The following is a 55,312-nucleotide window of genomic DNA, read 5'->3' as shown; positions in this document are numbered from 1 at the left end:
GCCAATCAGGTTACCGACGCAGTAGGTTGTGAGGAAAGCAGTAAAGATGGCGGCATCGCCCATGATCCACGTGACGTAATACATCATCGCGCCGCCGCGCACGCACACCGCAAGAATGTTCAGGATGGTCAGTATTCCTACGATGCGCCACTGATCGTTTTGCCAGATATCGCGCAGATCTTCGCGCATGGAGGTGGTGGCTGGTGGTGCCTGGATGCGCTCTTTGGTGGTGAAAAAGCAGAATGCCAGCATCATAAATGCGATCACCGAGAGCACGGCGATCCCCCCCTGAAAACCGACGACCTTATCCTCTGCGCCAATCAGCCTTACCAGCGGCATCATCAGTACTGTGGAGAGCATGCCGCCTGCGGTAGCCAGCACGAAGCGCCAGGATTGCAGAGAGATGCGCTGTTGCGGATCGTTGGTGATGACCCCGCCCAGCGCGCAGTAAGGAATATTCACGACGGTATAAAGCAGGGTGAGTAACGTATAGGTGACGGCGGCATAGAGCATCTTGCCGTTAAGGCTGAGATCCGGCGTGCTGTAAGCGAGCACGCAGACGATACCGAAAGGGAGCGCGCCAAAGATGATCCATGGCCGGAATTTGCCCCAGCGGCTGCGCGTACGGTCGGCGAGCAGCCCCATGCAGGGGTCGGAAACGGCATCTAGCGCACGCGCCAGCAGGAACATGGTGCCGACAAACCCAGCGGGAATGCCGAAGATATCGGTATAGAAGAACATCATGTAGAGCATGACGTTATCAAAGATGATGTGGCTGGCGGCATCGCCCATCCCGTAGCCAATCTTTTCTTTAACAGAAATAGCCTGACTGTCCATTTTTGTTTCCTTAACGCAGCAAAACCATGCCGATTGCGGTGTTAAGGGTTTTAATCGATCGCTTTACGGGCGGAAATTGCGATTTCTGGTTATTAAATTACGTTTATTCTTTTCTGTGATCGCGATTCCTTAACGTATGAAAAAAGCTAACCAATGGAAAAGATAGAGATTTATCTTAAACGGTCAGAGAAAGGGAAAGCAGAACGTGAAAAATTACGGTGGGGGATGTGGTAAATCACTGAAAGTAGGTATAATGCGCCCCGCCTCCATGTAGCAATGCAGGCGCGGAAGATCGTCATCTCCGGTGAGGTGGCTGGACTTCAAATCCAGTTGGGGCCGCCAGCGGTCCCGGGCAGGTTCGACTCCTGTGATCTTCCGCCAAAATTAAGCCTCTGGTTGGCACATCTCTAAATATCACTTCTTATTTACACCATGCTTTTTGCAGCCTGAGCGCGTATTAAATTAATTAAGCGTCACGCTTGTTTTATTTCTCTTCGGCATCGTTCGCTAATCTTTCCAGTTCTTTTCTTCCTAAAGATTTAAGCCAATTACCTAAACTCATCCCCGCATTTTTTGCAGCTGCGTCAAATTGTTGTTTTAGTTCCGGTGTAATACGCATTTGAAAGGTGGGAGCTTTGCCGCATTTTGATTGATTGGTATCACGTTTGGCTGTAGTCATGTACGTACCTGGAGCATAATCCTTAACCAACAGGTACGTACCTTCAAGGAAAGACGTCCTGATTCTTGAATGCTCTCATCAGGTAATGCCATACCTGACAAGAGCTAACCATCACAACTATCAAGGAGTTGATAATGGCTGATTCGCATTCTACCCCAGCGATCCCGACTACCGGAACTGAGCGCAGCGTAATTGTGCGTTACCGCCCAAATGGTGGCGATAAAAGCATCCCCAGCATTACTCTTTCAGGCGCGTGGCTTCGCGATGCCGGGTTTGATACAGGACAGCATTTAACTGTTAAAGCAATGAATGGTTGTATCGTGCTGGTGAAATACAGTGAAAGAGAGGAGTTTTTATTAGCCGAAGCGAAAAAGAGCAGCAGTGAGCTGAAGGAAATTAAGAGCATGATAAAAACGGCCTGCAAAGACTCCTGACCGGTTTAATATCCCTTCCAGGTGTATTAACAAGTAGCGGTTGCACTAATGAAATGCAGTGTACCTCTCTGGCATACTGCATCAACCACTCTCACTTCATATGCGTAGCGCGGAGACGACATGACTGATAAACACCTCCCCCCATCCCCCGCAGGCGAGTTCATTATGTTCGCCAGCGGAGACGGGAAAGTGCGTATTGAATGCCGCTTTGAAAGCGATACGCTGTGGCTTCCGCAGGCTGCAATTGCCTCACTTTATCAAGTGACGCCGCAAGCTATTACTCAACATATTAAAGCTATTTATGAAGAGAGCGAGCTTGAACAAAATGTAACCTGTAAGTCTTACTTACAGGTTCGACAAGAAGGAACACGGCAAGTAAGTCGTAACACGCTTCACTACAGCTTGCCTATCATTATTGCCGTGGGCTACCGCGTCCGCTCTGTCCGCGGCACACAATTCCGCCAGTGGGCAACGCAAACCCTGCAAGAGTACCTGGTCAAAGGTTTTGTAATGGATGAAATCAGGCTCAAGAACCCGCCGCTCAGTTCATACGCTTAGCTGATAGTTAATATCTGGCTGGATTTTGCTGAAGATCAGGCTCGCCGTCGTAAGCAGATTTTCCTCCGGACTGGCAAAAGAAGCTGGATCAATTTCTGCAATTTAATCATCGTGAGGATTTACGCGACGCAGGCAGGATAGGTAAAAAAAGCGGTTCAAAAACTCTAGCTGAATATTTCTTTTTTCACCGAGCGACAGCACCATTTAAAATAAGCAGGAAGCTAAAAATCAATAACCGGATCACTAAACCCCACTTAATTTTACCCTCTAAATAAAACAACAACTCCTCAATAATTATTTCTACCAATAGCAACATGCGGCCGGTAATTTATTTTCGGATGTTTCGTCACCCTCGCATTTATTAATCATGATATCTTTCTGCGCCATACCACCTCCTGAAATTAATAAGACGCATTAATAAAGCATTTATATCAATCCAACCAACCGAGGGAAAATAATGAATGTAAGGGATGCTACCTTTTCTGATATCGAGCTGATATGCGACCTGCTGGCCGAGGCATTTTATGACGATGTGCTTATTGAATCAGCCTTTCCGGCACCGGAAAGACGACGAGAGGCATTGCGCAGCTTTTTCAGGATCTATGCCGAAGTCGCGCTACGCAAAGGCGGCGTTATTATTGATGAAAATAATGTCGGCGCGCTAATGTATTTTCATTATGACTCAGAAAATATTACCGATGAGATCCTGTTCAAGCAGTTACGAGATGAATATAGTGCCGATTACGCCACCATGGCCTATTTAATGCACAAGCTGAGCGCTTATCATCCAACAACTCCCCACTTCTATATTTTCGTGCTCGCTATTCCTGGCAAGGATCGCGGCATGGACGTTATTAACGCGTTGATGTACCGGTTAATCCATTTACAGGATCAAGCAGGCGTTCCTTGTTATGCCGAATGTACGGCTGCGCGAGTGCAACGTCTTGCCGGGCGGCTTGGCTTCAAACCCGCAGATTTCAAACTCTGCGTCGACGGTTTCCCTGAGCTCTACCCTATTTTAAGAGAACCGCAAAAAGCGCTCATTTAATACCACTCCACGCGCAAAGGATTGTGATGAACACTATTAATAAAGATCCAAACAGACGAACAAAGAAATATCAGGAAGTAGCCAGCTCACTATTTCCTTCAGCCTTTTCTGATAACCATGATGCTCTTACTGAAAACATGACGCGTATTTCAGAGCATATAAACCGATTGCGTCCGCAGAATAATGGCCCGGCGTGGTTAGGTAATAGCGGTAAGCTTGACGTTGATTATAAAAGTGTCAGGGTTGCCGAAATGGCCGATAATTTACGCCAGTGCGAGGATGTTATTAACGAGACGGCAGCACTTTTTCACGGTATGCCGAACTGGGGCCATCCCTTAGCGATGTGCAATACCATCCCGCAGGGAAATACGGCCTCAGTTATTGCAGGCATGATCGCGCAGGTCTTCTCCCCTAATATTGTGTCGGGGGAGTACTCCTGGAACGTTCAACGCGCGGAACTGGAAAGCGCCGGGATGGTAGCAAACTTAATTGGCTGGGATGCACAACGGGCTGGCGGTCTTTATACCTACGGCGGCTCCGGCTGCTGGACCTATCATCTCAAATATGCCCTGTCGCGCGTGCTGCCTGGCTCCAGACGCGAAGGCGTTCGCACTAATGCGAAAGTCCTCTGTTCCCAGCAGGCGCACTTCACCATGCTCAACAGCACCGACTGGACCGGTCTCGGGACGGATAACATTATCTGCATCAAAACCGATCCGAAGACTAACGCCATGGATCTAAAAGATCTGGAAGCGGTGTTGATTGCGCTGCGGATGCAAAATATCCCGGTTGCGTCAGTGGTCTGTACGATGGGGACAACCGACGCTAACGCCTTCGATCCGGTGGCGGACGTGCGCCGCTTACTGGATCGCTATCGCAACGCCGCGCCATATGGCAAGGCGCTGCTCTACTGCGATGCGGTGACCAGCTGGTCATGGCTGGCCTTCCAGAAATATGACTTTGCCGCTAACCCGCTGCAGTTCACCGAAGCGCTACTGCCGATGATGAAGAGCAACGCCCGCGAACTGGAGAAGATGAAATACGCGGATGCCATTGGCATTGATTTCCATAAAGCGGGCTTTTCGCCCTACACCAGCAGCTTCTTTGCTTATCGCGATGCCGGTGAGTTTGAAGCGCTGTTGCAGCGCCCTGGCTCGGCTTATTTGCAGTCCCGCACGGATTACAACCCTTACCACTACACGCTTGAAGTCTCGCGCGCGGCAACCGGCGCAGTCGCGGGCTGGGCGACGATGAAATACTTTGGCTATGAGGGCTTCCAGGCATGTCTGGGCTCGATCCTGGAAAATCATCTGGTGATGCGTAATCTGCTGCAAGCAGAGCCATCTACGGTGTGCGTCAATCCGCAGGATAATGGCATGGTCACCCTGCTGCGCATCTATCCGCAGGGAGTGAATGCCCAGCAGCAGTATCAACGTGAGCTGACCGATCCTGCGTATAAACCGCAGCTGTCGGCGCATAATCAGTTAACGCTGGCGATTGGCAATAAACTCTATGAATGGTTCCGCGAGGGCAAGCAGATCAACGGGATGTGTACGCCCTATATGAGCTTTACCACCGGTTTCTGCGTCACCGAGTACAACCGCGATGCGGCCGATTCGGAGGCCAAAGTGTTCGCCCTGAAAATCTACATTATGAATATGCACCTGACGCCGGAGCTGATGAAGCACGTGCTGGATTGCATTATGGCGGCACGGGACGAGGTCGTTGGGCAGGAATTCCAGTAATAAAAGATCTCTTTATTTTGTCGCCAGTAGTAATGCAGGGTGTAAATAATGTTTGATTTACACCCTTTTTATCTAAAAAGAGTCTCAGGTTTGCAGTCCACAGAGAGAGCGCTTACATTCCAATAATCTGATTTGCTCTTCAATTTATTGATTGCGGGAAGCGTATGTCATCCAGCCTATTTATTCATATTACGGCGACACAAAAGGATTGCCGTTAATGACCACGTTAACGCCCATATGGCGTAACTGGTTGCAGCTTATTACGCTCTCATTATTGTTGGTGGTGGTAATGGAGTGGCTCCATCTTCCCGCCGCCCTGCTGCTTGGCCCGATGTTCGCGGGCATTTTTCTCGCCATCAACGGCCGCCCGGTCACCATTAATAAACAGGGGTTTAGCGCCGCGCAAGCGGTGGTTGGCGCGATGATTGCGCACGCCATTCCTCCGTCGGTGTTTGGTCGTATCGCCGCCGACTGGCCGCTGTTTGTGGTCTGTATTTTCTCCGTAATTTTCGCCAGCGCCATTCTCGGCTGGATAATGGCGAAACTGCAGGTTTTTCCCGGCTCGACCGCCATCTGGGGTTCATCGCCCGGCGCCGCGGCGGCGATGACAATAATGGCAGAGAGTTTTGGCGCCGATGTGCGGCTGGTGGCGTTTATGCAGTATCTGCGGGTGATGGTGGTGGCGCTGGTCGCGGTGCTGGTCACCCGCCTTGGCATGGGGGCAGAGAGCGCCGAGCATGCGGTGGCAACCTTTACGCTGTTCGCCCCGCTGCGCGCGTGGCCATTTATCGCAACGTTAATGCTGATTGCCGTTGGTTTTCTGATTGCCCGACGGGTAAAGATGCCCTCCGGGCCGTTACTGATTACGCTCGCGCTGGGGATTATCGTTGAGGATAGCGGCCTTATGACGCTTGAGCTGCCACCGTGGCTGCTGGCGCTCTCTTACGCGCTTATCGGCTGGAGTATTGGCCTGCGCTTTACGCGCGAGATTGTGCGCTACGCCGCCCGCGCCCTGCCCCGCGTGCTGCTGTCGGTATTAACGCTGGTGACGATCTGCTGCGGTTTCGCCTTCCTGCTGGTGAAATTTGCCGGCATCGATCCGCTTACCGCCTACCTCGCCACCAGCCCCGGCGGGGCCGATACGGTGGCAATTATCGCCTCATCAAGCCATGTTGATATCGCCTTTGTGATGGCGATGCAGACCGGACGCTTTATTGTGGTGCTGATTACCGGCCCGGCGATCTCAAGGTTTGTGGCGAAGCGGCTAAATCGTTAGCGTAGGCGCTTCGCCGCTTTTGTAGGCCGGATAAGGCGCAGCCGCCATCCGGCAATCCTCTCACGCTGTTAATCGCAGTTGCTCAATAACCTGGGCAACCTCGCGTCGTGCGTCGCCTTGCAGCGTCTGTAAAGGCGCGGGTAAACACGGCGCTTTCACCACGCCAAGCAGCTCTGCGGCAGTGGCAATAACGCGCAGGCTGCCGCCATAGCGTTTAAACAGTTCCCACAGTGGCTGGAGCGCGGCGGTATGCTGGCGCGCCTGCGCGATATCGCCCGCCATCGCCGCGCGGGAAATAGCCAGTGCCGCCTGCGGGAAAAGCCCGCCGAACACCGAATACCAGACGCTGCACCCGGCATTCAGCGCTTCAACCGCCGTGCCATCGCCGCTGATGCCGAGGCGGATCTCCGCCGGGATTTGCGCGCGCAGCGCACTCACCCGCTCCGGGGCAAGCTCCGCGGCAAGAGGCGGGATTTTGATCGAGCCAATATTCGGCAACTGGGCGATACGGGCAAGCAGCTCGTCGCTGAAGTTAAAGTGTGTGGCGTTAGGGTTGTTATAGATACAGAGCGGCACCGACAGTTCGCGGGTGACGGTGGCAAACAGATCGAAGACTTCATCTTCCGTTAACGGATGATAGGAGACCGGGGCCAACAGCACGGCGCTGACGCCCGCTTTCTGCGCATCCTCCGCCAGCCAAAGCACATCGCGCGTGCGCAGCGCGCCAATCCCGGCGATCACCGGCACCGCGCCGGAATACTCCGTTGCCAGACGCAGGACGCTCGCGCGCTCGCTGCGGCTAAAGTAGGGGTAGCACCCCGTAGAGCCGAGCGCGCCGATGGAGTCGACGCCAGCAGCGCGCAGTTTTTCAATAATGCTGATATAGGCCGCCTCATCCAGGCGGTCATCGAGAAGTGGCGTCAGCGCAAAAGCGCTTAATCCTGTGAAGTCCATTCTTGTTCCCTCATTACGCAAACCCAATCAGGCTTTTTTCAGTGTGGCAACCCGGCATCATACGGCCTAACCCGGCGATCAGTTCGTCGCCTGCCTCACATAATGCATCGAGCGGCATCGCCGGCAGACTCTCAAGGATAAACCACATCTGGCTGTCTGCCGCGCTCAGACGCGTACGCACACCCTGACGCCAGTTCCAGCGTCGGCAGGTTACACCCTGCTCATCGCGCCAGATAACCTCTCCTGGCTCCGGTGATTCCAGCGCCGGTTCGCCCTCTTTCATGGTATCGAACGGCTCGCTGCCATCGGCCAGCGTCAGGCAGGGCGCGCCGACATACGCGGCGATATTTTCGCCACCTACCGGCACAGCGTAGCGCAAACTGATGGCGTTATAGAGATCGACTACCGGGTCAATGGCGGGCAGGACGCCGTCTCGCAACACGCGTTTTCGCAAAGCCTGGGCAGAACAGGGCGTGCGTTTGGGTTTCGCGCCAAACTGTTTAAACACTTCATCCCAGGCCGCCAGGTGCGCATCCGCCCACGAAGGCTCGCCCGCCGTGACCAGTGCACAAGCATGCTTTAACGCCTCTTCGCCCACCTGCGGGTGAATCAGCGGCGCGGCCTGCAGCGAGATGCTGATAGCGCGAAAGCCGGGCGCCAGCACGGCAAGACGCGCATCGATTGACGGCTGAACGGAAAGCATTGGATAATCCTTTTTAGTGACCATTTTATTGCACAGTATCGACCGATGACCAAAAAAGTCAATAAACCGACCGACTCCGGCGCGGATATCCAGCGCGTCAGTGAAGCGGTTGCCGCGCGAATCAAAGCGTTTCGTAAGCAGCAAAAACTCTCGCTGGATGAGCTCTCCCGCCGGGCGGGCGTCAGCAAAGGTATGTTGGTCGAGATTGAAAAATGTCTCGCCAACCCGAGCATCGCGCTGCTGTGTAAAATTGCAGCGGCGATGGGCGTCTCGGTGGCCGACATTGTTGATGTCGCCAGTAAACCGCTGGCGCATCTGATTGCCAAAGAGGATATTCCGCTGCTCTGGCGCGGCGAGAAAGGCGGCAGCGCGCGCCTGCTGGCGGGCACCAGCGGCCCGGATATGCTTGAGCTGTGGCGCTGGGAGATCTTTTCCGGTGAGCGTTTTACCTCACCCGGCCATCCGGTCGGCACCGTCGAGCTGCTGCACGTTGAGCGCGGTACGCTGTCGTTAGAGGTCGCGCAAACGTCGCTGATTATTGCCGAAGGGTGCTCTGCCGTGGCGCAAACCGATGTGCCGCACCACTACGCCAACGATGGCGACCTCCCCGTGGTCTTTACCATGACGGTCAGTGAACGCCACGCCTGAGCCCGCATTAACGCCATGATGACTTAATGGCGTTATGCTTTGTGTCGCCCTGCTTAAGTTAACTCGCCGCGCTGTCGGCACCCTCTTCGTGACTTAATCAGGATCTTATGCAAACCAAGCTACACGGGCCGCTGTTTCTCGCGATCCTCAGCGCGCTGATGGCCTTCACCTCCCTGTCGACGGATATTTACCTGCCCGCGATGCCGCTGATGGCGCGCGAGCTGCAGGGCGATGTCGAACTGACCATCACTGGCTTTTTGATGGGCTTCGCGCTGGCGCAGCTGGTGTGGGGGCCGGTGAGCGATGCCATCGGTCGCCGCAAGCCGCTGTTTATCGGTATGGTGCTGTTTATCATCGGTTCGGCGGGGTGTGCGTTATCGACGGAGATCCATCAGATGGTGTTCTGGCGCGTGTTTCAGGCATTCGGTGCCTGTACCGGGCCGATGCTGGCGCGGGCGATGATCCGCGACCTCTTTGTGCGCACCCGTGCGGCGCAGATGCTCTCTACCCTGACCATTATTATGGCGATCGCCCCGATTATCGGGCCGCTGGCGGGCGGGCAGATTATTAAGTTCACCACCTGGCATGCGGCTTTCTGGATCCTGGTGGTGATTGGCGGGCTGATGTTTATCTCCCTCTTCGCGCTGCCGGAAACCCTGCCCGCCGAGAAGCGCATTCATGCGTCGCTGGCGGGCGTATTTCGTAACTACTTCACGCTGCTGCGCAATCGCGCGTTTATGCGTTACACGCTGTGCGTCACCTTTTTCTATGTCTCCGCGTACGCCTTCGTCACCGGCTCGCCGTTCGTTTATATCGGCTATTACGACGTCGCGCCGCAGCATTTTGGCTGGCTGTTTGCGCTCAATATTGTTGGTCTGATGGGGATGAGTGCCGTTAACCGACGGCTGGTGCAGCGCCATCCGCTCGATAAATTGCTGAAGATCGCCGTCACGCTGGCCGCGCTCGCGGGCATAGTGCTGGCGCTGCTGGTGAAGCTGCAATTCGGTGGTCTGGTTGCAGTGCTGATTACGGTGTTTGTCTTCTTTTCGATGAACGGCATTATCGCCGCCGCCTCGACCGCCGCCGCGCTGGATACCGTCCCGGCCTTTGCCGGCTCAGCCTCGGCGCTGATTGGCTCGCTGCAATATGGCAGCGGCATTATCTCTTCCCTGCTGCTGGCCACGTTTCGCGACGGCACGCCGTGGACAATGGCGTGGATCATGGCGCTGTTCGCCGTCGCCAGCGCCGCGATGGCCTGGCGGGTCGGCTCCCAGCAATAGAGGGCGATGCCGGATGGCGGCTTGCGCCTTATCCGGCCTACGGGGTTTGCAGGCCGGATAAGCATCGAGGTATGGCGGGTTTAAAGCCGGATTTTATTAATCTGATCAATACGCAACGTATTCATATTAAGAATGCAACCTAACATAGCTTCACCAAATACATGGGTGCCCATCGCTTGTGTGCCCACCAGTTCACAGTAGCTGTTTCTGTACTGAAGCCACTCTTTCTGATTCTGCTTATAGGTTGCCAGCATGCGGTCTTTCTGCTCCTGAGAGCCGAGCCACCAGCGCATGTAGTCAAAAGAGGCGATCTCTTTCAGCTTCGCTTCATAAGCCTTATTCAGCGCTGCTTCAGAGGTATCGTTTAAATCCGCCAGGCACTCATCATTGTTTTCGCCATATTGTTCGATGCAGTGGGAAATGCTTTTTTGCGCGGAATAAGCATGATGGCTAAACAGCAGGAGCAGGGAAAACAGGGCGTAAGCTTTCATAATCTTTATTACAGCCGACAGTGAAGGTGGCGCGATTATAAAGCCTTATTTTATGAAGTGGAGAAGTTCGTAGGCCCGGTAAGCAGCGCGCCACCGGGCATTTGACGGTTTACGCGCCGGCTTTATTCAGTGCGGCGATCTCATCGGTAGAGAGGTTCAGCGCCACGGCGGTAGCGAAGCTCTCGACGTGCGCAGTTTTGGTCGCGCTGGCAATCGGCGCGGTGACGCCCGGTTGGTTAATAAGCCAGGCGAGCGCCACTTCGGCGGGTTTCACATTATGATTCGCCGCCACCTTATCGAGTGCGTCGAGAATGGCGAAGCCGCGCGGATTCAGGTATTTGGCGATGCCCTGCCCACGCTGGCTCTGGCTAAGATCGCTTTCGCTGCGATATTTTCCTGACAGGAAGCCGGAAGCGAGGCTGTAGTAGGTCACCACGCCAATATTTTCCCGCACCGTTAAATCCTGCAACGCGCCTTCAAAGCTCTCGCGATCGTAGAGGTTATATTCCGGTTGCAGCACCTGGTAGCGCGGCAGCCCTTTCTCGTCCGCTACTTTCAGCGATTCTGCCAGCTGTTGGGCGTCGAGGTTGGACGCGCCAATCGCGCGGATTTTCCCCGCTTTCAGCAGCTTTTCATAAGCGCCTAACGTTTCATCGTAGGGCGTTTCGCTATCCGGCCAGTGGGAGAAGTAGAGGTCGATATAGTCCGTTTGCAGGCGACGGAGTGAGTCATCAACCGCCTGCTCAATCCAGCGTGCCGAGAGCCCTTTTTTGCCGGGTTCGCCCATATCGGCGCCCACTTTAGTAAACAGGGTGATCTTGTCGCGATGACCCGGGTGCGCCGCCAGCCACTTACCAATAATGGTTTCCGATTCGCCACCCTTGTTGCCCGGTGCCCATGCAGAGTAAACGTCTGCCGTATCGATCGCCGTAAAGCCCTTTTCCAGTAACGCATCCAGCAAACTGAAGCTCTGCTGCTCATCGACGGTCCAGCCGAACACATTGCCGCCAAAAACTAATGCCGGGATCTGTAACCCCGTGGTGCCTAATGAACGTAATGCCATCGCCACTTCCTCCTGTGAAGGTCAAACTTTAAGCCTGGCGCGTAATGGCGATCGCTTTTGGTTATCCGTGCGGTTTTTCCGCTGCCAGGCTGCGCAGCTGTGCGGTGATTGGTCGTAACGCCTCCCGCAAAGCCGCGTGCAGGTGGCGAATTGCCGGGGAGAACTGTTTGCGGTGCGGGCAGATAAGGTTAAGCGGCGCGGCCTCGCCGGGATGCTGCGGCAGCAGCACCTCCAGCCGCCCGGCCAGCACATCGGCGCTGATGTCGATCCACGACTTGTAGACAATACCCATCCCTTCCACCGCCCAGCGGCGGGCAACATCCGCGTCGTCGCACAACATGCGGCTTTTGACGATCAGCTGTCGGCGCAGGCCATTTTCCGGAAAGCTCCATTTGTCATACACCTGGTTGTTCATGGTGAAGAGCAGACAGTGGTGGTTAACCACCTCATCAAGGGTTTGCGGCCTGCCGTGCTGCGCCAGATAAGCGGGCGACGCGGCCAGCACCCGGCGGTTATCTTCGGCAATCGGCAGCGCTACATAGCTGCTGTTATCCAGCACGCCGTAGCGGATAGCGACATCCACCGGATCGCGAAACACATCGCTAAGCTGATCGGAAAGGGAGAGGCGCAGAGAGACCTTCGGGTACTGAGCACAAAAACGGGTGATGATCGGCAGCAGCACGTTACGCCCAAGATCGGATGGCACCGCCATGCGCAACTCACCTTGCGGTTCGTTATCGCCGCTGTGCAGGCTCTCTGATCCGGCGCGCACCACCTCCAGCATCTCCTGGGCGAAGGGGAGGTACTTTTCGCCCTCAGCGGTTAAGCGCAGGCTACGGGTCGAGCGCACAAACAGGCGCTTATCGAGATCGCGCTCCAGGCGGTGCACCGCTGCGCTGACCTGGCCGGGAAGCAGCCCGGCTTCGCGCGCGGCGTTAGAAAAACTGCCCAGCAGCGCCGAGCGAACAAACAGCGTGACATCTTCCAGCCGAATCATCATCTCTCCGAACGGCAAATAACAAGCGCTTCTGTTGTGCCAGAAAAGCGGGCGCAGGCAAACCGCATTTTCACTTTGCGTGTGAAAGTGTTGCCGTTTTTCACTAATTTATCTTCGCTGGCGTTGCGTTTATCCTCGGCGACTCTACGGGACGGTGCGCCCCGCGTTATTTGAATGTTCGCCAGGAGAGAAAAATGACCCTTGATGAAGCCGTGATTTCCCGCCATACCGTCAAAGCCTTCGACCCCGCACAGCGCGTGCCGCAGGAGAAGATCGACACCCTGCTTAACGTGCTGCACAACAGCCCCTCTTCCGTTAACTCGCAGCCGTGGCACTTTGTTGTCGCCTCAAGCGAGGAGGGACGCGCGGCGATGGCGAAATCCGCCACCAGCAACTTCATCTATAACAAACCGAAAATTGCCGATGCCTCACACGTGATTGCGCTCTGCATGCGCAGCGATCTCGATGAAGCCCACCTGCAAAAGGTGCTGGCACAGGAGGAGAAGGATGGCCGCTTTGTGGCTGACGGCGCGAAAGCGGGTCAGGATAAGGGCCGCCGCTCCTATGTCGATCTGCACCGCTATGAGCAGCGCGATCTGCCGCAGTGGATGGAGAAACAGGTCTATCTGGCGCTCGGCGGCCTGCTGCTCAGCGCAGCGATGCTCGGCATCGACGCCACGCCGATGGAGGGATTTGACGCGCGTGAACTCGACCTGGCGCTGGGCCTGCGCGAGAAAGGGCTGACCAGCGTCGTGCTGGTATCGCTCGGCGTGCGCAGCGAGCAGGATTTTAACGCCGCGCTGCCTAAATCCCGCCTGCCGCGCGACGAGATCTTCACCTTTATCTAAAAATGGAAGCCCGGTTCACCGGGCTTCTTATTTGTTGCATTCTCTTGCAGGCCAACCAGTCCATCACCCGCATTTCCCTACTTTCCCGCTTTGACCAGGACATTACATGCGGTAGCTTTTTACCCTATTTGCATAATTTAGCTTTTAGGTTAAAAATATGGAGAAAGGAACTCCCCATGTCCGCTTACATATCGTGAAGCGGATGGTGCTCGAGGGAAAGGTTAGAACCACAGCCAGCGCTGTCGCGGGAGCGATTGAATTGGGCTTTAATCCACCGCCATTTGACGAGATGTGCGCGGTGATTCTGGCGCTCACTTCAGAAGATTTTTTTAAAAGCATGACGGCATATGCCGATCATACGGTGTGGCACGATGTTTACCGACCAGTCTGGAAGAGGCAGAAACTCTATCTGAAGTTAATCGTCTCTGACGATGTACTGATCGTGTCGTTTAAGGAGAGATAAATGAAATGCCCTGTTTGCGGCGCTGCGGGACTCAAACATGACACCCGCAACATTGAATACCGTTACAAAGGCAAAGTGACTACGCTCACTGCCATCGCAGGCGAGTACTGCGACGCATGTGGAGAGATCATTTTCGACCGTCTGAACGGTGAACATTACTCAAAACAGGTTGCAGCTTTTGTCCGCAAAGTTAACGCCGAAGAAGTTGATCCTCAGTTTATTGCCACCATCCGAAAGCGGTTTAATCTCGATCAGCGCCAGGCGGCAGAGATGTTTGGCGGCGGCGCAAACGCCTTTAGCCGATACGAAACCGGGCGTGTTGCCCCGCCAAGACCTTTAGTTTTGCTCTTTAAGGCGCTGGACAAGCATCCAGAGCTTTTCGAGGAACTAAAACATGCCTGAAAGCCCGGTTCACCGGGCTTTTTGCTTGTCTGCCCGGCGAACCGGGCATCGGCGGGGTTAGATCGTCGCTTTCGCGGCGTTGAGCCCCGGAACGAGGATCACTTTGCGGCAATCTTCTGCATGCTTATCGAAGATCTCATAGCCGCGGGCGGCCTCTTCGAGCGGCATGTGGTGCGTGACAATCTCTTCCGGTTTGAGATGGCCGGACTCAATCAGCGGCAGCAGGTCTGGCAGGAATGAGTGGACGTGAGTCTGCCCCATTTTGAAGGTCAGCCCCTTATCGAAGGCGTCGCCAAACATAAAGGCGTGAATAAACCCGGCGTAGACGCCCGGCACGCTGACAATCCCACCGCGCCGCACGGCGGCAATCGCCTGGCGCAGCACTTTGCCGCTGCTGCCCTCAATTTTCAGGGTGCTGAGCACCGTTTCAGTGGTGCTGCCTTTGGCTTCAAAGCCCACGGCATCAATCACCGCATCAACGCCGCGATGTCCGGGGGTGTTTTCGATAATCCACGCCGCCGGATCGTCATTCTTATCAAAGTTGATGGGAATAACGCCGTAGCGGTCGCGGGCGAAGGCGAGCCGGTAGTCGCTGTCATCGATCATGAAAATCTGTTCAGCCCCTTCCAGACGGGCGCACGCCGCCGACAGCAGCCCGACGGGGCCCGCGCCGTAAATCGCCACGCTTGAACCCTGTTTAATTTCGGCGTTTTTTACCGCCTGCCAGGCCGTGGGCAGGATATCGGAGAGGAACAGCACCTTCTCGTCAGAGAGCGTATCCGGCACTTTAAACGGCCCGGTGTTGGCCTTCGGCACGCGGACATACTCCGCCTGGCCACCGGGAATACCGCCATAGAGATCGCTGTAGCCAAACAGCGCCGCCGGCGGAGTAATGCCTTTTCGGTTTAGCGCTGCACCTTTGCCTTCGTTCGTTTCCGAACAGGCGGAGTATTGATGGAGCTTACAGAAAAAACATTCGCCGCAGGCGATAACAAACGGGATCACCACCCGGTCGCCCTTGCTGACCGCATGCACGCCAGCCCCGGTCTCGACCACTTCGCCCATAAACTCATGACCGAAGATGTCACCGTGATGCGTACCGGGGATTTTGCCGTGATAGAGGTGCAGATCCGAGCCGCAAATTGCCGTTGCGGTCACGCGGAGGATAATATCATCCGCCGCCTGGATAATCGGATCGGGGTGGTTATCGACGCTGACTTTATGTGAACCGTGATAAGTAAGTGCTCTCATGTACCGTGTTCCCCATGATTTCAGACAGGACTGATAAGCATAGAACAGCCTGGGGAAGCACGGCGAAGCGGCACTACATCTTATCCACCCAGTGGCAGGCAACATGATGCCCGGAAGCCACTTCACGCAGCGCTGGTGCCTGTTCACGGCAGATCTCCGTGGCGTGCGGGCAGCGCGACGAAAAGCGGCAGCCCGGCGGCGGTCGCGAAGGGTCAGGGATCTCGCCCTGCACTGCCGCTACCGGCTCACGCAGCGGATCGAGAGTCGGCACAGCGGCCAGCAGCGCCCGGGTATAGGGGTGCAGCGGCTGGTTGAAGAGCGTGTCGCGGCTGGCGGTCTCCACCAGTTGCCCGAGATACATCACCGCCACGTCATCGCACAGATGTTCGACCACGCCGAGATCGTGGGAGATAAAGAGAAACGTGACGCCGAAGTCGTCGCGAAGATCGGCGAACAGGTTGATAATCTGCGCCTGAATAGAGACATCCAGCGCCGAAATCGGCTCGTCGGCAATAATAAAATCTGGGTTAAGGATCAGCGCGCGGGCAATGCCAATTCGCTGGCGCTGACCGCCGGAAAACTCATGGGGAAAGCGGTTGTAGTGCTGCGGCGCCAGCCCGCAAATCTTCATCACCGCAATCACCTTGTCATACAGCTCTGCGCGGGTGCAGAGCTTATGCTCCAGCATCGCTTCACCAATCGCATCGCCGATGCGAATGCGCGGATTAAGCGAGCTGTAGGGATCCTGAAACACCAGCTGGATTTTCGGACGCAACGCGCGCAGCGCCTTCGCCGGCAGATCGCCCAGCTCCTGGCCGCGATATTTCACGCTGCCCGCGGTTTTGTCGTACAGCCCCAATAGCGTACGTCCGACGGTAGTTTTGCCGCTGCCGGATTCGCCGACCAGGCCAAAAATGGTGCCAGGGCGAATGTTAAAACTGACGCCATCAACCGCGCGCACCTCTCCGGTCTGCTGACCAAACAGCCCGTCGCGCAGCGGGAAGTACTTCTTCAGGTCGTTAACTTCAATCACATACTCTGCGCTCATGCCTGCGGCTCCGTTAACGCACTGTGAATACAGGCCGCCTGCCGGGTCTCGTCGCCCACCAGCGGCGGAATGCCGCGCCGACAGGCGTCGGTCGCGCGCTCGCAGCGATCGTAAAAGGCGCACCACGGCGGCAGTTCAGCCAGATCCGGCACCTGGCCGGGGATCGAGTAGAGCCGACGCCGCCGCTCGCCCGGCACCGGACGCGAGGCGATCAGCCCTTTGGTATAGGGATGCAGCGGGTGACGTAACACGTCGGCGGTTGGCCCTTGCTCAACAATCCGCCCGGCGTACATCACCACCACATGCTCCGCCATCTGCGCGATCACGCCCAGATCGTGAGTGATCAACATCAGCGCCATATGGTGCGCCTGCGCCTGGTCGCGCAACAGCCGCAGGATTTGCGCCTGCACGGTGACATCCAGCGCGGTAGTTGGCTCATCGGCGATTAACAGCTTCGGCTGGCAGCTCAGTGCCATAGCTATCATGATGCGTTGCAGCATGCCGCCGGAGAGTTGATGCGGATAGCTGCTCATCAGGCTCTCTGCCCGCGCCAGCCCCACTTCAGCAATTAATTGCGTTGCGCGCTGCCAGGCCGCTTTCGGCGACAGTCCGCGATGGCGGATCAGCGGTTCGCACAGCTGCTCACCGATGGTCAGCACCGGGTTGAGGGCGGTCATTGGCTCCTGGAAAATCATCGCCAGCTGATTGCCGCGCAGATCGGCCATTTTCGACGGCTTCAGGCGCAGCAGATCCTCGCCCTGAAAGCGGATTTCCCCGCCATCGATGCGCGCCGCCTGCGGTGGCAGCAAACCCATCAGCGACATCGCCGTGACGCTTTTTCCGCAGCCGGATTCACCGACCACGCCGATAGTCTGCCCGGCCTTAATGGCAAAGGAGACCTCCTGCACGGCGCGCACGCGCCCCTGCTCTGCGGCGAAAGAGACGGAAAGTTGGTTAAACGTGACCAGCGGTTCGCTCATTTCAGGCTCCGTTTCATTTTCGGATCGAGCGCATCGCGCAGGCCATCGCCCAGCACGTTAATGGCAATCACGGTGATAAAAATGGCGATCCCTGGCGGCATCCACAGCCACGGACGGCGTTGAAAATCGATCAGGCTGTTGGCGGCATCCATCATATTGCCCCATGACGGTGTCGGCGGTACTACGCCCATGCCAAGGTAGCTGAGCGCCGACTCCATCAGAATGGCGTTCGCCACCGCCATGGTCGCCATCACTACCAGAATCGGCACCGTATTAGGCAACAGGTGACCAAACAGGCGGCGGCGCGAGGAGAGGCCCAGCACCTGGGTGGCCAGCATAAAATCGCGCTCGCGCAGAGAGAGGATCTGCCCGCGTACCAGCCGTGCCAGCTTCGGCCACTCCAGCAGGCTGAGCATCACCACCACCATGTAAATACGCGACTCGGCGGGGAAATCGAGTTCCGACAACATCGCCCCGGCGACAATCAGCAGCGGCAAGCTTGGGATGGTCATCACCAGATCCGCCAGCCGCATAATCACTTTATCGGTCCAGCCGCCTGCATAGCCCGACAGCGCGCCAAGCAGGTAGCCGAGCGCCACGGAGAGCAGCATGGTCAGCAGGCCAATAATCAGCGAGATACGTCCGGCCAGCAGCAGGCGGGTATAAACATCGCGCCCGAGGAAGTCGGTGCCCAGCCAGTGCTCAGCACCAGGGGGTTTGTTGATCATCAGCGCATCGGTGGCGTCGTTTTTCCACGGCGACCAGATTGGCCCGACAATGCACCAGACAGCCATCACAATCAGCGCCAGCAGGCAGAGCATCGCCAGCCGGTTGTGACGCAGCGCACGCCACGCCTGTCGCCACGGTGACGGCGTCGCCTGGGCCAGCGCCGGGATCTCTGCTTTGCGCAGACGGCGGTTGGTTGAGAAGAGTGAACCCAGCATCATCACCTCACCCGGATACGCGGGTCAGCCCACGCGTAAAGCACATCGGCAATCAGGTTGCCGACAATGGTTAATACCGCCAGGAAGAGGGTAAAACCCATCAGCACGGGGTAATCCCGCGCGGCCAGCGAATCGATATGAATATGCCCAGCACCCGGCCAGTTAAACACCTTTTCGGTGATGATCGCCCCGGAAAAGAGTCCCGGCAGCTCAAAACCGAGCAGGGTAATAATCGGCAGCAGGGCATTGCGCAGCGCGTGTTTGAAGATCACCGTGCGCTCGCGCAGCCCTTTGGCACGAGCGGTACGGATAAAGTCCATCTTTACCACATCAAGCATGCTGGCGCGGAAGTAGCGCGTCAGGCTGCCCGCCTGCAACATCACCAGCGCCAGCACCGGCAGCGCCAGATGCGCGGCAACCTGCATCACCCACGCCCAGCCGCTTTCATCGCTGCCGGTATTGGTCATGCCGCCCACCGGCAGCCAGTGCAGATCGACGGCGAACCACTTAATCAGCAGCAGGCAGAGGAAGAAGGTCGGAAAGGACATGGCGGCGAAGACCACCACGCTCACCACGTGGTCAAACAGCGAATTGGGCTTCAGCGCTGAAGCAATACCGACCGCGAGGCCAATCCCCCAGTAGAAGACCAGCGCGACGCTTGCCAGCAGGAAGGAGTTCCAGATGTACTGGTTCAGCAGTTGGCTGACCGGGATCTGGTATTGCAGCGAGAAGCCGAGATCGCCGCGCAGCAGCTGGCCGAGCCAGTGCAGATAGCGGGTAAAAAGAGGCTGATCGAGGCCATAAATCGCTTTCAGTTCAGCGGCACGGGCGGCGGTCAGGGTGATATTACCGTCGATAAAGTCGCCCGGTGTTTTGGCGAACAGCATAAAGATGATCAGTGAAGCCAGCAGCAGCATTGGCACGGTTTGCAGCAGCCGCCTGAGGATAAAATTTCCCATAACGCTCTCATGCCCGCCGCCGGGCAGTCCCGGCGGCGGTGAAGGTCTTACTTAACGATTTTGACATCCGGCAGGCTGCCGGTCAGGCCGTTATAGATGTCCGGTTTGAAGCCGGTCACGCGGGCGCTGCTCGCCGACAAAATCTGGCGGTAGCCGAGGAGAATCACCGGCGGATCGTCGGCCAGCACTTTATAGAGCTGGTGGTAGATCGGTTTGCGTTTCTCAACATCCAGCTCGGCGTTGCCTTCGTTAATCAGCTTATCGACCTGCGGATTGTTATAGCCCGACTCTTTCGATTCCGTGCTGTAGTAATCCCAGACGCCATCATGGGGATCGTTCAGCGTGCTGGTGCTAAACGAGGCGAGATCATAGTTGCCCGCTTTGCGCTGGGACATCAGGGCGTTGAAGTCCACCACCTGCGGTTTCAGCAACACGCCAATCTGCTGCCAGTTCTCTTTGGCGATAGGGATCAGCGCATCGTTGAGCACTTTTTTACTCACCAGCAGCGTCAGTTCAAGGCGTTTGCCCTCTTTTACGCGGATGCCGTCCGGGCCCGGTTTCCAGCCTGCTTCATCAAGCAGCTTTTTCGCCTGTGCCGGATCGTACTTGTAGGGGTTTACGCCATCGGCGTTATAGGCCCAGGAGATAGGCGCGATCGGCTCAATCGCCACTTTGCCGTAGCCCTGATAGACCACATCAATCAGTTTCTGGCGATCGAGGCCATAAATCAGCGCCTGACGCACTTTCGCATCCTGCAATGCCGGGCGATGCACGTTGAACTCCACTTTGCTGTAGTCGCTGGAGCCGTAGAGGTTGATATTGGCGAAGCCCAGCATTTTGAGCTGCTCAATATCATCCGGGCGCGAGGTAAACGCGTCGTAATCGGTCTCGCCGGTCTGGAAAAGCTGGAAGTTGGTCGACGGGTTGGTCACGCGATAGATAAAGCGCGGCGTCGGCGGTGTACCACGGTAGAAATGGGTATTGGCGTGGAAGCGGATCTCCTGGCCTGGAATGTATTTGTCGTAGACATAAGGGCCGTTACCGAGCGGCTTGCCGTGCAGCGTGCGTAAATAGTCGAGATTGCCGCGCTGATACCCTTTGCCGTAATAGGCTTTCGACAGCACTGGCCCGCCGATTTTCGCCAGCGTCGTCGCGCCCGGCTGGGTGGTGGTCACTTGCAGCGTGTGGGCATCGATCACTTTCAGGCCGCTGACGCTCTCCGCTTTGCCCGCTTTATACTCCGCGCCGCCCGCAATATTGGCCAGCGTGATATCGGTATCGCCGTCATATTTCGGGTCATAAAGCACGGTTAAGGTGAAGGCCACATCTTCTGCGGTGAGCGGTGAACCGTCGCTAAAGGTCAAATTGGGGCGCAGCTTGATGGTGTAGACCTTATTGTCCGGGCTGATGGTCCAGCTCTCAGCCAGACCCGGCACCAGCTTGCCGTGGCTATCCCAGTCGATCAGGCGCGAGAAGATGACGTTAGTGACGTTCTCATCCCAACCGTTAACGAAAAAGTAGGGGTTAAAAATGCCCTGCGGCTCAGAGATGCCGGCCACAACGGTATCTTTACGTAATTTCGCCGCCGTCGGGATCTGGCTGGCATCCGTTGCGGGTGTGATGCCCTCCTTTAAGGGTTCATCGGCGAAAGAGGCGGTGGAAAACGCCACCATGCCGCTGAGCAACGCAATTTTCAGCGCAAGGGTGAAGTGCGTGGGCTTTGTTGTTAAGCGATTCAGTAACCTGGCCAAAATTGCTCCCTCATCAAGTCATTGCATGTAATTTACAAATCATGACGAAAGATAAGAGTCGCACTTCAACCTGTCTAACAACGAAAACGTATGGCTTATAGCAAACTGACCTTAGCAATCTTATGGCTAACCAGCTGACTTTTTTAGCTAAGGATTTACCTGGCTATCCTCTATAAAGACCACGCACTAAATCACGCGGATGGTGCCCGGCCGACCGGTGGGAGAGTGTGACAATGGCTTAGCAAGCTGGTTAGTCAGCCAGGCGTAATAAAAATACCCGCTTGAGATTATTTATTGAACAGGCCATTATTATTTGCAGACAAAAAGAAAAAACAGAAGAATATTCTTAACGAAAGCGCAATTCCTGCTAATTATCTACAGAGAGATTATTATCACTAAAAGCTTTTTTCCATGAGATAATAAATTCCTGGTTTTACTTATCGCTTTATTACTGCCTGAATCACGCTATTCTGGGGCTGAATACACAATTTTATGTGACGCAGATCACATAAAATTGTCTGTTTGCCGCTAACCCTTTTTTTGCCGATTTGAAAAAAGCAGCAACAAAAAATATCTTACTTAATAGACCAGGAGGTTGCTTTAACCATTTAACGATGAGGGTTAAATAAATGGCATCACAACAGTGCCGCATGGGGAATAGTAATAAAAGCAATCACACTTCAGGAATATTAATTACTCTTTATCATGCCCGCCGCGACATCATTTGCTTTGGTATAGTAGGTTTTATGTTGGCGATACTGAGTACATTTTATTACCCTCAACAATGGCTAACATCACTCACCATCAGCTCTGCAGAAAAATTTTCTCTTTATCCCCTGATGGCCTGTATACAAAACTTTTATGGTGCTGAAGTGGTAATTGAAGCTGACGATTTTTTTAATGACTACCTTATTTACTTAAAAAGAGTTATCGCTCGCGGTGAGTGGCAGGATATCTATCTTGATGATTCCAACCCTAATCAAATTAGAATATCCCTACTCTCGTGGTTTGCCGGCGCGCAGAATACGTCAATTCAGTTGGTGCTGCAGCAAGCGAACAATGAGCAGCAGAGCATGATTAACGAAATCAGTAAATGTTATTTAGAAGATATTAACCACACGTTTTACCGTATAGATAAAGAGTCTTATCAACTCTATCCCGTGCGAATGCGCTACAGCATCAGGATGTTTGTTGCTACTGCCACGGGAGTGATTGGCGTCAGTTTATTTGTTCTGCTCAGGGAAAAATGGCGGCAACTTGCCAGAGACTTTTACTATCAAAGAAACGAGGACGTTATGGAACGGAATAGCCATGAGCCGGATCGGTTCAAAGAAAATTGTACTGAAGAGAAATACTGGCAGGACGAAGAAGGCAATAAGAAAAAAAGGGTTGCAGACGGAACTATTGCAGCAATAACCATCTATTTAATCATGTTGGTCGTCAGCTTAATTTGGCTCGGTCTGGAAATTTACACCGGGCTTTAAAAAGGAAATACCTCTCATACTTGCAGGTATAAATAAAGGGAGTTTTTGTATGTCTGCTGAGATCATCGTCTTTAGCTATTCCTGGCCTGCGCTCCTGGCCATCACCGCATTTTTTGAAAAAAACAGTTTTATCGTTATAAAAATATACCAGGATGAGCAAAAGCTTTTAGAGGCCCTGCATAAAAACACCTCACTCCCCTTAATCATTGATGCGTCACCGCACCGTAAGGTATTACTTATTGCAGCGGTCGCCTCAACGTCACGCCTGCGCGCCGTTTTCTTTACCGCGCGTAAAATCCATCTCAATGACAAAGTCGTTGCTGAATTTTATTTTGAAGAGAAGCGCTGCATAACGCATTCGAAACTGATTACCCTTACGCGTGCAGAGATAGAGACAGCGATGCGTGTCGATCGCTCACCGGTCTGCCTCTCGCCGGGTATTATGCGACCAAGAATGATGAATCTGCTCTATGACAGGCAAACGTTATATAAAGAGATTCAGGACAAAATCTATCACCGACTTTATTTGCTGGGCGCAACGCCCAATGAGATTAACACCCTGCGACTGCTTATTGCTGGTTTCTCCATACAAAAAATAGCGGAATTAAAGAACCTACAGATTAAAACCATATATGCCTACAAATCACAACTCGCGCAAAAAATTGAGCACACCATGTCTTCCCGTGAGTTGATTCGCGTATTAAGCGTTGAGGATAAAAACCAGGATAACGAGTGCCTTAACCATTTGTATAAGACCCGCTGTAATAATGAGAGAGCGCTCTGCGAAACCTGCCCGCTTTACCATTTCTGCTATGACTCAGAGTCTGACAAATGTAATTTACCCTGCCATGAAGGATGTAAAACAGGGACAGATGAGAACCCTCCCTGATCACGTTATTTAATCTGATAGTGAAATCCGGGGCTTTATAACTCACGGCCATCTCGCTATATTCCACTCATTATTTCTGCGCTTTCAGAACGCATTCGCCTGGGCATTAGGGATTATTCCAGCCTTCTTTTTTGCATTGAAGGTAGTGCCCAGACGAATGCTTTTTACTTTCTGCACGCCTGCCTGTTTCAGGTTTTCTCATCAGCATGATTTTTAATCAGGCTGACCGCCACCACCTCTATCTCGCGCAGCGTCATATATTTCAGCCGATCCCCATCAAGCTCCAGTCGGACTGTGCGAAATACACGCCCATCCGTCAGGGAGACCAGCGGACAATAGAGGCGGCTGGCGAGGTTAGTAATGCCAGCGACTTTCCAGAGGCTCTCTCTCTTTTCCACGGCTATTCTCCTTGGCTCTGCGGCGGCCTGCCAAAAAAAAGCCGGTCCACAGACCGGCAAATCTAACAAGTCGTACAAGTCAGACCATCAACGCAGGGGTATATGAAAAAACGCACTCTCAATTCAGTAGCAGGCTGCCATTTGCATGGTGTGGCAGCAGGGTGAGAACCATTCAATATCATCGGAATAACGTCGGCTTTCTGGCTTAAACGGCATGCTGTAGCTGGTCAGCCGTGAACGGTTATCGCTAAGCCCCATAAAACAGGTGCAGCAGGATGCACACAGATCGCAAGAGAGGGGGCACTCTGACAGATTGCGGAAATAGTCCCGATGCCGCAGCCCATCAGGGTCGATGCTTTTTTGCTTTTCGCCGGCGATGCGGACGAAATGTCTGGCCACAGCATTGCGGCCAGCGGGAAGAAGGGGGGTAAATGAATCCGTCGACACCTGTACGATTGCAGCGGATATTGGCTTCTGAATATGTGAATCCGCAGGCATGGCGACCATCATAATAATAAAAGCGAACAGGATTTTTATCCCTGAATCACATATATTCGAGTGCCGCATAGCTACCTTCCTTATTAAAAGAATGGATTTTACAGGTACGACTCGATACCGATTAAGCTCCCTTAAAATCGATGTATGATAGGTTTGTTTATTTTCTATTACATTTCAATAGCGAAGGATGAGTTTGGGAAAGGTTAACCGCCGAAGAGAGTATTCTTATCCGCTATAAAATAAAAAGCCTCCGTCTGGAGGCCCATTTATTTAGCGTTTTCTTACATCCGGAATAATTAAATCTCCGCGAACGCGATATGTCCCTAATACGCTCTGCGTTTTTTCATTGAGCCACGACACAATACGCGCGGCCATTGCATCCATTGAATATTCAATCGCCGGAATCGTCGGAATACCCGGCAGATGCAGCGAGCCGGCGAGGCTGAAGACCATAATATCTTCCGGCACCGACTTATTAAACGCCTGTAACTGCGGGATCACGCGCTGTGCTTCCTGCTCATCGGCAACCAGTAAGGCATTGAAGTTAAGCGTGGTGGCATTGTTCAGCAGCACCTGCAGCGCCACGGATGATGAGGTGTCATCCATAAACACCAGGTTGCGGTTAAAGGGCAGGAAATTGTTTTCCAGCGCCAGTTTATAACCGTGCAGCACCTGTTCGGCGGCGGCATTATGCGGGTGAATAAGCGCGATCTGACGACGGCCCTGGCTTGTCAGGTAGTTGCAGGCGGTTTCGGCGGCAAAGGCGCGATCGAACTGAATGCTGTTAAGGGTGGTATCAGCAGACTCGACGCAATCCACGAGAATCACATTTTCGTCGTCAATAGATAGCGGAAAACGGGCACCAATAATCAGCACATCGTCACACAGCCCGCAGGTGAGCTCATCCAGCGCGCTCATCACCTCCGTTTTGGTGTTAGCAAAGCGCAGCAGCAGGTGCTTCTGGCTCTGGCTGAGATGCTTCTCCAGCGCGTAGAGGTAACCGGTGGTCTGGTTAACGTTCTCCTGAGCGCAGATCACGCCGATGCAGCCTGTCGACTGGCTGAGCAGCGACTGGGCGATAACATTAGGCCGATAGTTCAGCTCGTCGACCGCTTTCAGTACCGCGAGACGGCTGGCTTCCTTAACGCCGCGCGAACCGCTCAACACCCGTGAGACTGTGGCTTTCGACACCCCAGCTAAACGTGATACATCGTTGATTGTAGACATCTTTCTCCCCTGGCAGGCGCAAGGTGCGCCCGCAAAAAACAGACACTGCAATGGCTAATCTATAACCACCGCGAGTATAGCCGTTTCTTTTTTTCATGGAAACCGATTTTCCATTTGTGCCGTTTTGCCTGTTTAAATGGCGCAATTTCGTGACGGAAATCCAATAACTCAGCCTTATTATTTACAGATATTGACAGCTATCACACTTCTATGGCGAATCCATGGAAACCGGTTTCCATATGATATCCAATCGTCTCCGCAATAACTTTTTACACTTCGAGGACGGTTAACGATGTTCAGGATCATGTTGTGTTGCTCAGCCGGTATGTCCACCAGTCTGCTGGTCAGAAAAATGGAAGAGGCGGCGAAAGCCCGCGATATCCCGGTTGAGATCGACGCGTACGGCGTAGCTGAGTTTGATCTGCAGTTTCCACGCTACCAGGTCGTGCTTCTCGGTCCACAAGTTAAATACATGTTAAAAACACTGGCAGAAAAGGCCGCCGCCCAGGGCATTCCGGTACAACCCATCAACCCGATGGATTACGGCATGCAACGTGGCGACGAGGTACTGGACTATGCTCTGTCGCTGATTGAAGCGGCACATTAAAAGGTGTTCTTATGAGTTCCCTCTACCAATCCATGATTACGGTGATTGAGCAAAGCATCACGCCGCTGGCCGGTCGTCTTGGTCAGCAAAAGTACGTTATCGCCATCCGCGACGGCTTTACCGCCGCGCTGCCGTTTATGATCATCGGCTCGTTTATGCTGGTGTTTATCTTCCCGCCCTTTTCAGCGGATACCACCGTCGGCTTCGCCCGCGCGTGGCTTGATTTCTCAACCGAATACCGCGAACAGCTGATGTTGCCATTTAACCTCAGCATGGGGGTGATGACCTTTTTCATCTCTGTCGGTATTGGCGCCAGTCTTGGTCGCCAGTTTAACCTCGACCCGGTGATGACCGGCCTGCTGGCGTTTATGGCCTTTCTGCTGGTCGCCGCGCCTTACAAAGATGGCACCATCTCGACGCAGTATCTCTCGGGCCAGGGCATCTTTACGGCGCTTATCACTTCGATCTACTCGTCACGGGTTTATGCCTGGCTGAAGCAGCACAAGATCACTATTCGTCTGCCAAAAGAGGTGCCGACCGGCGTGGCCCGCTCGTTTGAGATCCTCATTCCGGTGCTGGTGATTATTGGCACGCTGCACCCGCTCAACCTCTTTATCGAAGCGCAAACCGGCATGATTATGCCGCAGGCGATTATGCACCTGCTTGAGCCGCTGGTTTCCGCCTCCGACTCGCTGCCCGCGGTGCTGCTCTCTGTGCTGCTGTGCCAGATTTTCTGGTTCGCCGGTATCCACGGATCGCTGATTGTCACCGGCATCATGAACCCGTTCTGGATGGCCAACCTCTCCGCAAACCAGGCCGCACTGGCGGCGGGCGCGGCGTTACCGCACGTCTATCTGCAAGGTTTCTGGGATCACTATCTGCTGATTGGCGGCGTCGGTTCCACGCTACCGCTGGCCTTCCTGCTGCTGCGCAGCCGCGTCGCCCATCTGCGTACCATCGGCAAAATGGGCGTGGTGCCAAGCTTCTTTAATATCAACGAACCGATTCTCTTCGGTGCGCCGATCATCATGAACCCGATGCTGTTTGTGCCTTTTGTCTGCGTGCCGCTGATTAACGCCGTGCTCGCCTGGACCGCCACCAAAATGGGGCTGCTGGCACAGGTCGTTTCCCTGACGCCGTGGACAACGCCTGCGCCAATCGGTGCTTCATGGGCGGCAAACTGGGCCTTTAGCCCGCTGGTAATGTGTTTGATCTGTATGGTGATGTCCGCCCTGATGTATCTGCCTTTCCTGCGCGCTTATGAGCACTCGCTGATGAAAGCAGAAGAGGAAAAAGCCGCGCAGAGCAGCGCCCCGATGGCGGAAACCGTCAGCAGTAATTAAAAGGAGCCGGTAATGAAATATGAATTTCCCGCAAACTTCTGGTGGGGCAGCGCCTGCTCTGCGCTGCAAACCGAAGGGGAAAGCGAACAGGGCGGTAAAAGCGCCACCACGTGGGATGCCTGGTTTGCCCGTCAGCCATGGCGTTTTCATCAGCAGGTGGGGCCGCAGCAGACGTCAACCTTTTACCGCCACTGGCAGCAGGATATCGCCCTGCTCAAAGAGCTTAAGCACAACAGCTTTCGCACCTCACTGAGCTGGGCGCGTCTTATCCCGGACGGTACCGGCGAGGTGAACCCGCAGGCGGTAGCGTTTTATAACAGCGTGATTGACGAACTGCTGGCGCAGGGCATTACGCCGTTTATTACCCTGTTCCACTTCGATATGCCGATGGTGATGCAGGAGAAGGGCGGCTGGGAGAGTCGGGAAGTGGTCGACGCCTTCAGCCGCTATGCGCAGATCTGCTTTGAGCTGTTCGGCGATCGCGTGCATCACTGGTTCACCTTCAACGAGCCGATTGTGCCGGTGGAAGGCGGTTATCTTTACGATTTCCACTACCCGAACGTGGTCGATTTTAAACGTGCGGCCACGGTGGCTTACAACACGGTTCTGGCTCACGCCAGCGCGGTGCGCGCCTTTCGTGCCGGGCATCATCCCGGTGAGATTGGCATCGTGCTCAACCTGACGCCCTCTTATCCGCGTTCGCAGCACCCGGCGGATGTGAAGGCGGCGCACTACGCTGACTTACTGTTTAACCGCAGTTTTCTCGACCCGGTACTGCGTGGCGAGTATCCCGCTGACCTGGTGGCGCTGCTGAAAGAGCACAATCAGCTGCCCGCCTGCCAGCCGGAGGATATTGCGCTGATTGCAGAAGGGAAGATCGATCTGCTCGGCATCAACTATTACCAGCCGCGGCGGGTAAAGTGCCGGGAGAGCGCGGTCAATCCCGATTCACCGTTTATGCCGGAGTGGTTGTTTGATTATTACGATATGCCGGGCCGTAAAATGAACCCTTATCGCGGGTGGGAAATTTATGAACCGGGTATTTACGATATTCTCACCAACCTGCGCATTAATTACGCTAACCCACGCTGTTTTATTTCCGAAAACGGTATGGGCGTCGAGAATGAACAGCGCTCTATTGAAAATGGCCAAATAAACGATAGCTACCGAATTAATTTCGTTCGCGATCACCTTATCTGGCTGCATAAAGGGATTAGCGAAGGCAGCAACTGTCTTGGCTACCATATGTGGACCTTTATTGATAACTGGTCGTGGTGTAATGCCTATAAAAACCGCTACGGTTTCGTGCAATTAGATCTCGACACCCAACAACGCACCGTTAAAAAAAGCGGAGAGTGGTTTGCCACCACCGCTGAGAATAATGGTTTCACTACTCAGGATTGAAAATTATGGTCGCACTTGAAGAGGCGGTAATGGAGATTATCGTCAACGCCGGGCAGTCGCGCAGCCTCTGCTTTGAAGCCCTGCGCTCCGCGCGCGAAGGCAACATTGATGAAGCGAAACTGCTGTTGAAAGAGGCCGATGGCTATGCGCGCCAGGCACACCAGATGCAAACCAAATTAATCGAACAGGATGCCGGCGAAGGCCGCCAGCCGATGACCTTAATTATGGTGCATGCGCAGGACCATTTAATGACGTCGTTATTAGCTCGTGAATTATCTGAGGAGATCGTTCAGCTTTATCAGCGTAACTGAATGGAGAATTGATTACGGTAAATCTTAATACGTCTGTACCCAACTTAATAAAATAAAGCAGTCTGTTTTGATGATGGCAATATTCCACTCTGTAACGGAGCGGAAGGTTATTGTCTGAGAACAACTTACTATATTGAGATAACCATGAAGATAAATAAAAAACTTCCAGTGGCGCTGGCGGTTGCGGCTACACTTTGCTCTGGTTCCGCCCTCGCCCAGGAGTTTACGCAAGAGCAAATTGACGCCATTGTCGCAAAAGCGGTGGATAAAGCGCTGGCGGAACGCCAGGCGAAAATGGACGCCGCGATTAATAAAAAAGCCGATGTGGTAGTTGAGCCGCAAAGCGCGGCGCAAACGCCCGATTTGGCGATCCCTTACGGCGTGAAATTTACCGGTTATGCCCGCTATGGCGCACATTACCAATCCGGCGATCAGAAATATGTCGGCGTTGATGGCTCCTACAACGGTGCGTCGGCAATTGGTCGTCTTGGCAACGAAGGCAACGGCGGCGAATTCCAGCTCTCGAAAGCGTTCAAAGGCGATAACGGCGCAATCTGGGACATCAACGTGATGTTCGATCACTGGGGCGATGAAGTTAACCTGAAAAAAGCCTACGCTGGCGTGACTAATCTGCTGGCCTCCAACCCTAACGCCTACTTCTGGGCGGGGCGTGATTTCCACCAGCGTCCACAACAGGGGATCAACGACTACTTCTGGATGAACCACGACGGCCAGGGCGCGGGGGTGAAAAACTTCGATATTGGCGGCGTGCAGTTTGACGTTGCGGCCGTTGGCTCCATCGAATCCTGTAGCCCGGAAGTGCTGGAGGATGAATCCAACCCGTCGCGCATCACCTGTACCGGCAGCTCTAACGTTGGCGATAAAGGCAACTATGCGGTCACCTCGAAAGTGCACGGCATGAAAGTTGGCCCGCTCGATCTGGAGATTTATGCCAACTACGGCTTTGACTCGAAAGCGGTGGATCGCGACGAGCGCCTGCACGCCTGGCAGGGCGGCGCGGTGCTGAGCCATACCTACGATAGCGGCATCAACAAGCTGATCGCCCGCTACTCTGATAACTCGGACAACAGCGTCTTCAACAAAACCGACGATCTGAAGGCCATCTACACCAGCTTTGAAGGGACCTATAAATTCACCCAGCAAACCCAGGTGGATTACCTGCTCGCCTTCCATGATTACGACAACAGCCGCATAAAAACGGATAACCGCCGCAACTATGGCGCGATTGTTCGCCCGATGCACTGGTGGAACGATGTGCACTCGACCTGGCTGGAGCTGGGCTACCAGCGCGTGGATTATGATGATGGCGGCGACAACCACGGCTGGAAAGCCACGCTGTCGCAGAACATCTCTATCGCGATGGGGCCGGAGTTCCGCCCGATGCTGCGCTTCTACGTAACCGGCGGCGAAGTGGATAACAAACGCACCGCGCGCGTTAACGGCACCAACGATACCTCCCTCGACTCGCTCAACATCGGCGCGATGTGGGAAGCCTGGTGGTAAGGTAACAGCCCGGAGGCGGTTCCCCTCATGCCGCCTCCGGTTCCTGTCCGGGCCTGTGTTATGCTTCTTAACCTGTTAATAAGTTATCAACGGGTTAGCGATGAGTTCGACGAAAAAAGGGATGCTCTGCGTGCTCGCAGCGGCAGTGCTGTGGGGCAGTTCCGGCGTATGTGCGCAGTTTATTATGGAGAAGAGCGCCATCTCTGCGCAGTGGTTGACCATGACGCGTCTGCTGTTTACCGGCGTGATCCTGCTTACGCTGTCGTTTGTCCACGGCGACAAGATTTTTACCATTCTGAAAAACCGTAAAGACGCCTTGAGCCTGCTCTTCTTCTCGCTGTTTGGCGCGATGGTGGTGCAACTGAGCTTCCTGGTGACCATCGAGAAATCCAATGCCGCCACCGCCACGGTGCTGCAATTCCTCTCGCCGACGATTATCGTCGCGTGGTTTGCGCTGGTACGCAAAGCGCGACCGACGCTGCTGGTCTCAGCGGCGATCATGACCTCGTTAATCGGCACCTTCCTGCTGGTGACGCACGGTAATCTCACCTCGCTCTCCATCTCCTCCGGCGCGCTGGTGTGGGGGATTATCTCCGCCTTCTCCGCCGCCTTTTACACCACGTACCCTTCGGCGCTGATTGCCCGCTACGGTACGCTGCCGATTGTCGGCTGGAGTATGTTGCTGGCGGGGTTAATGCTGACGCCGTTCTATGCCGGGCAGGGGAGTGATTTTGTCATCGATGGCGCGCTGTTGATGGCCTTTTTCTACCTGGTGGTGATTGGTACGGCGGTGACCTTTAGCCTCTATTTGAAGGGCGCGCAGATGATTGGCGGCTCGAAAGCGAGCATCTTAAGCTGCGCCGAACCGCTCAGCAGCGCCCTGCTTTCGGTGGCGCTGCTCGGGGTGGTCTTCACATTGCCGGACTGGCTCGGCACGCTGCTGATTGTCTCATCGGTGTTGCTTATCGCGCTGGATTCACGCCGCAAGGTGCGCCCCGCATAACGAACGCTGGTGCATTGCCCGATGGCGGCTACGCCTTATCGGGCCTACGCGAATTGTAGGCCGGGTAAGCGCAGCGCCACCCGGCATATTGCCCGATGGCGGCTGCGCCTTATCGGGCGTGCGCGAATTGTAGGCCGGGTAAGCGAAGCGCCACCCGGCATTTTGAGATTCAGGCTTTGACCTTCACTTTTGCCGCCACCAGCAGTGCGGTGAGCAGCATCAGGCCGCCGGAGAGCATCAACGGCGATAGCAGTCCGTAATGATCGAGAGCGAAGCCGCCAATCGCCGCGCCGCAGGTATTCGCCAATTGAATAACCGCCACCTGGATCGAACCGGCTTTTTCTGCCTGATCGGCAAGGGTACGGGTGATCCACGTTGACCAGCCCACCGGAATCAGGGCGAAGCCCAGCCCCCAGACAATGGCGATCCCCGCCGCCACCACCTTATCGCTGCCCCACAAAATCAGCACCAGCGCGCTTATCGCCAGCGTCAGCGGCGCAAGAGCCAGCGTCATTTTCACCGAGCGCTTCATCACCACCGACGAGAACGAGGTGCCGACGAAACTGGCGATACCAAAACTGAGCAGCACCAGCGTCAGCCCATCGACGCTGAAACCGGCAAGGGTCGTATAGACCGGGCGAATATAGGTAAAGAAGGAGAACTGACCGGCGAAGACCATGAAAATCGCCAGCATCCCCGCCGCAACGCCGGGGCGTTTCAGCAGGCCAAACATATTCTGGTGCTGCTCGGTCTGCCCAGGCAGCGACGGCAGCGCCATCCACACCCAGATAATGCAGGCCACGCCCATCAGCGCCGCGCCGTTAAAGACGTTACGCCAGCCGATAATCCCACCAAGAAAACTGCCCAGCGGCGCGGCAATCACCAGCGCAATCGACACCGCGCCAAAGATGACCGACAGCGCTTTCGGCACCGTGCGCATTGGCACTAAACGCATGGTCAGCGAGGCCGACATCGCCCAGAAGCCGCCAAGCGCCAGCCCGAGGCAGGCGCGCCCAACTAACAGCAGAGTAAAACTGGTGGCAAACGAGACCAGCAGGCAGGAGAGAGTCAGCAGCAGCGCAAAGGCGAACACCACATAGCGGCGGTCGGTGGTGCGAATAATGCTGGTAATAAACAGGCTGGCGAACATCGCCACAAAGGCGGTCACGGTGACGGTTTGCCCGGCAAGCCCTTCGGAAACGCCCAGATCCAGCGCCATCGGCGTCAGCAGGCTGACCGGCAGAAACTCAACGGTGATCAAGCATGCTACACAGAAGGCCACGGCGAAAACGGCGGACCAGTTCGGCCGCGTGACCGGATCGGCTGAAGATTGCGCCATACTTTGCTCACTCATTGATTACCTGCTTAATTGTTAAACGTGAAAGTCGCGCAGTGTAACATTCATAAAGTGTGACGCAATTAACAATTCGGCAACTCTTCAGCATCGCTATCAGTGCAGCCAATAGACGCCCTCTTCCGGCGCGAAGAGCGCGTTGTAGCGCATCTGGAAATTGCTCAGTTCGGCTTTATCCGGATCGATTTCACGCAGAAAGCCGAGCGCCAGGCGTAATTGCGCATCGGTAATCGGTGCCGCAAGCCGTGCTTTCTGCATCAGGCGGTGCCAGTAGTGAAAATTTTGCTCACCGCTATCGACAATCGCCACCTGCCAGATCAGCAGCAGCTGCGCCGCGTTTTGCAGGTGCGCTTCATCGGGACGCGCTAAATAGCGCAGAAATTCATTGCCCGCGGTTTTGCCCATCTGATCAATCATCGACTCCACCGGCACGGGTTGAATATTAAGCCGGTCGGTAAGACGGCGGATCGCACGGCGGGAATCGGAGGTTAACACCCGAAAACCAATCACAAAGACCACCACCAGCGTGGCCAACATCAACCAGATCATACGTTCTCCCGCAGCGAAAAGAGGCTCATCATACGGGCAAATCGGCGTCGACTAACAGCGCTAAGTGCGCTCAAACACCTAAATCAGGGGTTTGTACCTGCCGCTTTTTTTCGTGACAATGGACACCATTTTTCTTACATCTCCCTTATGAGGCACCATGATTTCACTGGATGAGATTTTTTCCGTCCGCCAGCAGCTGCGCGATTTGATGCACGCCGGGGAGTTTGAAGCCCTTACCCGCTACTACGCGGCCGCCGAGGCGCGCTGGCAGCAGGATCGCGATGATGCGTTTTTTCCCATCATCAGCCAGTACACCTTTCTCTTTACCCCGCAGTTGTATAGCGAAGAGAAGATCGTCGAACTGCTGACCGCCTGGCATCAGCAGCAGCCGCAGGCCCATTACCCCTGTGCGATGCTGGCTCAGCGCTGGCTTAACATCGCCGGCGACGCGCGCGGCGGCCACTACGCTGACCGGGTGACCGCCACCCAGTGGAGCCGCGCCCGCATCAGTAGCGATCTGCTCTTTTACTGGGCGGCGAAGGCGATCTCCCTGAATAACCAGACGCCATTTCTCTATTACCTACTGCTGACGGCGAGCGGGCACTTTAACCAACCCGCGTGGTTCGAGGAGCCGCATCAGCCGATAGCGCTTGATCTGAGCGCTTATTCAGACGCAGCGCTGGCCTTTGCCCGCGAAAAAGGCGGTTTACCGCTCTCCAGTGAGCCGATTTACACCGGTCTGCCCGTGGCCGACGAGCAGGAAGCGGAGATGGCGCCGCTTTACTGGCTCAACCGCGCGCTGGAGTGCGACCCGGAAAGCATGCCGGTGCGCGAGCAGTTTATCTATTACCTCTACCCGCGCTGGTACGGCGATGATGAGCATGTCGCCATCGATAACTTTTTAGCCAGCAACTACTGCACCACGTTGCCGGAGCTTAAGCGCAACAAGCTCTACAGCGTGAAGTGGCTGGATAAGCTCGGCAACCCCGAATACTGGCCCGATAAGCACAGCGGTAAAGCGATCGGCGCGTTCGATGAGGAGTTCCAGCAGATGCTGGCCCTGCCGATGGAGCCGGAAGATAAGGCAGCGCTGCACCTCACCTGCCTGGATACCTACGTCCATTTCCTGCTGGACGACGATTACACCTTCTACGCCCATAGCCCGCTCTTCGCGCGGCGCATTTATGAGAGCATTGAGTTTATGCTCAACCACGGTTCAGTCCGGCTGCTGTTTGCCCAAGAAGGGGCATTGCTCTTCTGGCTGCTGTCGGTGCTGTGCCATAAAGAGTACGCGCTGCAAGATGAGAAGGGGCTCTTCCCGCGCTATATCGCGCTGACCGGCGCACGCTGCGAAAACGACACCGAACTGCTGCTGAGCGCCTATCTGCGTTTGCAGACGCTGGAAGGTGTGCATCTTCCTGGCCCGGCTGAGCCGTGGCTTGCGCGCCTGAAGCAGACGGACGATCGCATCGGGCCGGACAAGCTGAACGTGCTGCTCAACCGTCTCTGCTTCTACCAGCAGAAAGCGCAGGCGCAGGGCTTTTTAACGCTGCTCGCCGAACATGACGTGATCCCCGCCCTGCTGCTGTTAAGCGATATTCACAGTGGCCTGGCACCGGTTGCGACGACCAATTTGCTGATTACGCCCTCCGCAGAGTCGGCAACCGCAGCGCTTGATCGCGCCTGCCAGAACCGCTCGCCGGAAGCACTGTTCCGCAAAAGCCGCATTCTGGAAGCGCAGCACGGAAGAGAGGCCCAGCCCGAGCGCCTGAAGCTGTTAGAAGAAGCAACCCGCCGCGGACACGCGCTGGCGCATTATGATTATGCCTGTGCGCTCTTCTGGTCGCGCGATGTGGAGCATCAGCGGCTGGCGGTGGAAAAAGTGTGTGCGGAGGTGCTGCTTGAGTCGCGCGTTGAAGAGGAGAAGCTGGCCTATATCGCCTATCTCTACGCGTTTGGCGTGCTCAATCAACGCGGCGGTATGCGTAAAAATGTCTGGCTGTTTATCCGCTGGATTAACTACGCCATCGAGCTTTGGCCGGACGAGCACTACCAAAAAATGCAGCAGTTCTTCGAATCGCGCTACGTTAACTTTTTAGTGGTTCGCTTCCTGGCGAAGCGGGATAAGAAGCGGGCACCCGAGTGGCAAGTGGATTTACTGGGCAAGCTTGGCGTACTGGAGGATGAGTAATGTCTTATATCGGTTATATCTTGTTCATCGTTGTACTTGTGGTCGTCGGCGTGAGAACCAATAAGAAGTCGCGCTACTACCTCAGCACTCCGCTGCCGCGCAAAAAATAGGGCGTAGCGCGCCGCCTTAACGGGCGGCGTGCCGCTTTAGCGCTTACTCAAAAAAGAGCCCCAGCTTATTGAACACGCCGGGATCGCTCTGGTGACGGATGATCTGCACCACATCTTCCAGCTTGTCGATCTGGCTTATCATCTGCTCAAGACGCTGATCGTTGGCGACCTGGAGCCAGATGCGGCTCTGTTCGCCGTTCTGGAGCGGTAAACAGAGAATGCCCTCCACGTTGAATGCCCGCCGGGCAAATAGCCCGCAGACGTGGGTCATTACGCCCGGGTGGTTACGCACGGTGAGTTCAAGAATGACGTTATCAGTGCTCTGCATGGTTTATTCCCCCACCATTTCTGTATTCGCCGCGCCCGGCGGCACCATCGGGTAGACTTTCTGTTGTGGATCGATGCGCACATGCACCAGCGCAGGTCCTGGGCGGTCAATAATCTCCTGCAACGCGGCCTGCGGATCGGCGGCGGCGTTTAAATCGCAGGTGTGCAGGCCAAACCCGGCGGCAATCTGCACAAAGTTAACCATGCCCGGATAGGTCGCGGCAAAGACGCCGGATTTGTAGAACAGACTCTGCTGCTGATGCACCAGCCCCAGCGCCTCGTTATTCATCAGGATGATTTTGACATCGAGATTGTTTTCCGCCGCCGTCGCCATCTCCTGAATATTCATCATCAGGCTGCCGTCGCCGGAGAAGCAGATCACCTTCCGCTCCGGGTTCGCCAGCGCCGCGCCGATCGCCGTCGGCAGACCAAAGCCCATGGTGCCGAGGCCGCCAGAGGTGAGCCACTGGCGCGGGCGATTGAGCGGATAGGCCTGCGCCGTCCACATCTGATGCTGCCCAACGTCGGTAGTGATAATCGCCTCATCATCAACGCAGGCTGCCACCGCGTTAATCAGCCCATAGTGGCTTAAGGGATCGCTGTTCTGCGCAATGGAGGAGGGAAACTCCGCTTGCAGCTGTTCGACGGTGTTACGCCAGGCGTGGCGCGCGCTCGCCTCAATCTGCGGAATCAACACATCCAATACTTCGCCGACATCGCCCTGGATCGCAACATGCGCCTGCTTCACTTTCCCCAGCTCGGCGCGGTCGATATCGACATGAATAATCTTCGCATTCGGGCAGAACTGCTCGGTTTTGCCAATCGCCCGGTCATCAAAACGCGCACCCAGCACAATCAGCAGATCTGCCTCTTGCAGAATAAAGTTGGTGCTGCGCGCGCCGTGCATGCCGAGCATGCCGAGGGAGAGCGGGTGGTGTTTCGGCAGCATGCCGAGCGCCATCAGCGTCATGGTCGTTGGCAGGCTGGCTTTCTCCGCCAGCAGGCGAATTTGCTGAGGAGCATTGATCACCCCGCCGCCCAGGTAGAGCACCGGGCGCTGCGCGGCGTTGATCATCTCCGCCGCGGCACGAACGTCATGCGCATTCCACGCCGGAGTCGGGGCCTTAACGCCCGGTTCCGGCAGCTCGCTTAAGGTGATCTCCGCAGTCTGCACATCTTTAGGAATATCTATCCACACCGGGCCTGGGCGGCCGGACTGCGCAATGCGAAACGCATCGCTGATCACCTGCGGCAGTTCGGCAATGTCGCGGACCAGATAGTTGTGTTTAGTGATGGGGATAGAGATGCCGTAAGTGTCCACTTCCTGAAACGCGTCGGTGCCGATCATTGAAGCGGGCACCTGGCCGGTAATGCAGACCAGCGGGATGGAGTCGAGGCGCGCGTCGGCGATAGCGGTAACCAGATTGGTTGCACCCGGCCCGCTACAGGCGAGACAGACCGCCGGTTTTCCCTGCGTGCGTGCCATTCCCTGAGCGATAAAACCGGCACCCTGTTCGTGGCGGGCCAGCACGTGGCGAATCTGCGTGCTTTGGCTCAGGGCATCGTACAGCGGCAACACGGTGCCGCCCGGAATGCCGGTAACGGTGGTGATGCCCTGACGCTCAAGTAAATGAACAATCAGCTGCGCGCCGGTGTAGCGCGTGGATTGAGGAGTGCTTTCCGAACTTGCCATGCTCCAGTCCTTCTTATTCTGGGCCGACTTTCCGGGAGGGATAAAACAAGAAACCCCGCCCGGTTTGCGCCGGCGGGGTTTTGGAATCGTGTGTTGTTCCGGACCCTACGGCGCATTGCCGACGACCACCACCACACGCACGACGACCACCGCGGCGTTGTGCGCGGTTTTTAGTAGGTTCATCGGTTTAGTGGCAGCGTTCATGGGGGACCTGTTGTTGTGTGAACAATTTTTATGTCATTAACGAGATTTATACAAACACAGGAATCATTCGCCGACAACTGCTTTTTACGCACCGGCAGCAAAGTGGGCCATTGATCACATTTCTTATTGCCGAAATGACAACAAAAAACCCCGCCGGAGCGAGGTTTTTTTTGCAGCTTTTTGCGGCTGGTGACCGCAAGCACACTGCGTTACGTCAACAGCGGAACTATACGCTATATCGTCCGGTTGCGCAATTTTTACACATAATCATCCGCATTAAGTATGGCTCAATGGCGCAAAAACAACCAATAATTACTGTATATAAATACAGTACTCGCATATACTGATGTTGCGCATCTGTGTGGGGGCCGCAACTACGGCGCGCTAAGTCCTGGCTGAAACGGGTGGTGCCGTCAGCGCCTTAACCCCTTGAGAGCACACTGCGTTACGCCAACAACACGGCTGATAACAGGCAGCGGAAAGGTAAGTCAGCCGGTGCTCCTTTACCTGAGGAGATGCGTATGGGCCAGACGGAGATGGTTATCCTGATCCTGAAACTCATTGTTGCCTTGTTGCAACTACTTGAAGCAGTCCTGAAATTTGTTCGTTAACTCAGGTTCAAGTCGCACCAAAGGGGGGCGGGCAACCGCCCCTCTTTACTATTCGCGTTCTGGCGTGCCTTGCGCCGGTCATGTTACATTTCGGTGACATTTCCCGTGCGCAGGTCGCCATGACGCTTTCGGTTTTCTGCATTCTGCTCTTCGCCGCACTGCTCCACGCCAGCTGGAACGCCATTGTCAAAGCGGGCAGCGATAAGCTCTATTCCGCCATTGCCGTGAGCGGATTTGCCGCGCTAATTGCGCTGATATTGCTCCCTTTTTCTCCCCAGCCAACGCTTGCCAGCGCGCCCTATCTCGCCCTCTCCTGTGCTCTGCAGGTGGTTTATACCGTGCTGGTCGCCAAAACCTACCAGGTCTCAGAGATGAGCCAGACCTACCCGCTGATGCGCGGCACCGCGCCGCTGCTGGTGGCGTTAGTCAGCGTGCTGTTTCTCGGTGATGCCCTGAGCGCGGTGGCGTGGAGCGGGATTGCGGTGATCTGCCTGTCGATTCTCGGCATGGCATTTAACGGGCGCAGCCAGTCGCGCACCGGGATCTGGCTGGCGCTGCTCAACGCCTGCTTTATCGCCAGCTATACGCTGGTGGATGGTACCGGCGTGCGTCTCTCCGGCACGGCGCTCGGGTACACCCTCTGGACCTTCTTCCTCAACGGTTTCTGCCTGCTGCTGTGGGCAATGGTCGCGCGCCGCCACGCGGTTTCCCGTTATCTGGTTGCTAACTGGAAATCAGGGCTGCCGGGCGGCATCGGTACGCTCGGCTCCTACGGCCTGGCGCTATGGGCGATGACGCAAGCGCCGCTGGCGGTAGTGGCTGCGCTACGCGAAACCTCAATACTTTTCGGCGCGCTGTTAGCCTGCTTTGTGCTCAAAGAGCGCGTGGCAGGCGTGCGCGTTGTCGCCGCCTGCGGTATTGCCGCCGGGGCGATCCTGCTGCGTCTCTCGTAGATCATTCTGGCAACAAAAGTTGCCGATAATTGTTTAGAAATCCTGCCTGGCACCCTTTGCCAATTAGTGAGTCACCTGGTGGCTCATCTCACGCCTTGTGGTAGATTCCTCCGCAACCTGGGCTGCATTGCAGCCATATATTCTATAATTCTTCTCTTTTTAAAAGTAATCATCGATATGAAAAGGCAGAGAAACGTCAATTTGTTATTGATGCTGGTGCTTCTGGTCGCGGTCGGCCAAATGGCGCAAACCATCTATATTCCGGCGATGGCCGATATGGCGCACGATCTGGCGGTAAGTAAAGGGGCGGTGCAGAGCGTGATGGCGGCCTACCTGCTGACCTATGGCGTCTCGCAACTCTTTTACGGCCCGCTGGCGGACAGAGTGGGACGCCGCCCGGTGATCCTCGCGGGCATGTCCATTTTTATGCTGGCGACGCTTATCGCTATCACCACCAACAGCTTGCTGGTGCTGATCCTCGCCAGCGCCTTACAGGGCGTCGGCACCGGCGTCGGCGGCGTGATGGCGCGCACCCTGCCGCGCGATCTCTATGCGGGCAGCGAGCTTCGGCATGCCAATAGCTTGTTAAATATGGGTATTCTGGTCAGCCCGCTGCTGGCACCGCTGATTGGCGGCGTGCTCAACACGCTGGTGAACTGGCGCGCCTGCTTTATCTTCTTACTGGTGCTGTGTGTGATTGTCACCTACAGCATGGCGCGCTGGATGCCGGAAACGCGTCCGCTGGATGCGCCGCGCTCGCGGCTGATCACCAGCTATAAAACCCTGCTCGGTAACGGCGCGTTTAGCTGTTATCTGCTGATGTTGATCGGCGGCCTGGCGGGCATCGCGGTGTTTGAAGCCTGCTCTGGGGTGCTGATGGGCGGCGTACTGGGGCTAAACAGTATGATGGTGAGCGTGCTGTTTATCCTGCCTATTCCGGCGGCGTTTTTCGGCGCATGGTTTGCCGGACGGCAGAATAAACGCTTCACTACGCTGATGTGGCAGGCGTCGTTAAGCTGCCTGCTGGCCGGTATCCTGATGTGGATCCCCGGAATCCTTGGCGTGATGACTATCTGGACCTTAGTGGTGCCCGCCGCGCTCTTCTTCTTCGGTGCCGGGATGCTCTTTCCGCTGGCAACCAGCGGCGCGATGGAGCCGTTCCCCTTCCTGGCCGGTACGGCGGGCGCGCTGATTGGCGGCCTGCAAAATATGGGCTCCGGCGGGCTGGCGTGGCTCTCTGCGCAGCTGCCGCAAAACAGCCAGTTTAGCCTTGGGATGCTGATGACGCTGGCCGGGCTGCTGATTGTGTTGTGCTGGCTGCCGCTGGCGTCGCGCCCTGGCCACCACGAACAGGCGGTTTGACCTCATGATGGCCCGGCTTCAGGTCGGGCTTTTCGCAGGTCGGCGCAATCATCTCTTTTAGCAGCGGCGCGGGCGCAGGCCGCCATGCGCCCTCTTCACCATCATAAAACTGCGTATCGGCATTGATCGCATACGGGATTTTCGCCCGGTTCAGCTCGCAGGCCATAAAGCGGGCGAAGGCCATCTGCGAGACGGTCGGCGCATTTTTTATCGACTCGCCCACCGCCCAGCCACCGACCCAACTGGCGTGGCCGGTTTTTTGCTGCCAGCGCAGCGCCGCAGCGATACGGGCGCGGATCGCCGCTTTTTCGGCCGCCGTGCCGGAAGTCCACGGGTATTTGCCGTTACTTTTCAGCGGCCCCCACGGAAAGATATGCCACTCCGCCAGCAGGTAGTTCTGGCTGTGCGCAGGCAGCCGCAGCGAGGCGAGATCCTCAGGCGCGGCGCGCAATCGCGGGGCGATGAAGATCATACGCTGGGCATCAATCTGATGCAGAGTGCGCACGACATTATCGTAAGTACGATTCAAGGCGGGCAGATCGCGGTTCAGTTTGTCGGCAGGTTCATAAATCACATCAAAACCGAGCGTCGGATGCTCGCTGCCAAAAAATTGCCCGACGGTCGTCCACCAGGCCACCAGTTGCGCTTCGGTTTTTGCGTTGGGATCGGCTTTAAAACCATCGGCCTGATAAGCGATGATCGGCGTCACGCCATAGGCTTCACAGGCTTCGACCAGCTTACGCAGGTGAATCAGCCGCGCTTCGGTCATATTATCCGCCACGCGAATACGAACATGGCGAATACCGGCGTTGTAAAAATCACGCACCACTAACGGGTCAAATTCGCGAATGCCGCGCTCGGTGCGCGCCCAGTCAACGTCCATGCCAACGCCCAACTGCTGCGCGTAACGCGCCGCCGTCAGCGGAGTATCGGCGGCATACACAGCGGTTGCCGCCAGCAACATAACAACAGCAATCAGTGGCTTTAACACGGTTGACCTTGCGAAAATCGGGGGTGATTACATGTATTTAGCATGCTTTTGCTCAGCGCGCGTAGCGGCAAAGCGTAATAAATTTTTCCCGCACTCAGAGCAGAAGCCATAACTGGCGAATATGGGTAACGGCGAACAGCAGGGCGAGAGAGAAGACGCCAAGGGCGATAAGCAGCTTGTCACGCACGCTGCCGGGCAGCGCGAAGTCACCGGCGTTCACATCCATTCGCTGCCGCAGATGGGTATAACGCCAGAGAATGCCCGCCACCAGCGCCAGCAGCGCGAGGGAGATCCAGAACGGCGTGCCCGATTGCTGCCAGTTATGCTTTACCGCCAGCGCCATCAGCGCGCCATAGCCGAACAGCGTGCGTAGCCAGGCGAGCGAGGTGCGCTCTGGCTGCAAACCAGGGTCGACGGCGCGGCGCACTTTGCGGCTATCCGGCATAGAACACCAGCACCATCACCACTGCGGCGACCGCCGCCAGCGCCACGCTGATGAGCAGCAGAGTACGGGTATAGGGCAGATCCTCTTTTAAGCGCATCGCTTTCTCATTACGCAACCAGCGCAGATAGCCATACAGCGCCAGCGCCCCGGCGAAGAGGCAGAGCAGCAGCGCCAGCGTTTCGCGGATCAGCGGTGTGGCAAACTGCGGTGCCAGCTGATCGAGGCCGACACCCGCGGCGAGAAAGCCCAGCGCAGTGCGGATCCAGGCAAGAAAGGTGCGCTCGTTGGCCAGCGAAAAGCGGTAATCGGGCGCTTCGCCGACGCGGGAGATTTTCATCAACACTCCTTATAAAACAGGCCATTCCCCAGGTTAAAACGCCTGGCCCATGCCCCAAAATAGCACCGCCAGGAGTTGAGGGGTAATAATGCGCAAAAACATCACCAGCGGATAGACCGTCGCATAGGAGAGCGCCGCCGCGCCGCTGGTGGCATGCAGGTTATTGGCGAAGGCCAGCGCCGGTGGATCGGTCATCGACCCGGCCAGCATACCGCAGAGGGTTAAGTAGTTCATATTACCGAGCATCCGCGCCAGCACGCCGACGGTCAGCAGCGGAATGGCGGTAATAAAGATGCCGTAACACATCCACCTCACGCCTTCGCCGTGGGTTAGCGTGGCAAAGAAATCACCGCCGGACTTCAAGCCGACCACCGCCAGAAACAGCACAATGCCAAGCTCGCGCAGCGCCAGGTTGGCGCTCGGCGGCATAAACCAGTAGAGCTTGCCGATGGTGCCGATACGCCCGAGGATCAGCGCCATAATCAGCGGCCCACCCGCCAGCCCAAGTTTTAAAGCCACCGGAAAGCCGGGAATAAACAGCGGCACCGAGCCGAGCAGCACGCCGAGGCCGATACCGATAAACACCGGCAGCATCTGCACCTGCTGTAATTTTTGCTGCGCGTTGCCCACTTCGCTGGCCACCGCCTCAATCGCCGCCGGTCGGCCAACCAGGTTGAGGATATCGCCGAACTGCAGGCTGGCGTCGGAGCTGGCCACCAGTTCCACCCCGGCGCGATTGAGGCGCGAAATCACCACGTCATAACGCTCTTTCAGCTGCAGGTCGCGGATCTTTTTGCCCAGCACTTTTTCATTGGTCACCACCACCCGCTCAACGCGCAGATCGGTGCCGCGCGTTGAGAGGGAGGTCTCGACCTCTTTGCCAATCACCACTTGGGCGTTATGCAGATCGCGCGGCAGGCCGACCAGGTGCAGCAGATCGCCCGCCTGAATTACCGTGGTGGGCGAGGGCACCATCAGCAGCTCGTCCCGTTTCAGCCGTGAACAGATGATTTTGTCGCTGTTGAGCAGCGGCACATCCTGAATCGCCATATTATTGAGGTTGCTGTTTTCCACCCGAACATTGATGGTGCGAATATGCGAGACGCCGCTATTGAGGGTGGCGTCGTGCTTGCGGGCCTCCTCATCCACATTGACGCGAAACAGCACCCGCAGCAGCCACATGCTCAGCAAAATACCGCAGATACCGAACGGGTAGGCCATCGCATAGCTGGTGCCCATCACATCCAGCTGTTCGACGGGCAGGCCCAAATCACGCAGGATCTGCTGCCCGGCACCCAGGGCGGGCGTGTTGGTCACCGCGCCGGAGAAGATACCGAGCACCACCGGGAGCGGAATGGCGAAGAGTTTATGCAGGATCGCCGTGACCAGGCCGCCCAGCAGCACAATCAGGATGGCGAAGAGGTTGAGGCGCAGCCCCGAGACGCGCAGCGAGGCAAAGAACCCTGGCCCGACCTGGATGCCAATGGTGTAGACGAAGAGGATCAGGCCGAACTCCTGCACGAACAGCAGCATCGGGCCGCTTAACGTTATTCCCAACCGATCGGCGATGTGCCCGACAATAATCCCGCCAAACAGCACGCCGCCAATGCCAAAGCCGATGCCGCGTATTTTGATGTTGCCGATCCACAGCCCAACCACTGCCACCAGCGCCAGCACGCTGACCATTAACGCTATCTCACTCATGATTCAATCCTTTTCCATGATGATTAGGCTAATTCTCGCAGAGAAGAGGACCGTTTTATGGGCGATGGCGCACAAAGTGCAGGGCTTTTCGCGCCCTCTAATGTGGCGAACCGCGCACCATATAATGTGATGCTGCTCTCAATTAACGCATAGCTGAGGCGTTTACCCACAGGCGAAACCCTGCGCCTGCTAACTCTCTCCTGAGGATTAGTGCGCTGGCAGGTTATGGCATGGTTAATGCACAACTCCACTTTTGTTAACAACAGGGTGGCAGAATGACAAATACAACCTTAACCAGCGTAGTGGTAGCAAGCCCGTCGAAGAAATGGGTGCAACTGGCGCTGGGCTTACTGTGCATGATCTCCATCTCCAGCCCGCAATATGTCTGGGCGCTGCTGGCAAAGCCGTTTATGGCCAAGCTGGGCGTCCCGCTGGCGGAGATCCAGCTCACCTTTTCACTGCTGATTATTCTGCAAACCTTCTTTTCCCCCTTCCAGGGCAAGCTGATTGATAAGTTTGGCCCGCGCCGGTTGATTGCCATTGGCACCGTGCTGAGCGGCGCGAGCTGGATGCTGACGGCGAACATCAGCAGCCTGACGGGGCTCTATCTCTGTTACGGCGTGATCGGCGGCACCGGCATTGTCTATATCGGCGTGGTCGGTTTGATGGTGCGCTGGTTCCCCGAAAAACGCGGCTTTGCCACAGGGATGGTGGCGGCAGGCTACGGTATGGGCGCGATCCTTACCACCTTTCCGGTGACGCAGTCGCTGGCCGCCAAAGGGCTGGAGAGCACACTGTGGCAGTTCGGCCTGCTGATGGCCGCCATCGGTTTTATTGCCAGCCAGGGGTTACGCGCGCCGCAGCATGCCAGCGCGCAGCCGGTGAGCAGCCCGTTGAAGATGAGCGAGAAGAGCTTCGCGCCAAAAGAGATGCTGCGCAAGCCGCTGTTCTGGCTGATGTTTATCATGATGACCATGATGTCCACCTCTGGGCTGATGGTCACCTCGCAAATGGCGATTTTCGCCGACGATTTCGGTATTACCGCCGTCACGGTGCTTGGCATGGCGGCGCTGCCGCTGGCGATGACCATCGACCGGTTTATGAATGGCTTAACGCGCCCGGTGTGCGGCTATATCTCGGACCGGATTGGGCGCGAAAACATGATGTTTGTCGCCTTCGGTCTGGAAGGGTGCGCGATGGCGCTGTGGCTGTTGTGCAAAGACGATCCGCTGCTGTTTGTGCTGCTCTCCGGGGTGGTCTTTTTCGGCTGGGGCGAAATCTTCTCGCTCTTTCCTGCCACCCTCACCGACACCTTCGGTACGCAGCATGCTACCTCAAACTATGGCTGGCTCTATATCTCGCAGGGGATCGGCTCGATTTTCGGCGGCCCGCTGGCGGCGCTGCTCTATCAGCAAACTGGTAGCTGGAACCTGGTGTTTGGCTGTGCAATCACGCTCGATATTCTCTGCGCGCTGCTCGCCCTCTTTGTGCTGAAACCCTGGCGCCAGCGTTTTTTGCAGAGCGTGCATGCCTGAATAAAAAAGGCTCCGCATGCGGAGCCTTATCTGCCGGGTGGCGGCGATGCCTTAGATTGCATCATGCCGTAGGCCTGGTAAGCGAAGCGCCACCAGGCAGTAGGTTTGTCAGAGGTTACTGGCTGCTACATCATAGGATTGATGTAACTGACGGATGCGCCCGATATCCGAATCGTTGGAGCAGAGCTCAAGGGTATTGCAGTGCGCGCTGCTGAAATGAAACACGTCAAACTTTCGTTTCTCCAGGTTACGCGCTGCGGCACCGGGTTGCGCCGCCTGCCAGCTATCGAAACGGAACAGATTGGCCGACAGTTCAGAGATATCGCGCGTAATATCCAGTTCGGGAAAACCGTTCAGGGTGGCCTGAAGTTCATCAAAGTCCGCTTTATTTGACCAACTGACGCCACGCAACACTTCATAGCGAATCAACGGCGTAATAAACAGCGCCACATCATCGTCAGCCAGTAGCTGAGTAAGCATTGTTATCGCGGAGGTTTTCATTTCCACAGATGTTCTGCCGCTTTTATCAAATGCTGCAATCAGAAGGTTGGTATCCAGCAAAACTCTCCGTGTCATTACTCTTTCTCCTGCTGGTTGAGCAAGCGTAATAAGTTCGCTTTTGCATCCTGCTGCTCGTCGGCGCTGCTGTTCTCAAGCTTCATCTGGTTTAGATCAACGCTGAATACCTCTTTCAGTATATCGGCCAGCGCGGCTTTATTCGGCGCGGCGATTTTTTTCGTCTTCACAACGCCATCACCGTCGCGATAGAGGTTATACGCTTCACCCTCTTTAAGCTGCGCGAGAACAACAGAGGAGTGCGTGGTGATGTAAAAGGTCGTATTAGGAAACAGCTTCTTGAGCAACGGCACGATATTCGCCTGCCAGGAGAGGTGCAGGTGGCTCTCTATTTCATCGATAAAGACAACGCCCTTCACCTTCTGAATATTGCTTTCATTGGTGAAATAGCCGTAGCCGGAAACAATCGCCTGAATCAGTTTGAGGATGGAGGTAAAACCGGAGCTGAGCTGGCTAATTTCTCTCACCTGGCCGTCAACTTTCAGGCTCACCCGATCGTCGCCGCTAATCTGTAAAAACTCCGGATCGATTCGCGCATCAATTTCGTGCAATAAGCGGATAACAGTCGAAATTTCCACTTCGCGGTTATCTTCACTTTTTTGCCAGCGGTTAGAGGAGCGGGCAATTGAAATAAACCACTCCTGAATACTGGCTGACATATTCATGGAGCCGAAATCCGCCTCCATCTGCCGGGTCAGCGTCTGGAAGTAATACTTTCTGCGGTTCTCAAGATTGCCCAGCGAGGTGTTAGTTACGCTTGATTGCGTCTCGATTTTTCCGCGCGCCTGGGCGCCGAGAAATACCACCGGGAACGTATTCGCGGTCAACGAGGGAAAATAACCGCGGGCAATTTGCCATAAGGGAGAATCGTCACTTTCCCGCTGAACCGTATAAGGTTCCGGGCGATTGGTGGCGACGGATTTGAACTTGAAGAAAACCTGATCGATAGAATCGAGGGATTTTTTTACCAGCTCATTATTAAAAAACATGAACTGGAACAGCGCTTCCAGCATTTTGGTTTTACCGACGCCATTGGGGCCGATAAAGGTATAAATTCGCTGGTTAGGTTCAAGCCTAAGCTGCGCGCGCCCAACGCCGATAAGTCCTTCAATCTCAAGCTCTTCGCCAAGCATAGCCGTCTCCTGAATGCCGCAATGGCTCCAGTGTATACCAGCCTGCAAAAGAAACAAAAAAGCCCTGCTCAGAAAGCAGGGCTTAGCGGTTTTATGCGCTGTTTTAGCTATTCAACGCCGGGCGCGAACTAATGGCGATGCGTTGCGGTTCGGCGCTTTCGGGCACGTTGCGCAGCAGATCGATATGCAGCAGGCCGTTCACGAACGTTGCGCCGGAGACTTCCATAAAATCGGCCAGCGTAAAGCTCAGGGTAAAGGGCTGGATCACCAGACCCTGATGGAGCCATTTCGGTTCGTTGGCCGGTTTTTCCGGCGTGCCTTTAATGGTCAGCCGACCATTTTCCAGCTGAATATCCAGCTCTTGCTGGCGGAAACCGGCCAGCGCAAGGGTAATGCGGTAGTGGTTGTCGTCGCTCTTTTCGATGTTGTAGGGCGGGAACGCCTGCTGATCGACATTGGTGGTTTGCAGAGCGTTTGCCAGTTTGTCGAAGCCAATCCACTGACGCAGAAGCGGGGATAAATCGTAGTTATGCATTGTGTTTCTCCTTCAAAGAAGCGAGTGAATACCTGCGAGCTTTCGGCTCACATATGCCCCCTGTCGGCGAGCATGTCGGGAGTGGGCCGCGCGAGCGACCCGACGTAATTAGTTAATTTCAATACGGCGCGGTTTTTTCTCTTCCGGGATGACGCGCTCCAGTTCGATATAGAGCAGGCCGTTCACCAGGTTGGCGCCTTTGATTTGAATATTTTCTGCCAGCTGGAATTTACGCTCGAAGTTACGCTCGGCGATGCCCTGGTAGAGATAGGAGCGCTCTTTCTGTTCAGCGGCGTGGGAGCCTTTTACCACCAGCAAGTTATCCTGGGCGGTAATATCCAGTTCGCTTTCAGCGAAACCGGCCACGGCGATAGCAATGCGGTAGTGGTTTTCATCCACTAACTCAACGTTGTACGGAGGGTAACCGTTATTGCTCTGGTTCGGGTTGTTTTCCAACAGGTTAAACAGGCGGTCAAAACCGATAGCTGAACGATAAAGCGGGGAGAGATCAAAATTACGCATAGTAAGGCTCCTGAAATCAGCGAGTGTGTAAGACCTTCCATAATGGACCGATCTTCATGCCATATAGCCGAACACCCTTGCGGCGTGTTCTGCGGCTACAGTGATAAAGTGTGGTTGCAGGGAATTTTTTCAAGGGCAAATTTTTGACTTTTTTTGCACTTTCTCTGACAGGGCATAGACTGGGGGTAGCCGCACAAAGGGTTAAAGTGCGAATGCCGCCACAGAGCGGAGCGCGAATGCTGTTGTTTTCGCAGGCGTAGGGCTATAAACGCCGTGACAGCATTCAGACAATAAACAACGATGATTAATCGATGATGAAAACGCGTTTGATAGTTTCTGCACTGGTTTGCGGAGTGATGGTCTCGGGCTGTTCCAGCGTGATGTCGCATACGGGCGGCAAAGAGGGGCTTTATCCCGGCACAAAAGCGAGTTCGTCGATGATTTCCGATGACGATACCGGCATCGGTATGAAATCGCTGGTGGCGCTGGATATGCCCTTTACCGCTCTTCTCGACACGCTATTGATACCCTGGGATCTCTTTCGCAGAGATAACTCGGTGAAAGCGAGAGTCGAAAAGAGCGAGCGGGAAAATGAGGCTATCAACTCACTTATCCCGCCCGCGCCGATGCCGGTGCACTGATTTAGTAACCGGTCTGCGTCATCCAGAGCTGGCGGAAACCGTCGGCCTCTTCCATCCAGGCTATCTGCTTACCATCCGGTGAGAAGACCACCGCATCCCCGGAAGGGGGGTTGGCGTGATCGGCCGTCAAAAAGGTTATCTCTCCGCTTAGTGCGTCGCACAGCGCAATGCGGTTATCCAGCACAAACCCCAGCGCCTCGCCAGAAGGGTGCCAGTTAAACGCCGACTGGATCCCCGTCTCACAGTGGGTTAGCTGCCGCGGCTCGCCGCCCGCCGGGCTGATTAACCAGAGCTGCACAACGCCGTTGTCGTCACGCATTAGAAAGGCAATCTCGCTCGCCTGCGGGTTGCTGCGTACCCAGTGGCGCGGCGTCGTAACCAGCCCCGGATAGCGTCGGTGATGGGTGAAGGTGAGGCGCTGCTGCTGCACGCCTTTTGGCGGCGCGGGCAGAGTCTGCTCTGTACCGGCCAGCGGCGCATCGCCCGCGGTTTTCCAACCCTGCTCATCAGCAGGAAGATCGACAATAAACAGCTCCGGCACTTTTTCGCCGCTGGCGGAGAGCGTATCGCCAATAAACGCCAGCCGCTGGTTGCCGACCCAGCCCTCTTCATACGCACGGTTGATCTCATCACTGCCGGGCGCAGGCGTCGGCGTCGTGCGGCTCACCAGCACGCACCAGTGGCTGCCACCATATTCTCGCGGATGGGTGCAGGGCGGCGTTACCGGGCCAAATGGCACCGCGGCGCCAACGTTGCGCAGATCCAGCGCCGGGTCGCGCTCATGCATAACGTGATCGTTATAGGTAAAGCTAATGTTCTGCCCGCTCGGGCTAAAGACATGCACGTGCGAGCCGCCGCGCAGCGCGCCGGGCGTGTAGGGCGCGGTGATATCCAGCGCATCAAGATTGGTTGTGCGGCCCTGCCCGGTTATTACGCCGCGCCGATGGTGGAAATCGTACTGCCACGCCTCGTCCGGGTTTTCCGGGCCGTGAATAAACACATACTTCTGCGCTTCAGGATGAACGGTCACCACGCCGACATGCGCGCCATCCGTTGCGGTGTAGATCACCTCAACGTCGCCGGATTGGACGTTGACGCGTTCGATAGTTTTGCCGGTAAAGGAGGCGCCGGAGGGGCGCACATCGAACACCAGCCACTGGCTGTCCGCCGTCCAGGTGTTGATATTGGTCAGTTGATGATTGCGCGGGGCGAAGGTGAGCTGTTTCATGAAAGTACCCTGAAGCCATAAACAGGCCTCAGGGTATAAGATTGCGTGGCGTTAGCCTACTCGCTTCACATCGCCGACCAGCAAAATGTAGGAGAGCGCGCCAATCAGCGCCACGGCGGAGATATAGACCAGCGCCGGGCCAAAGCCGTAATCCTGCGCCAGGTAGCCAATCACCAGCGGCACGGTAATGCCGCCCAGCCCCCCGACAAAGTTAAACACCCCACCGGTGAGGCCAATCAGGCGCATCGGTGCCAGCGACGACACCAGCGACCAGGTGATCGAGGCAAAGCCGTTGCCGAAGAAGGCCAGCGCCATCAGCGTCATAATCCACACGGGATCGTTGGTGTAGTTCGCGCCCATGATGCAGGTGGAGATAAGCAGACCGCAGATAATCGGCGTTTTACGCGCAATCCCCAGCGAATAGCCCTTTTTCACCAGCGTATCGGCGACCCAGCCGGAGAGCAGCACGCCAAAGAAGGCGGCCAGGAACGGCACGGTGGTCATAAACCCGGCTTTCAGCGCGGTGATACCTTTCTCCTGCGTCAGGTAGTTCGGGAACCAGGTGAGGAAGAACCACAGCGTTGAGGTGACGGCGAACTGGCCAAGATAGACGCCAATCAGCTTGCGGTGGAACACCAGTTTCCACTCCGCTTTGGTCAGCGGCTGGCGCGCCTCTTTTTTCACCGGCGCATCGCCATCAATCAGGCCGCCGCCCGCTTTGATGTACTCTAGCTCCGCCTGGCTGATGTTTTTGGTCAGGCGCGGCGGCTGGTAGACCTTAATCCAGATCAGCGACCAGATAATGCCGATGCCGCCGGTGACGATAAACACCCAGTGCCAGCTTAGCAGCTCCTGGATCCAGATCAGCAGCGGGGTGAGAAAAGCCAGCCCGACAAACTGCCCGGAGGTGTAAAAACCGACCGCCGAAGCGCGCTCCTGCTCCGGGAACCAGCTGGTCACCATGCGGTTGTTGGTCGGGAAAGCGGGTGCTTCAAAAATACCGGTAATCGCACGCAGGCCAATCAGCGACAGCAGGCCGCTGGCGAAACCCTGAAACAGCGTGGCGACCGACCAGCCAAAGATGGCGATGAAATAGGTAAGGCGTGAACCGACACGGTCAAGAAACCAGCCGCCGGGGATCTGGCAGAGGGTATAGAGCCAGGCGAAGGCGGAAAAGACGTAGCCCATCTCCGCTTTGGTAATACCGAACTCCTCCTGAATATGGGCAGAGGCCACGGCCAGGTTGGCGCGGTCGACATAACAAATGACCACCGTGATAAAGATCATCAGCAGCGTCAAATAGCGGCGACGCCCTGTTTTTGCAGTCGTTACAGAAATATCCATAACTGTCTGTCTCCGGGTTTTGGGCATGGCGAAGCCGCTCACCATGCCCTGTTAAATACAGAGGGTGTAGGAAAAAAATTATTTTTGATGTTCTGAATGCGCTAAATAGTTTGTTTAACCGCCAACGCACCGGCGGCGCAAAATATGACGAGCATTACCACTCGGCGACGGTACCGTCCGCGTGCCGCCACACCGGGTTACGCCAGTCCGGCGCATTTTTGCTTAGCTCAATCACTTTCTCTTCGTTGATCTCTACGCCAAGGCCCGGCTTCATCAACGGTTTAAAGAAGCCGCCTTCCATATTGAAGTCCTCTTTGTTCTTCACGAAGTCGAGCAGTTCGGCACCTTTGTTGTAGTGAATGCCCATGCTCTGCTCCTGGAATACCGCATTGTGCGAGACGAAGTCGACATGCAGACAGGCAGCGAGCGCCACCGGGCCGAGCGGGCAGTGCGGAGCCAGCGCCACGTCGTACGCTTCCGCCATACCGGCAATTTTGTAGCACTCGGTGATGCCGCCCGCGTGGGAGAGATCCGGCTGCAAAATCGCAATGCCGCCCGCTTCCAGCACGCGTTTAAATTCGAAGCGCGAGAACATACGTTCACCGGCAGCAATCGGAATATGGGTTTGCGCGGCCAGGCGCGGGTAATACTCCGCCTGCTCGGCCAGCACCGGCTCTTCAATAAACAGCGGGCGATAGGGCTCCAGCTCTTTAATTAATACTTTCGCCATCGGCGCGCTGACGCGACCGTGGAAGTCGAGGCCAAACTCAATCTCGTTGCCAAACGCTTCGCGGATCTGCGCCACGGTATTGACCGCCGCATCGACTTTGCGCGAATCATCGATAATGCCTAACTCTTCGCAGCCGTTTAATTTAAAGGTGTCGAAGCCAATGGTGCGCAGGGTTTTGATGCCATCAATCACTTCTGCCGGGCGGTCGCCGCCGACCCAGCTGTAGGCCTTGATTTTGTCGCGCACCAGGCCGCCCATCAGCTGCCACACCGGCGCATTGAGCACTTTGCCTTTGATATCCCACAGCGCCTGGTCAATCCCGGCGATGGCGCTCATCAGGATCGGGCCGCCACGATAGAAACCCGCGCGGTACATCACCTGCCACAAATCGTTGATACGGGAGGGATCCTGGCCAATCAGGTAGTCGCCAAGCTCATGCACCGCCGCTTCAACGGTACGCGCACGCCCTTCGATCACCGGCTCGCCCCAGCCGACCACGCCTTCATCGGTTTCGATTTTTAAGAACATCCAGCGCGGCGGTAAGCGGTAAGTCGTCAGTTTGGTTATCTTCATTGCACAGCCTCTTGATACGCGTTAACAAATGCTTTCGCCTGCTCGATGGTGCGGCTTACCGGCTGCCCGGCGCGATAGAGATCGCTGCCCAGCCCGGCGCCAACGCAGCCTGCCTGTAGCCACAGGTGCAGGTTTTCCGGCGTGACGCCGCCGACGGCAAACACCGGTACGTCCGCTGGCAGAACCGCTTTCAGCGCTTTGATGTAATCGGGGCCAAAGGCGGAGGAGGGGAAAATTTTCAGCGCCTGCGCACCGGCTTCAAGCGCAGTGAAGGCTTCGCTGGCGGTGGCGCAGCCCGGGCAGACGGTCATGCCGTGGCTGACCGCGCGGCGGATCACCTCCGGCTGCGTATTTGGCGTGACAATCAGTTTGCAGCCCATCTCCGCCAGCCGATCGACCTGCTCCGGTTTCAGCACCGTACCGCCGCCGATCAGCGCGCGATCGCCGAAGTTCGCTACGATATCGCCAATGCTGGTCTCCCAGTCGGGTGAGTTGAGCGGGATTTCGACGGCGTCGAAACCTGCGTCGAGTATGGCGGCGACGTGCTCGCGCGCCTCATCCGGGGTGATGCCACGTAAAATGGCGATCAGCGGAAGTTTAGTTTGCCACTGCATGGGCAATCCTCCTGATACCTGCCTGAAATGCCGTGTCGCCATCCAGCGTGTTTACCACCCGCCCGATAGCACGAAACGCGCGCTGATAGCGGGCGGAGAGGGATGGGCTGGCGACCAGCGTGATTGCCTGCGAACCGGCGAAGCGGGCGTTCATGGTCGCCACCTCACCGCCAATCAGCAGGCCCGAAAGGAATTCGCTCACCTGTTCGCGCGCAAGGGTGCCCAGCACATGGGCGGCGCGAACTTCAAAAAGCTGCGGCAGGATCTCAGGTGACGCGAGGCCGCGCGTCAGGCCTGCGTCGAAGGCATCATCACTGGCGGTTTGCTCCGGCAACCCTGCGCCCACCAGCGAGTGGCGCAGCAGGAGATGATGCAGTTCACCGGTCATTACGGTGCGAAAATCACGAATCTGATACTCATCAGCCTCGACCCATTTGCAGTGGGTGCCGGGCATCACATACAACGAAGCGGGGGCAAGCTCGCTGGCACCGAGCAGCTGAGTCTCTTCGCCGCGCATCACGTTGTGATTGTCATCGCTGGAGACGCACAGGCCGGGGATGATCCAGACACGCTCTTTTACCTGGGTCAGCTGCTCACCGATGCCGTCAAGCGTAGTCGGGCAGGGCAGATAGGGGGCGATTTTCCAGCCCGCATTGCTGCCGACCATGCCCGCCATTACCACCGGCGTGGTCTCGCTGCTCCAGCCCTCGGTCACTTCTGCTAACACCGCTTCGGGGGATCGGCCATTAAGTCGGGTCACACCCGCCTCAGACTGCCTGCTCTCCAGGCAAACGCTATCCTGAAAGTGCCAGGCGCGTAAGTTGGTGGATCCCCAGTCGATTGCGATGTAGCGAGCTGTCATGTAATTTCCTTCAACCTTCGTGTTGAGCTGGCGATCATGGTGAGCGCCGCCTGCTCTGCCGCTGTGCTGTCCTGATGCCGGATCGCATCGAACAGCGCCTTATGTTCCTGGAGGGTTTTCGGCATGTTCGCCTCATCCCCC

General features: G+C 55.9%; 58 protein-coding genes, 1 tRNA gene and 1 pseudogene (2 of these 60 only partly in view). 25 read left to right on the top strand and 35 right to left on the bottom strand.

What is annotated here, in order from left to right:
* Positions 1-837, bottom strand: the 5' portion of a protein-coding gene (locus IAE48_RS17415) for a glycoside-pentoside-hexuronide family transporter (RefSeq protein WP_200135113.1). 555 nt of this gene lie to the left of the window's left edge; 837 of the gene's 1,392 nt are visible here — the first part of the coding sequence; the start codon lies at positions 835-837; its stop codon lies off the left edge, out of view.
* 286 nt (positions 838-1,123) lie between these two features.
* On the opposite strand from IAE48_RS17415, the gene IAE48_RS17410 reads away from it, so the two are divergent.
* A tRNA-Sec gene (locus tag IAE48_RS17410) sits at positions 1,124-1,218 on the top strand.
* A 103-nt stretch (positions 1,219-1,321) separates the two neighbouring features.
* Here IAE48_RS17410 and IAE48_RS17405 read toward each other — a convergent pair.
* Positions 1,322-1,516: a toxin-antitoxin system HicB family antitoxin gene (locus IAE48_RS17405; RefSeq protein ID WP_094193083.1), complete on the bottom strand. Its 195-nt coding sequence runs from the start codon at positions 1,514-1,516 to the stop codon at positions 1,322-1,324.
* 134 nt (positions 1,517-1,650) lie between these two features.
* On the opposite strand from IAE48_RS17405, the gene IAE48_RS17400 reads away from it, so the two are divergent.
* The 5 genes and pseudogenes from IAE48_RS17400 (at position 1,651) to IAE48_RS17380 (ending at position 6,577) form a co-directional block, all read left to right on the top strand.
* Complete coding sequence (locus tag IAE48_RS17400; protein WP_042715025.1) at positions 1,651-1,950, top strand: SymE family type I addiction module toxin; 300 nt, start codon at positions 1,651-1,653, stop codon at positions 1,948-1,950.
* 120 nt (positions 1,951-2,070) lie between these two features.
* Positions 2,071-2,721: pseudogene (locus tag IAE48_RS17395) on the top strand (virulence RhuM family protein).
* A 244-nt stretch (positions 2,722-2,965) separates the two neighbouring features.
* Complete coding sequence (locus IAE48_RS17390) at positions 2,966-3,556, top strand: N-acetyltransferase (protein WP_200135111.1); 591 nt, start codon at positions 2,966-2,968, stop codon at positions 3,554-3,556.
* 251 nt (positions 3,557-3,807) lie between these two features.
* Positions 3,808-5,301: a pyridoxal-dependent decarboxylase gene (locus IAE48_RS17385; RefSeq protein WP_233631633.1), complete on the top strand. Its 1,494-nt coding sequence runs from the start codon at positions 3,808-3,810 to the stop codon at positions 5,299-5,301.
* A 217-nt stretch (positions 5,302-5,518) separates the two neighbouring features.
* Positions 5,519-6,577 (top strand): AbrB family transcriptional regulator, encoded by a 1,059-nt coding sequence (locus tag IAE48_RS17380; RefSeq protein WP_200135109.1) that lies wholly within the window; start codon positions 5,519-5,521, stop codon positions 6,575-6,577.
* 60 nt (positions 6,578-6,637) lie between these two features.
* Here IAE48_RS17380 and IAE48_RS17375 read toward each other — a convergent pair whose 3' ends face one another.
* Together IAE48_RS17375 and IAE48_RS17370 are read right to left on the bottom strand one after the other, a co-directional pair.
* On the bottom strand, positions 6,638-7,531 hold the full coding sequence (locus tag IAE48_RS17375) for a dihydrodipicolinate synthase family protein (protein ID WP_200135108.1): 894 nt from the start codon (positions 7,529-7,531) through the stop codon (positions 6,638-6,640).
* A 13-nt stretch (positions 7,532-7,544) separates the two neighbouring features.
* A complete protein-coding gene (locus IAE48_RS17370; RefSeq protein WP_200135107.1) occupies positions 7,545-8,234 on the bottom strand; it encodes a B3/4 domain-containing protein in 690 nt (229 codons plus the stop codon).
* Between the two features lie 45 nt (positions 8,235-8,279).
* Between IAE48_RS17370 and IAE48_RS17365 the strand changes: the two genes are divergently transcribed.
* Both IAE48_RS17365 and IAE48_RS17360 read left to right on the top strand, forming a co-directional pair.
* Complete coding sequence (locus IAE48_RS17365) at positions 8,280-8,882, top strand: helix-turn-helix transcriptional regulator (protein WP_200135106.1); 603 nt, start codon at positions 8,280-8,282, stop codon at positions 8,880-8,882.
* Positions 8,883-8,989: 107 nt separating this feature from the next.
* The gene (locus IAE48_RS17360; protein ID WP_200135105.1) at positions 8,990-10,162 is read left to right on the top strand and encodes a multidrug effflux MFS transporter; all 1,173 of its coding nucleotides are present in this window, start codon (positions 8,990-8,992) and stop codon (positions 10,160-10,162) included.
* 80 nt (positions 10,163-10,242) lie between these two features.
* Here the strand turns inward: IAE48_RS17360 and IAE48_RS17355 are convergent, their stop codons facing one another.
* The 3 genes from IAE48_RS17355 to IAE48_RS17345 form a co-directional block, all read right to left on the bottom strand.
* A complete protein-coding gene (locus tag IAE48_RS17355; RefSeq protein ID WP_200135104.1) occupies positions 10,243-10,653 on the bottom strand; it encodes a lysozyme inhibitor LprI family protein in 411 nt (136 codons plus the stop codon).
* A 109-nt stretch (positions 10,654-10,762) separates the two neighbouring features.
* A complete protein-coding gene (locus IAE48_RS17350) occupies positions 10,763-11,716 on the bottom strand; it encodes an aldo/keto reductase (protein WP_128481852.1) in 954 nt (317 codons plus the stop codon).
* Positions 11,717-11,777: 61 nt separating this feature from the next.
* Positions 11,778-12,713 carry a LysR family transcriptional regulator gene (locus IAE48_RS17345; RefSeq protein WP_200135117.1) on the bottom strand — a complete coding sequence of 312 codons (936 nt, stop codon included), beginning with the start codon at positions 12,711-12,713 and terminating at the stop codon, positions 11,778-11,780.
* Between the two features lie 194 nt (positions 12,714-12,907).
* On the opposite strand from IAE48_RS17345, the gene IAE48_RS17340 reads away from it, so the two are divergent.
* The 3 genes from IAE48_RS17340 (at position 12,908) to IAE48_RS17330 (ending at position 14,426) form a co-directional block, all read left to right on the top strand.
* Entirely contained in the window at positions 12,908-13,561 is a 654-nt protein-coding gene (locus IAE48_RS17340) for an oxygen-insensitive NAD(P)H-dependent nitroreductase NfsB (protein WP_054802733.1), read from the top strand.
* Positions 13,562-13,718: 157 nt separating this feature from the next.
* Positions 13,719-14,024 (top strand): type II toxin-antitoxin system MqsR family toxin, encoded by a 306-nt coding sequence (locus IAE48_RS17335; RefSeq protein WP_124966952.1) that lies wholly within the window; start codon positions 13,719-13,721, stop codon positions 14,022-14,024.
* Positions 14,025-14,426 (top strand): type II TA system antitoxin MqsA family protein, encoded by a 402-nt coding sequence (locus IAE48_RS17330; RefSeq protein WP_042715055.1) that lies wholly within the window; start codon positions 14,025-14,027, stop codon positions 14,424-14,426.
* A gap of 57 nt (positions 14,427-14,483) precedes the next feature.
* Here IAE48_RS17330 and IAE48_RS17325 read toward each other — a convergent pair whose 3' ends face one another.
* The 6 genes from IAE48_RS17325 to IAE48_RS17300 all read right to left on the bottom strand — a co-directional run bounded on the left by IAE48_RS17325 (position 14,484) and on the right by IAE48_RS17300 (position 21,281).
* Positions 14,484-15,677 carry a zinc-dependent alcohol dehydrogenase gene (locus IAE48_RS17325; RefSeq protein ID WP_042715056.1) on the bottom strand — a complete coding sequence of 398 codons (1,194 nt, stop codon included), beginning with the start codon at positions 15,675-15,677 and terminating at the stop codon, positions 14,484-14,486.
* 73 nt (positions 15,678-15,750) lie between these two features.
* Positions 15,751-16,725: an ABC transporter ATP-binding protein gene (locus tag IAE48_RS17320; protein WP_054802734.1), complete on the bottom strand. Its 975-nt coding sequence runs from the start codon at positions 16,723-16,725 to the stop codon at positions 15,751-15,753.
* On the bottom strand, positions 16,722-17,705 hold the full coding sequence (locus tag IAE48_RS17315; RefSeq protein WP_200135103.1) for an ABC transporter ATP-binding protein: 984 nt from the start codon (positions 17,703-17,705) through the stop codon (positions 16,722-16,724). Before IAE48_RS17315 ends, IAE48_RS17320 begins: the two co-directional genes overlap by 4 nt.
* The gene (gene opp4C, locus IAE48_RS17310) at positions 17,702-18,649 is read right to left on the bottom strand and encodes an oligopeptide ABC transporter permease (RefSeq protein ID WP_200135116.1); all 948 of its coding nucleotides are present in this window, start codon (positions 18,647-18,649) and stop codon (positions 17,702-17,704) included. Before opp4C ends, IAE48_RS17315 begins: the two co-directional genes overlap by 4 nt.
* A gap of 2 nt (positions 18,650-18,651) precedes the next feature.
* Positions 18,652-19,608, bottom strand: a complete 957-nt coding sequence (locus tag IAE48_RS17305; protein WP_094422692.1) for an ABC transporter permease — start codon at positions 19,606-19,608, stop codon at positions 18,652-18,654.
* 47 nt (positions 19,609-19,655) lie between these two features.
* A complete protein-coding gene (locus IAE48_RS17300) occupies positions 19,656-21,281 on the bottom strand; it encodes an ABC transporter substrate-binding protein (protein WP_370569037.1) in 1,626 nt (541 codons plus the stop codon).
* Between the two features lie 707 nt (positions 21,282-21,988).
* On the opposite strand from IAE48_RS17300, the gene IAE48_RS17295 reads away from it, so the two are divergent.
* Positions 21,989-22,843 (top strand): hypothetical protein, encoded by an 855-nt coding sequence (locus tag IAE48_RS17295; protein WP_200135101.1) that lies wholly within the window; start codon positions 21,989-21,991, stop codon positions 22,841-22,843.
* Positions 22,844-22,892: 49 nt separating this feature from the next.
* Positions 22,893-23,732 (top strand): hypothetical protein, encoded by an 840-nt coding sequence (locus IAE48_RS17290; RefSeq protein ID WP_042715068.1) that lies wholly within the window; start codon positions 22,893-22,895, stop codon positions 23,730-23,732.
* A gap of 188 nt (positions 23,733-23,920) precedes the next feature.
* On the opposite strand, the gene IAE48_RS17285 is transcribed toward IAE48_RS17290, so the two are convergent.
* The 3 genes from IAE48_RS17285 to IAE48_RS17275 all read right to left on the bottom strand — a co-directional run bounded on the left by IAE48_RS17285 (position 23,921) and on the right by IAE48_RS17275 (position 25,855).
* Positions 23,921-24,130 carry a hypothetical protein gene (locus IAE48_RS17285; RefSeq protein ID WP_042715070.1) on the bottom strand — a complete coding sequence of 70 codons (210 nt, stop codon included), beginning with the start codon at positions 24,128-24,130 and terminating at the stop codon, positions 23,921-23,923.
* A 123-nt stretch (positions 24,131-24,253) separates the two neighbouring features.
* Entirely contained in the window at positions 24,254-24,697 is a 444-nt protein-coding gene (locus IAE48_RS17280) for a hypothetical protein (protein WP_200135100.1), read from the bottom strand.
* Between the two features lie 201 nt (positions 24,698-24,898).
* Positions 24,899-25,855, bottom strand: coding sequence for a LacI family DNA-binding transcriptional regulator (locus IAE48_RS17275; RefSeq protein ID WP_042715073.1), 957 nt, complete (start codon positions 25,853-25,855; stop codon positions 24,899-24,901).
* Between the two features lie 292 nt (positions 25,856-26,147).
* Between IAE48_RS17275 and IAE48_RS17270 the strand changes: the two genes are divergently transcribed.
* The 6 genes from IAE48_RS17270 (at position 26,148) to IAE48_RS17245 (ending at position 32,047) form a co-directional block, all read left to right on the top strand.
* A complete protein-coding gene (locus IAE48_RS17270) occupies positions 26,148-26,462 on the top strand; it encodes a PTS sugar transporter subunit IIB (protein WP_042715075.1) in 315 nt (104 codons plus the stop codon).
* An 11-nt stretch (positions 26,463-26,473) separates the two neighbouring features.
* Positions 26,474-27,805, top strand: a complete 1,332-nt coding sequence (locus IAE48_RS17265) for a PTS sugar transporter subunit IIC (RefSeq protein ID WP_042715077.1) — start codon at positions 26,474-26,476, stop codon at positions 27,803-27,805.
* Between the two features lie 12 nt (positions 27,806-27,817).
* The gene (locus IAE48_RS17260; protein ID WP_200135099.1) at positions 27,818-29,209 is read left to right on the top strand and encodes a glycoside hydrolase family 1 protein; all 1,392 of its coding nucleotides are present in this window, start codon (positions 27,818-27,820) and stop codon (positions 29,207-29,209) included.
* Between the two features lie 5 nt (positions 29,210-29,214).
* Positions 29,215-29,520 (top strand): PTS lactose/cellobiose transporter subunit IIA, encoded by a 306-nt coding sequence (locus IAE48_RS17255; protein ID WP_094422682.1) that lies wholly within the window; start codon positions 29,215-29,217, stop codon positions 29,518-29,520.
* 144 nt (positions 29,521-29,664) lie between these two features.
* Positions 29,665-31,044: a carbohydrate porin gene (locus tag IAE48_RS17250; RefSeq protein WP_094422680.1), complete on the top strand. Its 1,380-nt coding sequence runs from the start codon at positions 29,665-29,667 to the stop codon at positions 31,042-31,044.
* A gap of 100 nt (positions 31,045-31,144) precedes the next feature.
* Positions 31,145-32,047 carry an EamA family transporter gene (locus IAE48_RS17245; protein WP_200135098.1) on the top strand — a complete coding sequence of 301 codons (903 nt, stop codon included), beginning with the start codon at positions 31,145-31,147 and terminating at the stop codon, positions 32,045-32,047.
* Positions 32,048-32,216: 169 nt separating this feature from the next.
* Here the strand turns inward: IAE48_RS17245 and nepI are convergent, their stop codons facing one another.
* Both nepI and IAE48_RS17235 read right to left on the bottom strand, forming a co-directional pair.
* On the bottom strand, positions 32,217-33,401 hold the full coding sequence (gene nepI, locus IAE48_RS17240; protein WP_200135097.1) for a purine ribonucleoside efflux pump NepI: 1,185 nt from the start codon (positions 33,399-33,401) through the stop codon (positions 32,217-32,219).
* 96 nt (positions 33,402-33,497) lie between these two features.
* A complete protein-coding gene (locus tag IAE48_RS17235; protein ID WP_054803550.1) occupies positions 33,498-33,950 on the bottom strand; it encodes a DUF1198 domain-containing protein in 453 nt (150 codons plus the stop codon).
* A 157-nt stretch (positions 33,951-34,107) separates the two neighbouring features.
* Here IAE48_RS17235 and IAE48_RS17230 point away from each other — a divergent pair, with 157 nt between their 5' ends.
* Positions 34,108-36,141, top strand: coding sequence for a DUF4034 domain-containing protein (locus tag IAE48_RS17230; protein ID WP_200135096.1), 2,034 nt, complete (start codon positions 34,108-34,110; stop codon positions 36,139-36,141).
* 153 nt (positions 36,142-36,294) lie between these two features.
* On the opposite strand, the gene ilvN is transcribed toward IAE48_RS17230, so the two are convergent.
* The 3 genes from ilvN to ivbL form a co-directional block, all read right to left on the bottom strand.
* Positions 36,295-36,579 (bottom strand): acetolactate synthase small subunit, encoded by a 285-nt coding sequence (gene ilvN / locus IAE48_RS17225; protein ID WP_076769298.1) that lies wholly within the window; start codon positions 36,577-36,579, stop codon positions 36,295-36,297.
* Positions 36,580-36,582: 3 nt separating this feature from the next.
* The gene (ilvB, locus tag IAE48_RS17220) at positions 36,583-38,271 is read right to left on the bottom strand and encodes an acetolactate synthase large subunit (RefSeq protein ID WP_200135095.1); all 1,689 of its coding nucleotides are present in this window, start codon (positions 38,269-38,271) and stop codon (positions 36,583-36,585) included.
* A gap of 105 nt (positions 38,272-38,376) precedes the next feature.
* Positions 38,377-38,475 (bottom strand): ilvB operon leader peptide IvbL, encoded by a 99-nt coding sequence (ivbL, locus tag IAE48_RS17215; protein ID WP_124966939.1) that lies wholly within the window; start codon positions 38,473-38,475, stop codon positions 38,377-38,379.
* Between the two features lie 515 nt (positions 38,476-38,990).
* Here ivbL and tisB point away from each other — a divergent pair.
* From tisB to emrD, 3 genes are all read left to right on the top strand, one after another.
* Positions 38,991-39,086, top strand: a complete 96-nt coding sequence (gene tisB / locus IAE48_RS24370) for a type I toxin-antitoxin system toxin TisB (RefSeq protein ID WP_076769296.1) — start codon at positions 38,991-38,993, stop codon at positions 39,084-39,086.
* 119 nt (positions 39,087-39,205) lie between these two features.
* On the top strand, positions 39,206-40,039 hold the full coding sequence (locus tag IAE48_RS17205; protein WP_094423020.1) for a DMT family transporter: 834 nt from the start codon (positions 39,206-39,208) through the stop codon (positions 40,037-40,039).
* A 177-nt stretch (positions 40,040-40,216) separates the two neighbouring features.
* Positions 40,217-41,401 carry a multidrug efflux MFS transporter EmrD gene (gene emrD, locus IAE48_RS17200; protein WP_200135094.1) on the top strand — a complete coding sequence of 395 codons (1,185 nt, stop codon included), beginning with the start codon at positions 40,217-40,219 and terminating at the stop codon, positions 41,399-41,401.
* On the opposite strand, the gene IAE48_RS17195 is transcribed toward emrD, so the two are convergent.
* The 4 genes from IAE48_RS17195 to IAE48_RS17180 all read right to left on the bottom strand — a co-directional run bounded on the left by IAE48_RS17195 (position 41,304) and on the right by IAE48_RS17180 (position 44,878).
* The gene (locus IAE48_RS17195) at positions 41,304-42,392 is read right to left on the bottom strand and encodes a cellulase family glycosylhydrolase (protein ID WP_200135093.1); all 1,089 of its coding nucleotides are present in this window, start codon (positions 42,390-42,392) and stop codon (positions 41,304-41,306) included. The genes emrD and IAE48_RS17195 overlap by 98 nt on opposite strands.
* A 94-nt stretch (positions 42,393-42,486) precedes the next feature.
* Positions 42,487-42,837 carry a DUF202 domain-containing protein gene (locus IAE48_RS17190; RefSeq protein WP_200135092.1) on the bottom strand — a complete coding sequence of 117 codons (351 nt, stop codon included), beginning with the start codon at positions 42,835-42,837 and terminating at the stop codon, positions 42,487-42,489.
* Positions 42,827-43,174, bottom strand: coding sequence for a YidH family protein (locus tag IAE48_RS17185; RefSeq protein WP_042715102.1), 348 nt, complete (start codon positions 43,172-43,174; stop codon positions 42,827-42,829). The genes IAE48_RS17190 and IAE48_RS17185 overlap by 11 nt, the downstream gene beginning before the upstream one ends.
* A gap of 33 nt (positions 43,175-43,207) precedes the next feature.
* A complete protein-coding gene (locus IAE48_RS17180; RefSeq protein WP_200135091.1) occupies positions 43,208-44,878 on the bottom strand; it encodes a putative transporter in 1,671 nt (556 codons plus the stop codon).
* Between the two features lie 275 nt (positions 44,879-45,153).
* Here IAE48_RS17180 and oxlT point away from each other — a divergent pair, with 275 nt between their 5' ends.
* Complete coding sequence (oxlT, locus tag IAE48_RS17175; protein WP_200135090.1) at positions 45,154-46,413, top strand: oxalate/formate MFS antiporter; 1,260 nt, start codon at positions 45,154-45,156, stop codon at positions 46,411-46,413.
* 108 nt (positions 46,414-46,521) lie between these two features.
* Here oxlT and IAE48_RS17170 read toward each other — a convergent pair whose 3' ends face one another.
* The 4 genes from IAE48_RS17170 to ibpA all read right to left on the bottom strand — a co-directional run bounded on the left by IAE48_RS17170 (position 46,522) and on the right by ibpA (position 49,179).
* Positions 46,522-46,989, bottom strand: coding sequence for a PIN domain-containing protein (locus tag IAE48_RS17170; RefSeq protein ID WP_200135089.1), 468 nt, complete (start codon positions 46,987-46,989; stop codon positions 46,522-46,524).
* Positions 46,989-48,122: an AAA family ATPase gene (locus IAE48_RS17165; protein ID WP_200135088.1), complete on the bottom strand. Its 1,134-nt coding sequence runs from the start codon at positions 48,120-48,122 to the stop codon at positions 46,989-46,991. Before IAE48_RS17165 ends, IAE48_RS17170 begins: the two co-directional genes overlap by 1 nt.
* 103 nt (positions 48,123-48,225) lie before the next feature.
* Complete coding sequence (gene ibpB / locus IAE48_RS17160; protein ID WP_200135087.1) at positions 48,226-48,657, bottom strand: small heat shock chaperone IbpB; 432 nt, start codon at positions 48,655-48,657, stop codon at positions 48,226-48,228.
* Between the two features lie 108 nt (positions 48,658-48,765).
* On the bottom strand, positions 48,766-49,179 hold the full coding sequence (gene ibpA / locus IAE48_RS17155; RefSeq protein ID WP_042715112.1) for a small heat shock chaperone IbpA: 414 nt from the start codon (positions 49,177-49,179) through the stop codon (positions 48,766-48,768).
* A gap of 311 nt (positions 49,180-49,490) precedes the next feature.
* Between ibpA and IAE48_RS17150 the strand changes: the two genes are divergently transcribed.
* A complete protein-coding gene (locus tag IAE48_RS17150) occupies positions 49,491-49,820 on the top strand; it encodes a YceK/YidQ family lipoprotein (RefSeq protein WP_042715115.1) in 330 nt (109 codons plus the stop codon).
* Position 49,821: 1 nt separating this feature from the next.
* Here the strand turns inward: IAE48_RS17150 and IAE48_RS17145 are convergent, their stop codons facing one another.
* The 6 genes from IAE48_RS17145 to dgoR form a co-directional block, all read right to left on the bottom strand.
* Positions 49,822-51,048: a DUF3748 domain-containing protein gene (locus tag IAE48_RS17145; protein WP_200135086.1), complete on the bottom strand. Its 1,227-nt coding sequence runs from the start codon at positions 51,046-51,048 to the stop codon at positions 49,822-49,824.
* A gap of 51 nt (positions 51,049-51,099) precedes the next feature.
* Complete coding sequence (locus IAE48_RS17140; protein ID WP_124966930.1) at positions 51,100-52,437, bottom strand: MFS transporter; 1,338 nt, start codon at positions 52,435-52,437, stop codon at positions 51,100-51,102.
* A gap of 109 nt (positions 52,438-52,546) precedes the next feature.
* Entirely contained in the window at positions 52,547-53,695 is a 1,149-nt protein-coding gene (gene dgoD / locus IAE48_RS17135) for a galactonate dehydratase (protein WP_200135085.1), read from the bottom strand.
* Positions 53,692-54,309, bottom strand: a complete 618-nt coding sequence (locus tag IAE48_RS17130; protein ID WP_094422665.1) for a 2-dehydro-3-deoxy-6-phosphogalactonate aldolase — start codon at positions 54,307-54,309, stop codon at positions 53,692-53,694. Before IAE48_RS17130 ends, dgoD begins: the two co-directional genes overlap by 4 nt.
* Positions 54,293-55,171, bottom strand: a complete 879-nt coding sequence (locus tag IAE48_RS17125) for a 2-dehydro-3-deoxygalactonokinase (RefSeq protein WP_200135084.1) — start codon at positions 55,169-55,171, stop codon at positions 54,293-54,295. Before IAE48_RS17125 ends, IAE48_RS17130 begins: the two co-directional genes overlap by 17 nt.
* Positions 55,168-55,312, bottom strand: the 3' end of a protein-coding gene (gene dgoR / locus IAE48_RS17120; protein WP_042715123.1) for a D-galactonate utilization transcriptional regulator DgoR. The gene runs 545 nt beyond the window's last position; only the last 145 of its 690 coding nucleotides appear in the window; the start codon falls outside the window, past its right edge; its stop codon occupies positions 55,168-55,170. The genes IAE48_RS17125 and dgoR overlap by 4 nt, the downstream gene beginning before the upstream one ends.

The sequence above is a fragment of the Kosakonia sp. S57 genome (assembly GCF_016516575.1).
Taxonomy (GTDB): Bacteria; Pseudomonadota; Gammaproteobacteria; order Enterobacterales; family Enterobacteriaceae; genus Kosakonia; species Kosakonia cowanii.
The sequence above is the reverse complement of the archived record's forward strand: the minus strand, read 5'-3'. Positions and strand labels throughout refer to the sequence as shown.

Bases quoted from the DNA above. Each gene is read 5' to 3' on its own strand.
- IAE48_RS17405 (WP_094193083.1), bottom strand. From the start codon at position 1,516: ATGACTACAGCCAAACGTGATACCAATCAATCAAAATGCGGCAAAGCT.
- IAE48_RS17400 (WP_042715025.1), top strand. From the start codon at position 1,651: ATGGCTGATTCGCATTCTACCCCAGCGATCCCGACTACCGGAACTGAG.
- IAE48_RS17390 (WP_200135111.1), top strand. From the start codon at position 2,966: ATGAATGTAAGGGATGCTACCTTTTCTGATATCGAGCTGATATGCGAC.
- IAE48_RS17385 (WP_233631633.1), top strand. From the start codon at position 3,808: ATGGCCGATAATTTACGCCAGTGCGAGGATGTTATTAACGAGACGGCA.
- IAE48_RS17380 (WP_200135109.1), top strand. From the start codon at position 5,519: ATGACCACGTTAACGCCCATATGGCGTAACTGGTTGCAGCTTATTACG.
- IAE48_RS17375 (WP_200135108.1), bottom strand. From the start codon at position 7,531: ATGGACTTCACAGGATTAAGCGCTTTTGCGCTGACGCCACTTCTCGAT.
- IAE48_RS17370 (WP_200135107.1), bottom strand. From the start codon at position 8,234: ATGCTTTCCGTTCAGCCGTCAATCGATGCGCGTCTTGCCGTGCTGGCG.
- IAE48_RS17365 (WP_200135106.1), top strand. From the start codon at position 8,280: ATGACCAAAAAAGTCAATAAACCGACCGACTCCGGCGCGGATATCCAG.
- IAE48_RS17360 (WP_200135105.1), top strand. From the start codon at position 8,990: ATGCAAACCAAGCTACACGGGCCGCTGTTTCTCGCGATCCTCAGCGCG.
- IAE48_RS17355 (WP_200135104.1), bottom strand. From the start codon at position 10,653: ATGAAAGCTTACGCCCTGTTTTCCCTGCTCCTGCTGTTTAGCCATCAT.
- IAE48_RS17350 (WP_128481852.1), bottom strand. From the start codon at position 11,716: ATGGCATTACGTTCATTAGGCACCACGGGGTTACAGATCCCGGCATTA.
- IAE48_RS17345 (WP_200135117.1), bottom strand. From the start codon at position 12,713: ATGATTCGGCTGGAAGATGTCACGCTGTTTGTTCGCTCGGCGCTGCTG.
- IAE48_RS17340 (WP_054802733.1), top strand. From the start codon at position 12,908: ATGACCCTTGATGAAGCCGTGATTTCCCGCCATACCGTCAAAGCCTTC.
- IAE48_RS17335 (WP_124966952.1), top strand. From the start codon at position 13,719: ATGGAGAAAGGAACTCCCCATGTCCGCTTACATATCGTGAAGCGGATG.
- IAE48_RS17330 (WP_042715055.1), top strand. From the start codon at position 14,025: ATGAAATGCCCTGTTTGCGGCGCTGCGGGACTCAAACATGACACCCGC.
- IAE48_RS17325 (WP_042715056.1), bottom strand. From the start codon at position 15,677: ATGAGAGCACTTACTTATCACGGTTCACATAAAGTCAGCGTCGATAAC.
- IAE48_RS17320 (WP_054802734.1), bottom strand. From the start codon at position 16,725: ATGAGCGCAGAGTATGTGATTGAAGTTAACGACCTGAAGAAGTACTTC.
- IAE48_RS17315 (WP_200135103.1), bottom strand. From the start codon at position 17,705: ATGAGCGAACCGCTGGTCACGTTTAACCAACTTTCCGTCTCTTTCGCC.
- opp4C (WP_200135116.1), bottom strand. From the start codon at position 18,649: ATGCTGGGTTCACTCTTCTCAACCAACCGCCGTCTGCGCAAAGCAGAG.
- IAE48_RS17305 (WP_094422692.1), bottom strand. From the start codon at position 19,608: ATGGGAAATTTTATCCTCAGGCGGCTGCTGCAAACCGTGCCAATGCTG.
- IAE48_RS17300 (WP_370569037.1), bottom strand. From the start codon at position 21,281: ATGGTGGCGTTTTCCACCGCCTCTTTCGCCGATGAACCCTTAAAGGAG.
- IAE48_RS17295 (WP_200135101.1), top strand. From the start codon at position 21,989: ATGGCATCACAACAGTGCCGCATGGGGAATAGTAATAAAAGCAATCAC.
- IAE48_RS17290 (WP_042715068.1), top strand. From the start codon at position 22,893: ATGTCTGCTGAGATCATCGTCTTTAGCTATTCCTGGCCTGCGCTCCTG.
- IAE48_RS17280 (WP_200135100.1), bottom strand. From the start codon at position 24,697: ATGCGGCACTCGAATATATGTGATTCAGGGATAAAAATCCTGTTCGCT.
- IAE48_RS17275 (WP_042715073.1), bottom strand. From the start codon at position 25,855: ATGTCTACAATCAACGATGTATCACGTTTAGCTGGGGTGTCGAAAGCC.
- IAE48_RS17270 (WP_042715075.1), top strand. From the start codon at position 26,148: ATGTTCAGGATCATGTTGTGTTGCTCAGCCGGTATGTCCACCAGTCTG.
- IAE48_RS17265 (WP_042715077.1), top strand. From the start codon at position 26,474: ATGAGTTCCCTCTACCAATCCATGATTACGGTGATTGAGCAAAGCATC.
- IAE48_RS17260 (WP_200135099.1), top strand. From the start codon at position 27,818: ATGAAATATGAATTTCCCGCAAACTTCTGGTGGGGCAGCGCCTGCTCT.
- IAE48_RS17255 (WP_094422682.1), top strand. From the start codon at position 29,215: ATGGTCGCACTTGAAGAGGCGGTAATGGAGATTATCGTCAACGCCGGG.
- IAE48_RS17250 (WP_094422680.1), top strand. From the start codon at position 29,665: ATGAAGATAAATAAAAAACTTCCAGTGGCGCTGGCGGTTGCGGCTACA.
- IAE48_RS17245 (WP_200135098.1), top strand. From the start codon at position 31,145: ATGAGTTCGACGAAAAAAGGGATGCTCTGCGTGCTCGCAGCGGCAGTG.
- nepI (WP_200135097.1), bottom strand. From the start codon at position 33,401: ATGAGTGAGCAAAGTATGGCGCAATCTTCAGCCGATCCGGTCACGCGG.
- IAE48_RS17235 (WP_054803550.1), bottom strand. From the start codon at position 33,950: ATGATCTGGTTGATGTTGGCCACGCTGGTGGTGGTCTTTGTGATTGGT.
- IAE48_RS17230 (WP_200135096.1), top strand. From the start codon at position 34,108: ATGATTTCACTGGATGAGATTTTTTCCGTCCGCCAGCAGCTGCGCGAT.
- ilvN (WP_076769298.1), bottom strand. From the start codon at position 36,579: ATGCAGAGCACTGATAACGTCATTCTTGAACTCACCGTGCGTAACCAC.
- ilvB (WP_200135095.1), bottom strand. From the start codon at position 38,271: ATGGCAAGTTCGGAAAGCACTCCTCAATCCACGCGCTACACCGGCGCG.
- ivbL (WP_124966939.1), bottom strand. From the start codon at position 38,475: ATGAACGCTGCCACTAAACCGATGAACCTACTAAAAACCGCGCACAAC.
- tisB (WP_076769296.1), top strand. From the start codon at position 38,991: ATGCGTATGGGCCAGACGGAGATGGTTATCCTGATCCTGAAACTCATT.
- IAE48_RS17205 (WP_094423020.1), top strand. From the start codon at position 39,206: ATGACGCTTTCGGTTTTCTGCATTCTGCTCTTCGCCGCACTGCTCCAC.
- emrD (WP_200135094.1), top strand. From the start codon at position 40,217: ATGAAAAGGCAGAGAAACGTCAATTTGTTATTGATGCTGGTGCTTCTG.
- IAE48_RS17190 (WP_200135092.1), bottom strand. From the start codon at position 42,837: ATGCCGGATAGCCGCAAAGTGCGCCGCGCCGTCGACCCTGGTTTGCAG.
- IAE48_RS17185 (WP_042715102.1), bottom strand. From the start codon at position 43,174: ATGAAAATCTCCCGCGTCGGCGAAGCGCCCGATTACCGCTTTTCGCTG.
- IAE48_RS17180 (WP_200135091.1), bottom strand. From the start codon at position 44,878: ATGAGTGAGATAGCGTTAATGGTCAGCGTGCTGGCGCTGGTGGCAGTG.
- oxlT (WP_200135090.1), top strand. From the start codon at position 45,154: ATGACAAATACAACCTTAACCAGCGTAGTGGTAGCAAGCCCGTCGAAG.
- IAE48_RS17170 (WP_200135089.1), bottom strand. From the start codon at position 46,989: ATGACACGGAGAGTTTTGCTGGATACCAACCTTCTGATTGCAGCATTT.
- IAE48_RS17165 (WP_200135088.1), bottom strand. From the start codon at position 48,122: ATGCTTGGCGAAGAGCTTGAGATTGAAGGACTTATCGGCGTTGGGCGC.
- ibpB (WP_200135087.1), bottom strand. From the start codon at position 48,657: ATGCATAACTACGATTTATCCCCGCTTCTGCGTCAGTGGATTGGCTTC.
- ibpA (WP_042715112.1), bottom strand. From the start codon at position 49,179: ATGCGTAATTTTGATCTCTCCCCGCTTTATCGTTCAGCTATCGGTTTT.
- IAE48_RS17150 (WP_042715115.1), top strand. From the start codon at position 49,491: ATGATGAAAACGCGTTTGATAGTTTCTGCACTGGTTTGCGGAGTGATG.
- IAE48_RS17145 (WP_200135086.1), bottom strand. From the start codon at position 51,048: ATGAAACAGCTCACCTTCGCCCCGCGCAATCATCAACTGACCAATATC.
- IAE48_RS17140 (WP_124966930.1), bottom strand. From the start codon at position 52,437: ATGGTGAGCGGCTTCGCCATGCCCAAAACCCGGAGACAGACAGTTATG.
- dgoD (WP_200135085.1), bottom strand. From the start codon at position 53,695: ATGAAGATAACCAAACTGACGACTTACCGCTTACCGCCGCGCTGGATG.
- IAE48_RS17130 (WP_094422665.1), bottom strand. From the start codon at position 54,309: ATGCAGTGGCAAACTAAACTTCCGCTGATCGCCATTTTACGTGGCATC.
- IAE48_RS17125 (WP_200135084.1), bottom strand. From the start codon at position 55,171: ATGACAGCTCGCTACATCGCAATCGACTGGGGATCCACCAACTTACGC.